The sequence below is a fragment of the Klebsiella sp. JN_Kp127 genome (assembly GCF_040062505.1).
In the GTDB taxonomy this organism is placed as follows: domain Bacteria; phylum Pseudomonadota; class Gammaproteobacteria; order Enterobacterales; family Enterobacteriaceae; genus Klebsiella; species Klebsiella quasipneumoniae.
The window spans coordinates 1-57,262 of the sequence record NZ_JBEAHS010000048.1 but is presented as its reverse complement, the minus strand read 5'-3'; the positions used below and the strand labels follow the sequence as shown (position 1 = coordinate 57,262).

The 57,262-nt window shown below is 55.2% G+C and carries 53 protein-coding genes and 1 tRNA gene (1 of these 54 cut by a window edge); 23 read left to right on the top strand and 31 right to left on the bottom strand.

What is annotated here, in order from left to right; all coding sequences use genetic code 11:
• Positions 1 to 35, bottom strand: the 5' end (the start) of a protein-coding gene (gene rnhA / locus ABLV04_RS18475; RefSeq protein WP_048334094.1) for a ribonuclease HI. 433 nt of this gene lie to the left of the window's left edge; 35 of the gene's 468 nt are visible here — the first part of the coding sequence; its start codon is at positions 33 to 35; its stop codon lies beyond the left edge, outside the window.
• A gap of 64 nt (positions 36 to 99) precedes the next feature.
• On the opposite strand from rnhA, the gene dnaQ reads away from it, so the two are divergent.
• Together dnaQ and ABLV04_RS18465 are read left to right on the top strand one after the other, a co-directional pair.
• Positions 100 to 831, top strand: coding sequence for a DNA polymerase III subunit epsilon (gene dnaQ, locus ABLV04_RS18470; RefSeq protein WP_004204621.1), 732 nt, complete (start codon positions 100 to 102; stop codon positions 829 to 831).
• Between the two features lie 133 nt (positions 832 to 964).
• Positions 965 to 1,041, top strand: a tRNA-Asp gene (locus ABLV04_RS18465).
• Positions 1,042 to 1,100: 59 nt separating this feature from the next.
• Here ABLV04_RS18465 and ABLV04_RS18460 read toward each other — a convergent pair.
• A complete protein-coding gene (locus tag ABLV04_RS18460; RefSeq protein ID WP_032734848.1) occupies positions 1,101 to 1,982 on the bottom strand; it encodes a LysR family transcriptional regulator in 882 nt (293 codons plus the stop codon).
• Between the two features lie 103 nt (positions 1,983 to 2,085).
• On the opposite strand from ABLV04_RS18460, the gene eamB reads away from it, so the two are divergent.
• The gene (eamB, locus tag ABLV04_RS18455) at positions 2,086 to 2,676 is read left to right on the top strand and encodes a cysteine/O-acetylserine transporter (protein ID WP_147734183.1); all 591 of its coding nucleotides are present in this window, start codon (positions 2,086 to 2,088) and stop codon (positions 2,674 to 2,676) included.
• Between the two features lie 28 nt (positions 2,677 to 2,704).
• Here eamB and ABLV04_RS18450 read toward each other — a convergent pair whose 3' ends face one another.
• The 3 genes from ABLV04_RS18450 to fadE form a co-directional block, all read right to left on the bottom strand.
• The gene (locus tag ABLV04_RS18450; protein ID WP_032453034.1) at positions 2,705 to 3,805 is read right to left on the bottom strand and encodes an AI-2E family transporter; all 1,101 of its coding nucleotides are present in this window, start codon (positions 3,803 to 3,805) and stop codon (positions 2,705 to 2,707) included.
• A gap of 248 nt (positions 3,806 to 4,053) precedes the next feature.
• On the bottom strand, positions 4,054 to 4,824 hold the full coding sequence (locus tag ABLV04_RS18445) for an amidohydrolase (protein WP_023288501.1): 771 nt from the start codon (positions 4,822 to 4,824) through the stop codon (positions 4,054 to 4,056).
• 178 nt (positions 4,825 to 5,002) lie between these two features.
• Entirely contained in the window at positions 5,003 to 7,447 is a 2,445-nt protein-coding gene (fadE, locus tag ABLV04_RS18440; protein ID WP_180266399.1) for an acyl-CoA dehydrogenase FadE, read from the bottom strand.
• A gap of 239 nt (positions 7,448 to 7,686) precedes the next feature.
• On the opposite strand from fadE, the gene lpcA reads away from it, so the two are divergent.
• Both lpcA and ABLV04_RS18430 read left to right on the top strand, forming a co-directional pair.
• The gene (gene lpcA / locus ABLV04_RS18435) at positions 7,687 to 8,268 is read left to right on the top strand and encodes a D-sedoheptulose 7-phosphate isomerase (RefSeq protein ID WP_004145825.1); all 582 of its coding nucleotides are present in this window, start codon (positions 7,687 to 7,689) and stop codon (positions 8,266 to 8,268) included.
• Positions 8,269 to 8,342: 74 nt separating this feature from the next.
• Positions 8,343 to 9,110 carry a class II glutamine amidotransferase gene (locus ABLV04_RS18430; RefSeq protein WP_004204630.1) on the top strand — a complete coding sequence of 256 codons (768 nt, stop codon included), beginning with the start codon at positions 8,343 to 8,345 and terminating at the stop codon, positions 9,108 to 9,110.
• On the opposite strand, the gene dpaA is transcribed toward ABLV04_RS18430, so the two are convergent.
• Complete coding sequence (gene dpaA, locus ABLV04_RS18425; protein WP_180266400.1) at positions 9,081 to 9,821, bottom strand: peptidoglycan meso-diaminopimelic acid protein amidase; 741 nt, start codon at positions 9,819 to 9,821, stop codon at positions 9,081 to 9,083. The two genes, ABLV04_RS18430 and dpaA, sit on opposite strands and share 30 nt — an antisense overlap.
• 411 nt (positions 9,822 to 10,232) lie before the next feature.
• On the opposite strand from dpaA, the gene ABLV04_RS18420 reads away from it, so the two are divergent.
• Genes ABLV04_RS18420 through nqrM form a run of 7 tightly spaced genes read left to right on the top strand, consistent with a single transcriptional unit; the run spans position 10,233 to position 16,293 of the window.
• Positions 10,233 to 11,576 carry a Na(+)-translocating NADH-quinone reductase subunit A gene (locus tag ABLV04_RS18420; protein ID WP_023288504.1) on the top strand — a complete coding sequence of 448 codons (1,344 nt, stop codon included), beginning with the start codon at positions 10,233 to 10,235 and terminating at the stop codon, positions 11,574 to 11,576.
• 3 nt (positions 11,577 to 11,579) lie between these two features.
• A complete protein-coding gene (locus ABLV04_RS18415; RefSeq protein ID WP_023288505.1) occupies positions 11,580 to 12,818 on the top strand; it encodes an NADH:ubiquinone reductase (Na(+)-transporting) subunit B in 1,239 nt (412 codons plus the stop codon).
• Entirely contained in the window at positions 12,811 to 13,605 is a 795-nt protein-coding gene (locus ABLV04_RS18410; RefSeq protein WP_032453038.1) for a Na(+)-translocating NADH-quinone reductase subunit C, read from the top strand. The genes ABLV04_RS18415 and ABLV04_RS18410 overlap by 8 nt, the downstream gene beginning before the upstream one ends.
• The gene (locus ABLV04_RS18405; protein ID WP_023288507.1) at positions 13,598 to 14,236 is read left to right on the top strand and encodes an NADH:ubiquinone reductase (Na(+)-transporting) subunit D; all 639 of its coding nucleotides are present in this window, start codon (positions 13,598 to 13,600) and stop codon (positions 14,234 to 14,236) included. Before ABLV04_RS18410 ends, ABLV04_RS18405 begins: the two co-directional genes overlap by 8 nt.
• A 6-nt stretch (positions 14,237 to 14,242) precedes the next feature.
• On the top strand, positions 14,243 to 14,839 hold the full coding sequence (gene nqrE, locus ABLV04_RS18400; RefSeq protein WP_004177335.1) for an NADH:ubiquinone reductase (Na(+)-transporting) subunit E: 597 nt from the start codon (positions 14,243 to 14,245) through the stop codon (positions 14,837 to 14,839).
• A 12-nt stretch (positions 14,840 to 14,851) separates the two neighbouring features.
• Positions 14,852 to 16,075, top strand: a complete 1,224-nt coding sequence (nqrF, locus tag ABLV04_RS18395) for an NADH:ubiquinone reductase (Na(+)-transporting) subunit F (RefSeq protein ID WP_004204637.1) — start codon at positions 14,852 to 14,854, stop codon at positions 16,073 to 16,075.
• A gap of 2 nt (positions 16,076 to 16,077) precedes the next feature.
• Positions 16,078 to 16,293: a (Na+)-NQR maturation NqrM gene (gene nqrM, locus ABLV04_RS18390; RefSeq protein WP_004204638.1), complete on the top strand. Its 216-nt coding sequence runs from the start codon at positions 16,078 to 16,080 to the stop codon at positions 16,291 to 16,293.
• Between the two features lie 261 nt (positions 16,294 to 16,554).
• Here the strand turns inward: nqrM and ABLV04_RS18385 are convergent, their stop codons facing one another.
• Entirely contained in the window at positions 16,555 to 17,415 is an 861-nt protein-coding gene (locus ABLV04_RS18385; RefSeq protein WP_048334101.1) for a glycerophosphodiester phosphodiesterase family protein, read from the bottom strand.
• 159 nt (positions 17,416 to 17,574) lie between these two features.
• On the opposite strand from ABLV04_RS18385, the gene dinB reads away from it, so the two are divergent.
• A complete protein-coding gene (dinB, locus tag ABLV04_RS18380) occupies positions 17,575 to 18,630 on the top strand; it encodes a DNA polymerase IV (protein ID WP_048296767.1) in 1,056 nt (351 codons plus the stop codon).
• Between the two features lie 2 nt (positions 18,631 to 18,632).
• Positions 18,633 to 19,079: a GNAT family N-acetyltransferase gene (locus tag ABLV04_RS18375; RefSeq protein ID WP_044521129.1), complete on the top strand. Its 447-nt coding sequence runs from the start codon at positions 18,633 to 18,635 to the stop codon at positions 19,077 to 19,079.
• Between the two features lie 45 nt (positions 19,080 to 19,124).
• Here ABLV04_RS18375 and pepD read toward each other — a convergent pair whose 3' ends face one another.
• Entirely contained in the window at positions 19,125 to 20,582 is a 1,458-nt protein-coding gene (gene pepD / locus ABLV04_RS18370; protein WP_023288511.1) for a cytosol nonspecific dipeptidase, read from the bottom strand.
• Between the two features lie 256 nt (positions 20,583 to 20,838).
• On the opposite strand from pepD, the gene gpt reads away from it, so the two are divergent.
• From gpt to crl, 3 genes are all read left to right on the top strand, one after another.
• Complete coding sequence (gpt, locus tag ABLV04_RS18365) at positions 20,839 to 21,297, top strand: xanthine phosphoribosyltransferase (RefSeq protein ID WP_002889733.1); 459 nt, start codon at positions 20,839 to 20,841, stop codon at positions 21,295 to 21,297.
• Positions 21,298 to 21,402: 105 nt separating this feature from the next.
• Entirely contained in the window at positions 21,403 to 22,647 is a 1,245-nt protein-coding gene (gene frsA / locus ABLV04_RS18360) for an esterase FrsA (protein ID WP_023288512.1), read from the top strand.
• A gap of 57 nt (positions 22,648 to 22,704) precedes the next feature.
• Positions 22,705 to 23,103 carry a sigma factor-binding protein Crl gene (gene crl / locus ABLV04_RS18355; protein WP_002889793.1) on the top strand — a complete coding sequence of 133 codons (399 nt, stop codon included), beginning with the start codon at positions 22,705 to 22,707 and terminating at the stop codon, positions 23,101 to 23,103.
• Positions 23,104 to 23,200: 97 nt separating this feature from the next.
• On the opposite strand, the gene csiR is transcribed toward crl, so the two are convergent.
• The 6 genes from csiR to glaH all read right to left on the bottom strand — a co-directional run bounded on the left by csiR (position 23,201) and on the right by glaH (position 30,516).
• The gene (gene csiR / locus ABLV04_RS18350; RefSeq protein WP_180266401.1) at positions 23,201 to 23,893 is read right to left on the bottom strand and encodes a DNA-binding transcriptional regulator CsiR; all 693 of its coding nucleotides are present in this window, start codon (positions 23,891 to 23,893) and stop codon (positions 23,201 to 23,203) included.
• A 45-nt stretch (positions 23,894 to 23,938) separates the two neighbouring features.
• The gene (gene gabP, locus ABLV04_RS18345) at positions 23,939 to 25,339 is read right to left on the bottom strand and encodes a GABA permease (protein WP_032453065.1); all 1,401 of its coding nucleotides are present in this window, start codon (positions 25,337 to 25,339) and stop codon (positions 23,939 to 23,941) included.
• Positions 25,340 to 25,474: 135 nt separating this feature from the next.
• Positions 25,475 to 26,758, bottom strand: coding sequence for a 4-aminobutyrate--2-oxoglutarate transaminase (gene gabT / locus ABLV04_RS18340; RefSeq protein WP_023288515.1), 1,284 nt, complete (start codon positions 26,756 to 26,758; stop codon positions 25,475 to 25,477).
• A gap of 12 nt (positions 26,759 to 26,770) precedes the next feature.
• Positions 26,771 to 28,219 carry an NADP-dependent succinate-semialdehyde dehydrogenase gene (gabD, locus tag ABLV04_RS18335; protein WP_180266402.1) on the bottom strand — a complete coding sequence of 483 codons (1,449 nt, stop codon included), beginning with the start codon at positions 28,217 to 28,219 and terminating at the stop codon, positions 26,771 to 26,773.
• A 23-nt stretch (positions 28,220 to 28,242) separates the two neighbouring features.
• Positions 28,243 to 29,511, bottom strand: coding sequence for an L-2-hydroxyglutarate oxidase (lhgO, locus tag ABLV04_RS18330; protein ID WP_180266403.1), 1,269 nt, complete (start codon positions 29,509 to 29,511; stop codon positions 28,243 to 28,245).
• A 27-nt stretch (positions 29,512 to 29,538) separates the two neighbouring features.
• Positions 29,539 to 30,516 carry a glutarate dioxygenase GlaH gene (gene glaH, locus ABLV04_RS18325; RefSeq protein ID WP_180266404.1) on the bottom strand — a complete coding sequence of 326 codons (978 nt, stop codon included), beginning with the start codon at positions 30,514 to 30,516 and terminating at the stop codon, positions 29,539 to 29,541.
• 466 nt (positions 30,517 to 30,982) lie between these two features.
• On the opposite strand from glaH, the gene ABLV04_RS18320 reads away from it, so the two are divergent.
• On the top strand, positions 30,983 to 31,240 hold the full coding sequence (locus tag ABLV04_RS18320) for a YjhX family toxin (protein ID WP_044521137.1): 258 nt from the start codon (positions 30,983 to 30,985) through the stop codon (positions 31,238 to 31,240).
• Between the two features lie 57 nt (positions 31,241 to 31,297).
• On the top strand, positions 31,298 to 32,047 hold the full coding sequence (locus ABLV04_RS18315) for a class I SAM-dependent methyltransferase (RefSeq protein ID WP_032453047.1): 750 nt from the start codon (positions 31,298 to 31,300) through the stop codon (positions 32,045 to 32,047).
• 40 nt (positions 32,048 to 32,087) lie between these two features.
• Here the strand turns inward: ABLV04_RS18315 and ABLV04_RS18310 are convergent, their stop codons facing one another.
• The 12 genes from ABLV04_RS18310 to ABLV04_RS18255 form a co-directional block, all read right to left on the bottom strand.
• Positions 32,088 to 32,726 carry a glutathione S-transferase family protein gene (locus ABLV04_RS18310; protein WP_101978122.1) on the bottom strand — a complete coding sequence of 213 codons (639 nt, stop codon included), beginning with the start codon at positions 32,724 to 32,726 and terminating at the stop codon, positions 32,088 to 32,090.
• Between the two features lie 217 nt (positions 32,727 to 32,943).
• Positions 32,944 to 34,206, bottom strand: coding sequence for a PTS transporter subunit IIC (locus tag ABLV04_RS18305; protein ID WP_023288522.1), 1,263 nt, complete (start codon positions 34,204 to 34,206; stop codon positions 32,944 to 32,946).
• 88 nt (positions 34,207 to 34,294) lie between these two features.
• The gene (locus tag ABLV04_RS18300) at positions 34,295 to 35,290 is read right to left on the bottom strand and encodes a 2-hydroxyacid dehydrogenase (protein ID WP_044521147.1); all 996 of its coding nucleotides are present in this window, start codon (positions 35,288 to 35,290) and stop codon (positions 34,295 to 34,297) included.
• Between the two features lie 16 nt (positions 35,291 to 35,306).
• Positions 35,307 to 36,068, bottom strand: a complete 762-nt coding sequence (locus ABLV04_RS18295; RefSeq protein ID WP_023288524.1) for an SDR family oxidoreductase — start codon at positions 36,066 to 36,068, stop codon at positions 35,307 to 35,309.
• Positions 36,069 to 36,079: 11 nt separating this feature from the next.
• Positions 36,080 to 37,618: an FGGY-family carbohydrate kinase gene (locus ABLV04_RS18290; RefSeq protein ID WP_048296783.1), complete on the bottom strand. Its 1,539-nt coding sequence runs from the start codon at positions 37,616 to 37,618 to the stop codon at positions 36,080 to 36,082.
• Between the two features lie 20 nt (positions 37,619 to 37,638).
• Positions 37,639 to 38,190, bottom strand: a complete 552-nt coding sequence (locus tag ABLV04_RS18285) for a glycerol-3-phosphate responsive antiterminator (protein ID WP_135719234.1) — start codon at positions 38,188 to 38,190, stop codon at positions 37,639 to 37,641.
• Positions 38,191 to 38,204: 14 nt separating this feature from the next.
• Positions 38,205 to 38,996 (bottom strand): phospho-2-dehydro-3-deoxyheptonate aldolase, encoded by a 792-nt coding sequence (locus ABLV04_RS18280; RefSeq protein ID WP_002889868.1) that lies wholly within the window; start codon positions 38,994 to 38,996, stop codon positions 38,205 to 38,207.
• A 517-nt stretch (positions 38,997 to 39,513) separates the two neighbouring features.
• Positions 39,514 to 39,765: a zinc ribbon domain-containing protein gene (locus ABLV04_RS18275; RefSeq protein WP_023288528.1), complete on the bottom strand. Its 252-nt coding sequence runs from the start codon at positions 39,763 to 39,765 to the stop codon at positions 39,514 to 39,516.
• 177 nt (positions 39,766 to 39,942) lie between these two features.
• The gene (gene lpdA, locus ABLV04_RS18270) at positions 39,943 to 41,340 is read right to left on the bottom strand and encodes a dihydrolipoyl dehydrogenase (RefSeq protein WP_180266405.1); all 1,398 of its coding nucleotides are present in this window, start codon (positions 41,338 to 41,340) and stop codon (positions 39,943 to 39,945) included.
• Entirely contained in the window at positions 41,330 to 42,865 is a 1,536-nt protein-coding gene (locus ABLV04_RS18265; protein ID WP_117135882.1) for a 2-oxo acid dehydrogenase subunit E2, read from the bottom strand. Before ABLV04_RS18265 ends, lpdA begins: the two co-directional genes overlap by 11 nt.
• A gap of 3 nt (positions 42,866 to 42,868) precedes the next feature.
• Positions 42,869 to 43,888, bottom strand: a complete 1,020-nt coding sequence (locus tag ABLV04_RS18260) for an alpha-ketoacid dehydrogenase subunit beta (protein WP_023288531.1) — start codon at positions 43,886 to 43,888, stop codon at positions 42,869 to 42,871.
• 11 nt (positions 43,889 to 43,899) lie between these two features.
• On the bottom strand, positions 43,900 to 44,859 hold the full coding sequence (locus ABLV04_RS18255; protein ID WP_002889884.1) for a thiamine pyrophosphate-dependent dehydrogenase E1 component subunit alpha: 960 nt from the start codon (positions 44,857 to 44,859) through the stop codon (positions 43,900 to 43,902).
• 254 nt (positions 44,860 to 45,113) lie between these two features.
• On the opposite strand from ABLV04_RS18255, the gene ABLV04_RS18250 reads away from it, so the two are divergent.
• Entirely contained in the window at positions 45,114 to 47,879 is a 2,766-nt protein-coding gene (locus ABLV04_RS18250) for a LuxR C-terminal-related transcriptional regulator (RefSeq protein WP_306811344.1), read from the top strand.
• Between the two features lie 488 nt (positions 47,880 to 48,367).
• Complete coding sequence (locus ABLV04_RS18245) at positions 48,368 to 49,408, top strand: DUF4365 domain-containing protein (protein ID WP_105490904.1); 1,041 nt, start codon at positions 48,368 to 48,370, stop codon at positions 49,406 to 49,408.
• Positions 49,409 to 49,724: 316 nt separating this feature from the next.
• Here ABLV04_RS18245 and arsC read toward each other — a convergent pair whose 3' ends face one another.
• Genes arsC through arsR form a run of 5 tightly spaced genes read right to left on the bottom strand, consistent with a single transcriptional unit; the run spans position 49,725 to position 54,026 of the window.
• A complete protein-coding gene (gene arsC, locus ABLV04_RS18240) occupies positions 49,725 to 50,150 on the bottom strand; it encodes a glutaredoxin-dependent arsenate reductase (RefSeq protein ID WP_048296790.1) in 426 nt (141 codons plus the stop codon).
• Positions 50,151 to 50,162: 12 nt separating this feature from the next.
• Positions 50,163 to 51,452 carry an arsenite efflux transporter membrane subunit ArsB gene (arsB, locus tag ABLV04_RS18235; protein ID WP_048296791.1) on the bottom strand — a complete coding sequence of 430 codons (1,290 nt, stop codon included), beginning with the start codon at positions 51,450 to 51,452 and terminating at the stop codon, positions 50,163 to 50,165.
• A 47-nt stretch (positions 51,453 to 51,499) separates the two neighbouring features.
• Positions 51,500 to 53,251 carry an arsenite efflux transporter ATPase subunit ArsA gene (gene arsA / locus ABLV04_RS18230; protein ID WP_048296792.1) on the bottom strand — a complete coding sequence of 584 codons (1,752 nt, stop codon included), beginning with the start codon at positions 53,249 to 53,251 and terminating at the stop codon, positions 51,500 to 51,502.
• A 17-nt stretch (positions 53,252 to 53,268) separates the two neighbouring features.
• Positions 53,269 to 53,631 carry an arsenite efflux transporter metallochaperone ArsD gene (gene arsD / locus ABLV04_RS18225; protein WP_000855179.1) on the bottom strand — a complete coding sequence of 121 codons (363 nt, stop codon included), beginning with the start codon at positions 53,629 to 53,631 and terminating at the stop codon, positions 53,269 to 53,271.
• Between the two features lie 47 nt (positions 53,632 to 53,678).
• Positions 53,679 to 54,026 carry an As(III)-sensing metalloregulatory transcriptional repressor ArsR gene (gene arsR, locus ABLV04_RS18220; RefSeq protein WP_004129393.1) on the bottom strand — a complete coding sequence of 116 codons (348 nt, stop codon included), beginning with the start codon at positions 54,024 to 54,026 and terminating at the stop codon, positions 53,679 to 53,681.
• A 346-nt stretch (positions 54,027 to 54,372) separates the two neighbouring features.
• Between arsR and ABLV04_RS18215 the strand changes: the two genes are divergently transcribed.
• A complete protein-coding gene (locus tag ABLV04_RS18215) occupies positions 54,373 to 55,458 on the top strand; it encodes a nucleoid-associated protein (protein ID WP_048298632.1) in 1,086 nt (361 codons plus the stop codon).
• 2 nt (positions 55,459 to 55,460) lie between these two features.
• A complete protein-coding gene (locus tag ABLV04_RS18210) occupies positions 55,461 to 56,747 on the top strand; it encodes a hypothetical protein (RefSeq protein ID WP_048296793.1) in 1,287 nt (428 codons plus the stop codon).
• Positions 56,748 to 57,262: the final 515 nt, after the last annotated feature.

Sequence of the window (57,262 nt, the reverse complement as noted above, 5' to 3'; positions counted from 1 at the left end):
GAGCCGTCGGTGAAAATTTCTACCTGTTTGAGCATCTCTGGTAGACTTCCTGTAATTGAAATCGATTTGTAAACGATAAGTCTGACATAAATGACCGCGATGAGCACTGCAATTACGCGCCAGATTGTTCTCGATACCGAAACCACCGGTATGAACCAGATCGGGGCGCACTACGAAGGACACAAGATCATTGAGATCGGCGCCGTGGAGGTGATTAACCGCCGCCTGACCGGTAACAATTTCCACGTCTATCTCAAGCCCGATCGGCTGGTGGATCCGGAGGCGTTCGGCGTGCATGGGATCGCCGACGAATTCCTGCTGGATAAACCCACCTTTGCCGACGTGGCCGATGAATTTATGGATTACATCCGCGGCGCGGAGCTGGTGATCCATAACGCCTCGTTCGATATCGGTTTTATGGATTATGAGTTCGGTAAGCTGAACCGCGGGATCGGGAAAACCGAGACCTTCTGTAAAATCACCGACAGTCTGGCGCTGGCGCGGAAAATGTTTCCCGGCAAGCGCAACAGTCTGGATGCGCTATGTTCGCGCTACGAAATAGACAACAGCAAGCGTACGCTGCACGGGGCACTGCTCGATGCCCAGATCCTTGCCGATGTCTATCTGATGATGACCGGCGGCCAGACGTCGATGGCGTTCTCTATGGAAGGCGAAAGCCAGCAGCAGGCAGGCGAGATGGGGATTCAGCGCGTCGTTCGCGCCGCCAGCCAGTTACGGGTGGTTTATGCCTCTGATGAAGAGCTGGTGAACCATGAATCCCGCCTCGATCTGGTACAAAAGAAAGGCGGAAGCTGCCTGTGGCGTGCCTGATAACCACTAAAATGGATTAAAAGTAGGCGGTTGGGCGATTTTTGCAGCAAACGATTCAAAACGGTAGAAAAAGCGTTGACGGGGTAGAGGGGAATCCGTAATATTCGCCTCGTTCCCAACGGAACAACAACGCGGAGCGGTAGTTCAGTCGGTTAGAATACCTGCCTGTCACGCAGGGGGTCGCGGGTTCGAGTCCCGTCCGTTCCGCCACTATTCAGAAAGCCTGAATCAGCAATGATTCAGGCTTTCGTCGTTTTCGTCGCCGAATTTCAGCGCGCCTCTTGTTCCTCCTGCATACACTGCATGAATACCCGCATCGCCGGACTGATTGTTTTCCCGGCGTGATGGGCGCAGAGCGCATGGATCGTCAGCGGCGTCTCGCTGAACGGCAGCTCGACCAGCGTCCCGCGTTTGAGTTCCTCCTCTACCGCAAAGCGCGGCAGAAAACTCACCCCCAGATTGCCCGCCACGCACTGCTTGATGCTTTCAATACTCCACAGTTCGATGGTGTTCTCCATGGTAATGCCGCGCTGGCGCAGGGTACTTTCAAAAATCTGCCGGAACACGCACTGGGGTTCGTTGATGATAAAGCTCAATGGGATATGCTGCCGCGGGCGCAGGAAGTCGACCGGCGCCTGATCGACTGACGCGACCAGCGCCAGCGGCTGCGGGCCAAGTTCCATCATGGTGAGCGCATCATCGTTGCCAACCCGGTAAAACACCCCCAGGTCGACTTCGTCAGCGAGCAGCGCATCACGGATGCTGTAGCAATTGAGCGACTGCAGTGACAGGCGGACCTTCGGGGCGCGTTGCTTAAAACGCTGCAGCACCGGCGGCATTTTGTACGCCAGCAGGGTTTCACCAGTGGCGACGCGAAGTTCGCCGCCGGGTTCATCGTCCTGGCGCGCCGCCTGGCGAATCGACGCCATCACTTTGGTCAGATCGTAGACATGCGGCAGGACATTTTTACCCGCGGCGGTGAGACACATTCGTCGGCCAATTTTCTCAAACAGCGGGATGGCAAGCTCCTGCTCAAGCTGCTGGATATGAAAGGTTACGGTGGACTGGGTGCAGCACAGTTTCTGCGAGGCGCGCAGAAAGGATCCTTCTTCGACAACCGTTTTGAAGGTGATAAAGCGTCGCAGATCCATATTTCCTCTTTATATCGAAATTCTCGAATTAAGAATGAAAAAACATTCATTTTTTTAAATTATCAGCTTCGGGTACTGTCTGCCAGTCAAGAGGAGAAAACACGTGACACCTACCCTGATTAGCGCCTTTTTAACTTACACCCTGATCACCGCTCTGACGCCCGGGCCGAATAATATTCTGGCGCTGAGCAGCGTCACCGCGCACGGCTTTCGACGGAGCATACGGGTTCTGGCCGGCATGAGCCTGGGGTTTGTGATCATCATGCTGATTTGTGCCGGGCTGACGTTCACTCTCGTTACCCTGGATGAGGGGATAACCTCCCTGCTACGCTGGGTCGGCGCGGGGTATATCCTGTGGCTGGCCTGGCATATTGCCCGCAGCGACCCGGCCAGCGGTGGGCAGGAGGAGCGGCCTGTCAGCTTCTGGGCCAGCCTGGGGCTGCAGTTTGTGAATGTAAAAATTATCCTGTACGGCATCACGGCCCTGTCGACCTTTGTTCTGCCGGTGACTCGCGAGCCATTCTGGCTGGTGATGATAAGCCTGTTGCTATCAGTAATAGGCGTTGCCGGCAATCTTTGCTGGGCGCTGGCCGGTCAGCTGTTTCAGCCGGTGTTCGAACGCCATGGAAGAGGGTTAAATCTGCTGCTGGCGCTGCTGTTGGTCTGGTGCGCGGTACGAATGTTTATGGAATGAATTAAGGGAGCGTAACGCTCCCCTGCGGTTATTTATCCTGCGCCAGGGCGGGTTGCCCTTCATTTACCCAGGTCATAAAGATCCGGTAACCGATGGCCAGCAGGGTGGCGCCGAGGAACATACCGAGAATGCCGTTAGAGGCCATTCCGCCAAGGGCGCCCAGCAGCACCACCGGCATTGGCGCATCAACTCCGCGCCCCAGCAGCAGTGGTTTGAGGACGTTATCGGCCATACCGGCGACGATCAGCAGGACAGTATAGAAGATATCCATTCCGGTACTGTGGGTGCCGAGACTCCACATCAGCGCGATGGCCGGGGCCGTCACCAGGATCACCGGCACCTGTGCAATGCCGAGGATCAGGGCAAGTATAAAGAAGATCCCGACGGCGGGGATGCTGGCCATCAGCATGATCACCCCGACCAGCAGCGCCTGGATCAGTGCCACCCCGATGACGCCCTGGGCGACCGCGCGGATGGTGCTGGTGCACAGGCGGGTGAGGGTCACGCCTTTATTCTCATCGGTAATACGGATGGCAATACGCTGCGCGCTGATGGCGCCCGCCGCGCCCCAGGCCATCATAATACCCGAGACGATAAACGAAATAATAAAGCCAATCAGCCCGCCGCCCATGCTGGCTAATATGCTGAGCAACTGTTTGGCAATATCGCCAATTTGCGAACGGTAATTGCTGAGCAATCCTGGCAGATCCACGGACGCCCGCATCCACAGAGCGCTAAGCCGTTCGCCAACGATCGGTAAAGAGGCAATTCGTGAAGAGGGTGGGGGAATGGTAAAGCTCTGGCTGCCCATCCGGTCGATCATCGCGCTGGCGCTTTCCGCCAGCGAGGTGATCATCAGCACTGTGGGGATAATAATCAGTAAAATACCTAACAGCACCAGCACCACCGACGCCAGTCCCTGTTTACCGGCGAAAAGCCCGGCAAAATATTGATGTAAAGGATAGAGCGCCACGGCCAGAATCAACGCCCAGAGCATCATATTGACGAAGGGAGAAAAGACGGTAAAACAGAATGAGGCCAGCGCCAGAATAAGACTGAACCGAATAAACATATCGAGAAAGCGGGTGACCAGCCGTTTTTCTATTAACTGAAGATTATTATTATCCATTTTCCATTACGCTCATAAAATATGCATACGCCAACGCTCAGCCGGGTTCAACAAAACAAGCTGGCAACAGAAAAGTCATGCGTTTACAACGCAGAAGTTAATTGAAAATGATCTCCGCCCGTTTGGTTGTGGGCCTTTTAATGAGTGTAGAACAGAAATGAAGGGCGCCTTGTAAATATTCTGCTGGATGCGGCAAGAGGAAATTCCGCTTTCTTTTCCCGCAGAAGGGGGAAGAAAGCGGAGGGGGATTAATCCAGAGTAAAAGGATCGGCATCGCGCCAGGCGGGGAATTTTTCACGATATTCCTGGAGGGCGCTCAGCGACAGTTCGGCGTCAAGACGAGTGGCCTGATGCGGATCGGCGGTGGCGACAATCTCCCCCTGGGGACTGATAATCCGGCTATCACCGCGGTAATGATGACCGTTGCCGTCGGTGCCGACCCGGTTACAGCCGGCGACGTAGGCCTGGTTCTCAATCGCGCGGGCGACCAGCAGCGACTGCCAGTGCAGCGAGCGCGGCGCCGGCCAGTTCGCCACATACAGCGCCAAATCATAGTCGTTAAGGTTACGCGACCATACCGGAAAGCGCAGGTCGTAACAGACCAGCGGCAGGATCCGCCATCCGCGCCATTCAAAGACCACGCGCTTGTCTCCGGCCTCATAGTGATGGTGTTCATCCGCCATACGAAACAGGTGACGTTTATCATAATGATGGACCGTGCCGTCAGGCTCGACCAGCAGGAAGCGGTTAACGGCCCCGCGCTCAGTTTGCAGCGCCGCGCTGCCGGCGATCAGCGCCTGGGTTTGCGCCGCCCGGGCATGCATCCACGCTACCACCTCGGCCTCGGGTAAAGATTGTTTTGCCGCTTCCATCGCAAAGCCGGTGGTAAACATCTCAGGTAAAACAATGATATCGCGCCCGACAATCCCTTCCAGTTGGCGATCAAAATGGCGCAGGTTAGCAGGGCCGTCCATCCAGACCAGCGGTTGTTGCAACAGCGTAATTTTCAGGCCAGGCACAATGGTCAACTCCATTCTCATGAGGGGGTTAGGTTAACTGTAACACCTTATCAGCCTCGCGGCGGTCCGCGGAATATTTTGTTAAAAAAATGCTACTAACAGGAACGGCGGGGGAAGGAGAGACGAAAAAAAGGCGGGGAAAATTCCCCGCCCGGCGTGTGATGTGGTTGTTGTTTTATTATGCGGCTTCAACGTTGCGAACTTTTTCCGGCAACTTTACCGGCTGGGTTGCCAGCTCCTCTGGCGCAAAGTCGTCAACGTTAATGCTGCGCAAGCGACTGTGCTCTGCTCGGGTCAAAATGGCGGCTTCATCCTGACTGATTAAGCCTTTCGCCAGGGCATGGGCGGCCAGTTCGTCGAGACGGGTGAACGGCAGATTTTTACCCAACTCTTTGCAGATACGCTGGTGGATAGGATCGGCCGCCATCACTTCCAGCAGCGCCTCTTCCAGCAGGCCGACCGGGTTATGCTCGCTCGGCGTCAGGTACTGACCGCGACCGATGCGGGAGCGGGTGGCGCTGGGCACCTGCAGAATTTTAGCGACTTTATGGTCCAGCTTATCCGACGGCGCATGGTGATGACGACCGGTCGGGAAGATGACCAGGCGCATTGCGCCAGCCACCAGACGATTGGGGAAGTTTTTCAGCAGATCGTCGATGGCCTGCTCGGCCTGATGCAGCGCATCCTGCACCCCCCAGTGAACCAGCGGCAGATCGGCTTCATTGCGTCCTTCATCGTCATAGCGTTTCAGCACCGCCGAGGCCAGGTACAGCTGGCTTAACACATCCCCCAGACGCGCGGAGATACGTTCGCGACGCTTGAGACTGCCCCCCAGTACCGCCATCGAGACGTCTGACAGCAGCGCCAGGTTAGCGCTCAGACGGTTCATTTGCTGATAGTAGCGGCGGGTGACGTCGCGGGTCGGCGCGCTGCTGGTGCGTCCGCCGGTCAGGCCCAACCAGAAACTCCGTACTTTGTTACTGCCGACATGGCCGATATGTTTGAACAGCAGCTTGTCATAGGCGTTCAGGTCGTTGTTCTGCGCGGCAGCCATCTCCTCCAGCACGTACGGATGGCAGCGAATCGCACCCTGACCGAAGATCATCATGCTACGGGTCAGAATATTCGCACCTTCCACGGTGATGGCGATAGGCGCGCCCTGATATGCCCGGGCGAGGAAGTTGCCTTCGCCCAGCATAATGCCTTTCCCGCCGGTAATATCCATTGCGTCGATAATGGCGCGCTGGCCGCGGTGGGTGCAGTGATATTTCACGATCGCGGAGAGCACCGCCGGTTTCTCGCCGAGCATAATGCCGTAGGTAATCAGCGAGGCCGCAGCATCCATCACATAAGCATTACCGGCAATGCGCGCCAGCGCCTCTTCAATGCCTTCCATTTTACCGATCGAGATTTTGAACTGGCGGCGAATATGGGCGTAAGCCCCGGTCGCCATAGCCACCGATTTCAGGCCGCCGGTGGAGTTGGACGGCAGCGTAATACCGCGGCCCACCGACAGACATTCAACCAGCATGCGCCAGCCCTGACCGGCCATCCCCGGCCCACCGATGATGTAATCGATCGGCACGAAGATATCTTTGCCGCGGGTTGGGCCGTTCTGGAACGGGACGTTAAGCGGGAAGTGGCGACGGCCAATTTCCACGCCCGGGGTGGAGGTCGGGATCAGCGCGCAGGTGATGCCCAGCTCTTCTTCCCCGCCCAGCAGACGATCCGGGTCAGAAAGTTTAAAGGCCAGTCCCAGCACGGTGGCGATAGGCGCCAGCGTAATGTAGCGTTTGTTCCATGTCAGGCGCATACCCAGCACCTGCTGGCCCTGCCAGTCGCCCATGCAGACCACGCCGGTATCCGGGATGGCGCCGGCGTCGGAGCCCGCTTCCGGGCTGGTGAGTGCGAAGCAGGGGATCTCCAGCCCGCGTGCCAGACGCGGAAGGTAATGGTTTTTCTGCTCTTCAGTACCGTAATGCTGCAGCAGCTCGCCCGGGCCCAGTGAGTTCGGGACGCCGACGGTGATCGCCAGAATGCCGGAGACGCCAGAGAGCTTCTGCAGCACCCGCGACTGGGCATAAGCGGAGAATTCAAGCCCGCCATACTCTTTCTTGATGATCATCGCGAAGAAGCGGTGTTCTTTCAGATACGCCCACAGCTCCGGCGGCAGATCGGCCATTTCGTGGGTGATGGCGAAGTCGTTAGCCATCCGGCAGGCTTCTTCCACCGGGCCGTCGAGGAAGGCTTGCTCTTCGGGGGTCAGACGCGGCTGCGGATAGTTATGCAACTTATGCCAGTCAGGATTACCGCGAAACAGATCCCCCTCCCACCAGGTGGTCCCGGCGTCGATGGCTTCCTTTTCAGTACGCGACATCGGCGGCATGACCTTGCGGAAGGCGCGAAACGCCGGTGCGGAAATCATGGATTTACGCATAGGCGCAAAGTTAAACGGCAACAGAATGATCGCCAGCGGCAGCAGCAGCCAGATATTCCACAGACCGGCCGCGCCGAGCGCTGCGGTCCAGGCGAGCAAGATCACGCTGCTGAGCAGCAGGCTGACCCGGTGATAGAAGAGCGCACCGAGTAAAACAACGGTTGCAACAATACTCAAAATCATCATAGAGAAATGCTCCCTGTGCTTGTAGGAGGTCTGACCACTTGTGATGTATTGGTTGTAGTGCATGCCTTTTTATTTAGCAATGTGTTTACAAAATAATTACAACCTTGCTCACATTGTTGTATGCAAAAGCGGCACATAAAATCAAAAGGGCGGGGGATAACACAGCCTGCTGCTTCTCGCTTCGGCGGCTATCCGGTACACTGCCAGGGTTATTCCACTCATACTGAAGGATTATCCTCATGTACCAGGATCTTATTCGTAACGAACTGAACGAAGCCGCGGAAACGCTGGCTAACTTTCTGCAGGACGAAGCCAATATCCATGCTATCCAGCGTGCCGCTGTCCTGCTGGCGGATAGCTTTAAGGCGGGTGGTAAAGTGCTGTCCTGCGGCAACGGCGGTTCCCATTGCGATGCGATGCATTTTGCGGAAGAACTGACCGGACGTTATCGCGAAAACCGCCCGGGATATCCGGCCATTGCGATCTCCGACGTCAGCCATCTCTCCTGCGTGAGCAATGATTTTGGCTATGAGTATGTCTTCTCCCGCTACGTTGAATCCGTTGGCCGCGCGGGCGATGTGCTGCTCGGCATCTCCACCTCCGGCAACTCCGGCAACGTAATCAAGGCCATTGAGGCCGCGCGGGCGCAGGGGATGAAAGTGATCACCCTGACCGGTAAGGACGGCGGTAAAATGGCCGGTAGCGCCGATGTGGAAATTCGCGTGCCGCACTTTGGCTACGCCGACCGCATTCAGGAGATCCACATCAAAGTGATCCATATCCTGATTATGCTGATCGAAAAAGAGATGGCGAAAGGCTAACAGGCAGGTGAGTGTGTACTGTTGACGGCGGCCTCGCTTCGGCGCCGTCGTGATTTGTGATGGTGAGGTGATCTATGTGCGAACTGCTCGGGATGAGCGCCAATGTGCCAACAGATATCTGTTTTAGCTTTACCGGGCTGGTACAGCGCGGAGGCGGGACGGGGCCGCATAAAGACGGCTGGGGCATCACCTTCTATGAAGGCAAAGGCTGTCGCACATTCAAAGATCCGCAGCCGAGCTTTCAGTCGCCGATCGCGAAACTGGTCCAGGATTACCCCATTAAGTCCTGTTCCGTCGTCGCGCATATCCGCCAGGCCAATCGCGGGATGGTGGCCCTGGAGAATACGCATCCGTTCACCCGCGAACTGTGGGGGCGTAACTGGACCTACGCGCACAACGGGCAGCTCAAAGGCTATAAATCGCTGAAAACCGGCAATTTCCACCCGGTAGGTGAAACCGACAGTGAAAAGGCCTTCTGCTGGCTGCTGCACCGCTTAACCGAGCGCTACCCGCGTACGCCGGGCAATATGCTGGGAGTATTTAAGTATATCGCCACCCTGGCGGGGGAACTGCGTGAGAAAGGGGTGTTCAACATGCTGCTGTCGGACGGACGCTATGTGATGGCGTTCTGCTCGACCAACCTGCACTGGATCACCCGGCGGGCGCCGTTCGGCGTGGCAAAACTGCTGGACCAGGATGTGGAGATCGACTTTCAACGCGAGACCACACCCAACGATGTGGTCACGGTTATCGCCACGCAGCCGCTGACGGCCAATGAGACCTGGCATAAGATCATGCCAGGCGAGTGGGCGTTATTTTGTCTCGGGGAGCGTATAGTTTGAGGCCAGCTGCGGCTGGACAACCTCGTGGCTGAGCGGCTTGCTCACCACATAGCGGCCGTCGGTCACTGATACGACCGGCGGTTTGTGGGTTTGCTGGAAATAATCATAGCCAGGCTTCAGCTGTTTCCAGAAATCCGCATAGTAGGAGTATTTGTGGCGTTCCATATTGGCGTAGGTCATGCGGAACGGATAGATACTCACCTGCACGCTTGGCTGACCGAAGACTAAGGCGCCGGTCACGAACTGGAAGATCTCATCGATCCCGCTGTCGGTCATGGCGTAGCAGCCGACAGAGACGCAGTCGCCGTGGATCATCAGGTATTTCCCTTCATAACCATGGGCGCGATCGTAGGCGTTCGGGAAGCCGATATTGATCGCTTTATAGAAGCGGCTGTCGGGTTTGAGCTGGCTGCGGGTGACGTTATAGAACCCTTCCGGACTCTTGAAATCGCCCTGGCGCTGTTTCGGGCCCAGGCCTCCGGAGTAGTTGCAGATCCGATAGCTGTCGAGGAGCTGGTAGGTCTCACCCATTTTGACGTAAAGGTCGAGCATGCGCTCTTCTTTAAAGATCTCAATGTAAACCGGTGAACCCATTAATTGCTGCTTATATTCTTTGCTAACCGGCGTCGTCGGGCTGTTGCTGCTGAGCAGCCCGGCAAATGACATGCACGGCAGCAGAAGCATCGCAATAAATAATGCGATTTTGCGCATACTGCTTGTTCCTTGATAAAACAAAATAGCCACATTGCCAGGACGGCAAGAGAGACCCGAAATCAGAGTTTTCTGGATTTAGAGCGCTCACATTAGCATCACGGCATTTTTTCGCAAGGGCGACGTGGCGGCGTTTACAATTCCGCCTCACTTTATACCCTGCCAGCGACGAAAACACAGTGAGAACTTTGCGCAATAGCTCGCATTTTAGAAGCACTTATTGCCTCTCGCGCTACAGCCGACGCTCACGAAATGTTACACTTGCGCCGGTTCATCACCAGAGTAAGAAAGGATGCTTCTCTTCCGTCCTGAGCGCATCTGGCGCCGTTTCGCCCTTTCTTCTCTGCCATTCTGTCAATAAGCTGGCCCCGGCCTGCGTCGGGGTTGAGGTTACGGATACCTGCTAACGATATGATTAAAATCACAAAAGGGCTGGATTTGCCCATAGCTGGCATGCCATTACAGCAGATTTCTCCCGCGCCAGCGGTGAAGCGCGTCGCGCTACTCGGCGAAGAGTACGTCGGCATGCGTCCCGCCATGGCGGTCAAAGAAGGCGATCGGGTCAAAAAAGGTCAGATCCTGTTCGAAGATAAAAAGAACCCCGGCGTCTGCTTTACCGCCCCGGCGAGCGGGGTCGTCAGCGCGATCCACCGCGGTGAACGGCGCGTGTTGCAGTCGGTGGTGATTGATATCGAGGGCAATGACGCGGTGGCGTTTACGCGTTACGCCGCGGACGCGCTGGCTGAACTGCCGCGCGACACCGTGCAGCAGCAGCTGCTGGCGTCGGGCCAGTGGACCGCGCTGCGCACACGGCCATTCAGTAAAACGCCGCTCCCGGGCAGCGTGCCGGCCGCCATCTTTGTCAACGCTATGGATACCAATCCGCTGGCGGCGGAGCCGCAGCCGATTATTCTGGCCGAACGGGCCGCTTTCGACGCTGGCCTTACCGTGCTTACGCGTCTGACCGACGGGAAAGTCCACGTCTGCCAGCCCAGCGGCGGCAAGCTCGGCGGTCATCCTGTCGGCCAGGTCAGTTTTAACCAGTTTAGCGGGCCGCACCCGGCGGGGCTGCCGGGAACGCATATTCATTTCCTCGAGCCGGTGAGCCTGAATAAGCAGGTCTGGCACCTCAATTATCAGGACGCGATCGCCATTGGTAAGCTTTTCCTCGACGGGGAGCTCTACTGCGAACGGGTGATCGCGCTCGGCGGCCCGCAGGTGATATCGCCGCGACTGGTCAAGACGACGCTGGGCGCCAGCCTGGACGATCTGCTGGCAGGCGAGTTGCAGGAGGGGGAAAACCGGGTCATTTCCGGCTCGGTGCTCAGCGGCACCCGCGCCCATGGCCCTCACGCCTTTCTCGGGCGCTTCCATCTGCAGGTGAGCGTGGTTAAAGAAGGGCGGGAAAAAGAGCTCTTCGGCTGGGTGATGCCGGGCAAAGAGAAATTCTCGATTACCCGCACCACGCTGGGCCATTTCTTCAGGCGCAAGCGCTTTCATTTCTCTACCGATACCCACGGCGGCGAGCGGGCGATGGTGCCGATCGGCAATTACGAGCGGGTGATGCCGCTTGATATCCTGCCGACCATACTGCTGCGCGATCTGCTGGCCGGGGATACCGACAGCGCTCAGGCGCTGGGCTGTCTGGAGCTGGATGAAGAAGATCTGGCGCTGTGCACCTACGTCTGCCCCGGTAAGTATGAATATGGCCCTGCGCTGCGCAGCGTATTAACCCGGATTGAGCTGGAAGGATAAGAGATGGGCTTAAAGCATCTGATTGAAAAAATTGAGCCGCATTTCACGCACGGCGGCAAGCTGGAAAAATATTATCCGCTGTATGAAGCGGCGGCGACCATCTTCTACACACCAGGCCAGGTCACCCGCGGCGCGGCGCACGTGCGCGACGCCATCGACCTCAAGCGGTTGATGATCCTCGTGTGGTTTGCCGTCTTTCCGGCGATGTTCTGGGGGATGTATAACGTCGGGCTGCAGACCATACCGGCGCTGCATAAGCTTTACGGCGCCGAACAACTGCAGCAGGCGATCGCCAACAACTGGCACTACAGCGTCGCCCAGTGGTTAGGGGTGAGCTTCAGCGCCGACGCCGGCTGGCTGAGCATGATGACTCTGGGGGCGGTCTTCTTCCTGCCGATCTATATCACCGTCTTTATCGTCGGCGGCTTCTGGGAAGTGCTGTTCGCTATCGTGCGCAAGCATGAAATCAACGAAGGCTTCTTTGTCACCTCGATTCTGTTCGCGCTGATCGTCCCGCCCACGCTGCCGCTGTGGCAGGCGGCGCTGGGGATCTCCTTCGGGGTGGTGATCGCTAAAGAGATTTTCGGCGGTACCGGGCGCAACTTCCTCAACCCGGCGCTGGCGGGGCGCGCGTTTCTGTTCTTCGCCTATCCGGCGCAAATCTCCGGCGACCTGGTGTGGACGGCGGCGGACGGTTTTTCCGGCGCTACGCCGCTCTCCCAGTGGGCCAGCGGCGGCGGTGAAGCGCTGGTTAACGTCGCTACCGGCATCCCGGTGAGCTGGATGGACGCCTTCCTCGGCAATATTCCGGGCTCGATTGGCGAAGTCTCCACGCTAATGATCCTGATCGGCGGCGCGATCATCCTCTTTGGCCGCGTCGCGTCCTGGCGCATCGTCGCCGGGGTGATGATCGGTATGGTCGCCACCGCTACCCTGTTTAACGTTATCGGCTCCGACACCAACCCGATGTTCGCTATGCCATGGTACTGGCATCTGGTACTCGGCGGCTTCGCCTTCGGCATGATGTTTATGGCGACGGACCCGGTATCCGCCTCGTTTACCGATAAAGGGAAATGGAGTTACGGCGTGCTGATCGGCGTGATGTGCGTGCTGATCCGCGTGGTGAACCCGGCTTATCCGGAAGGGATGATGCTGGCGATCCTCTTCGCCAACCTCTTCGCACCGCTGTTCGATTACCTGGTGGTGCAGGCCAATATTAAGCGGAGGAAGTCGCGTGGCTGAGAAGAAAAGTAACGATAGCATCGGCAAAACGCTGCTGGTGGTGCTGGTGCTTTGTCTGGTCTGCTCCATCGTGGTAGCGGGCTCGGCCGTGGGGCTGAAATCCCGCCAGCAGGCGCAGCGGGCGCTGGATAAGCAGCGTAATATCCTGGCGGTGTCCGGCCTGATGCAGCCCGGCATGGATGCTGATGCGGTCGCCGACACCTTCGCGGCGCGCATTTCGCCGCGACTGGTGAATCTGGCGACCGGCGAGCTGCTGGAGAAGGACCCGGCAAAATTCAATCAGGCCCAGGCGCTGAAGGATCCGCAGCAGAGTATGGCGCTGGATGCCAGCCAGGATCCGGCGGGGATTAAACGCCGCAGCAATCTGGCGGAAATCTACCTGGTGCGCGACGCGCAGCAGAAGATTGAGCAGGTGGTGTTGCCCATTTATGGCAATGGCCTGTGGTCGATGATGTACGCCTTCGTGGCGCTGGACGTCGATGGCCGCACGGTGAAAGGCATTACCTACTATGACCAGGGGGAGACCCCGGGGCTGGGCGGCGAAGTGGAGAACCCGAACTGGCGCCAGCAGTTTGTTGGCAAGCAGGTGCTGGATGACAACGGCATGCCGGCGCTGAGAGTGGTCAAAGGCGGCGCGCGCGCTGGTGACCTGCATGCGGTTGATGGCTTATCGGGCGCCACGCTGACGTCAAATGGCGTACAGCACAGCTTTGATTTCTGGATGGGTGAACTGGGCTTTGGTCCGTTCCTGAAAAAGGTGCGTGAAGGAGGGCTGAACAATGGCTGAACAGAGCGAGATGAAAGAGGTGAAGCGCGTGCTGGTGGGGCCGCTCATCGCCAATAACCCCATCGCCCTGCAGGTGCTGGGCGTCTGCTCCGCGCTGGCGGTCACCACTAAACTGGAAACCGCCTTCGTGATGACCATTGCGGTGACCCTGGTGACGGCGTTCTCCAGCATGTTTATCTCGATGATCCGCCACCACATTCCCAACAGCGTGCGCATCATCGTTCAGATGGCGATCATCGCCTCGCTGGTTATCGTGGTGGATCAGCTACTGCGGGCTTTCGCCTATGAGACTTCCAAGCAGCTGTCGGTATTCGTCGGGCTTATCATCACCAACTGCATCGTGATGGGCCGCGCCGAAGCTTACGCCATGAAGTCGCCGCCGCTGGCCAGCTTTATGGACGGTATCGGCAACGGTCTCGGCTACGGCGCGATCCTGATTATCGTCGGCTTCCTGCGCGAGCTTATCGGCAGCGGCAAGCTGTTCGGTATCACGGTGCTGGAGACGGTGCAGAACGGCGGCTGGTATCAGCCGAACGGCCTGTTCCTGCTGGCGCCGAGCGCGTTCTTCATTATCGGTTTACTGATTTGGGCCCTGCGTAGCTGGAAGCCTGAACAGCAGGAAAAGGAGTAATCGATGATGGCTCATTACATTAGCCTGTTTGTCCGCGCGGTGTTTGTTGAGAACATGGCGCTGGCCTTTTTCCTCGGGATGTGTACCTTCCTCGCGGTGTCGAAAAAGGTCTCCACCGCCTTCGGCCTCGGCGTTGCGGTGACGGTGGTGCTGGGTCTTGCCGTACCGATCAACAACCTGGTGTATAACCTGGTGCTGCGCGACGGCGCGCTGGTGGAGGGGGTAGACCTCAGCTTCCTGAACTTCATCACCTTTATCGGGGTGATCGCCGCGCTGGTGCAGATCCTCGAGATGATCCTCGATAAGTACTTCCCGGCGCTATACAACGCGCTGGGGATCTTCCTGCCGCTGATTGCGGTTAACTGCGCGATTTTCGGCGGTGTGTCGTTCATGGTGCAGCGTGATTACAACTTCCCGGAATCCATCGTTTACGGCTTCGGCTCCGGCATCGGCTGGATGCTGGCCATCGTGGCGATGGCGGGGATCCGCGAAAAGATGAAGTACGCCAACGTGCCTGCCGGTTTGCGCGGGTTAGGGATCACCTTTATCACTACCGGGTTGATGGCGCTGGGCTTTATGTCCTTCTCCGGCGTGCAGCTATAAGGGCGAATAAGTATGGAAATTATTCTTGGCGTCGTGATGTTCACGCTGATTGTGCTGGTGCTGTCGGGGCTTATCCTGGCAGCGCGCTCAAAGCTGGTGAACGCGGGCGACGTGGTTATTGAGATCAATAACGAAGCGGATAAGCAGATCCGTACCCCGGCGGGGGATAAGCTGCTGAACACGCTGTCCAGCAACGGGATTTTTGTCTCCTCCGCCTGCGGCGGCGGCGGCTCCTGCGGCCAGTGTCGGGTGACTATCAAAGAGGGTGGCGGCGATATCCTGCCGACCGAGCTTTCGCATATTACCAAACGCGAAGCCAAAGCCGGCTGCCGTCTGGCCTGCCAGGTCGCGGTGAAGCAAAACATGAAGATTGAGCTACCGGAAGAAATCTTCGGCGTCAAAAAATGGGAATGCGAAGTTATCTCCAATGATAACAAAGCCACTTTCATTAAAGAGCTCAAGCTGCGGATCCCCGAGGGGGAGGTGGTGCCGTTCCGCGCCGGGGGCTATATTCAGATCGAATGCCCACCGCATAAAGTGGCCTATGCTGACTTCGATGTCCCGGATGAATACCGCTCGGACTGGGACAAGTTCAACCTGTTCCGCTACGTCTCTGAGGTGAAAGAGCCGACCCTGCGCGCCTACTCGATGGCTAACTATCCGGAAGAGAAGGGCATCATTATGCTCAACGTGCGCATTGCGACGCCGCCGCCGAAGGTGCCGGATGCCCCGCCGGGGATCATGTCGTCCTATATCTGGTCGCTGAAGCCGGGCGATAAGGTGACGATTTCGGGGCCGTTCGGCGAGTTCTTTGCCAAAGAGACCGACGCCGAGATGGTGTTTATCGGCGGCGGCGCCGGGATGGCGCCGATGCGTTCGCATATTTTCGACCAGCTCAAGCGCCTGCACAGCACACGCAAAATCAGCTTCTGGTACGGAGCGCGCTCGCTGCGCGAGATGTTCTACGATGATGAGTTTGAACAGCTGGCGCGGGATAACCCGAACTTTACCTTCCACGTTGCGCTCTCCGATCCGCTGCCGGAAGATAACTGGACGGGGCATACCGGCTTTATCCATAACGTTCTGTACGAGAACTATCTGCGCGATCATCCGGCGCCGGAAGACTGCGAGTTCTACATGTGCGGGCCGCCGGTAATGAATGCCGCGGTGATTAAGATGCTGAAGGATCTGGGCGTCGAGGACGAGAATATTCTGCTCGACGACTTTGGAGGCTGACGATGCTGACGGTGTTTGTCGCAACCTTTGTGATTTTTGCGCTGGTGATCCTCGGGATGTCGCTGGGCTACCTGGTGAAGCGCAAGAGCATTCAGGGCAGCTGCGGCGGGATCTCCTCGCTGGGACTGGAGAAAGTCTGCGACTGTCCTGAGCCCTGCGACGCGCGTAAGAAACGTCTCGCCCGCGAGGCGCAGCGCCAGCAGCGGCGCATTTTGTAATCTGTGAGGTTTCCGGGCAGATTGCGCTCCCGATATTTCTTTTGCGTGATGCCACTCATGGCGCAGGGAGCGCACCGGGGGCGGCCAGTCGCCGCCGCCCCGGGCTCCGGCCAGCACCGGCAGTTTCAACTGCCCCAGGCCCGGCGGTGAGTTAACAGCCAGTCCTGGAAGGGTAGGCCGGGTAAGGCGTAGCCGCCACCCGGCAACAACATGCCAGCAACGTGAGGCCGCTTTCGCGGCCTTTTTTAGCCATTGACTCCCTTACTGCCAGCTTTTCGCCTGCGCCGGGGAATCGACCATTACGCCGTCAGCGCCCAGCTCTTTCGCCGTGCGGTAATCTTCCGCACTGTTGATGCCGAAGAAGATAATGTGCGCTTTACCCTGTGAGCGGAAGCAATCCATCGCCTCTTTATCCCAGGTGAGCGTCGCCGGGGAGACCCCTACCCCAAGGGTGAATTTCTCCACCACCTCTACCTTGCGCTTCAGCTCCAGCCCATACCACTGCTCGCCTTCGCGCTGGCTGGCAGGCTGGCACTGATGGCTGAGCGAAATACTGGCAAGTCTGGTGCGGGTTTCGCTGCGGGTGACGAAGCGGGGAATAGCCGGCGGCAGCGCGGCGATATAGCGGTCTTCGGTGGAATAGACCCGCACGCGATCGAGGCTGTGCGTAGCTTTTAACACCGCAAGCAGGCGCTCGCCCATCACGGTCGGGTCGGCATCCGGAGATTTAATGTCGATGTAGAAGAACGTGTGCGGCCATTGCTGCAAAACGGCTTGCAGCGTGGGAATGGTGGCCTGCCTGCCGCGCCAGGGGTGGCTGTCATCACCCCATTTCCAGCCGGCATCGACTTTCGCCAGCTCGGCGGCGGTCAAACTGGAAACGTTGCCCTCGCTATTGGTCAATGCGGAAAGATCGCTTGACCGGTAGAGCACCGGCACGCCGTCGTGGCTTAACTGCACCGTGACCCAGATGGCCTCGGCGTTATTCTCCAGCGCCAGCTTAATGGCCGGCAGGGTATTTTCTGGCGCATCGCCGGTGCCGCCGCGATGGGCAATCAGCTGCGGGGCGGCCCAGGCGCCTGCGGAGGCCAGCAGGCAAAGTGCGGTAAGTATTTTCTTCATGATTATATCTTCCAGATTTATCGGTTAACTTTATGAAAATAAACATAATTTATTGCATTTTTATGTTGTAACCGTTTTTCTGGGCGATGAAATAAAAAAAGCATAAAATTAGCAGCGAGTTTTGCTATGCTGTATGGGTATACAGTGTTGAGTCTGACGATGCGTAAAATTATCCATGTCGATATGGACTGTTTCTTTGCGGCGGTGGAGATGCGCGACAACCCGGCGTTGCGCGATATACCTCTCGCGATAGGCGGCAGTCGGGTACAGCGTGGCGTGATTAGTACCGCGAACTATCCTGCGCGTAAGTTTGGCGTGCGTAGCGCCATGCCGACGGCGACGGCGCTCAAGCTGTGCCCGCATCTCACACTGCTTCCCGGCCGCTTTGATGCCTACAAAGAAGCCTCGAACCATATCCGCGAAATTTTCTCCCGCTATACCTCGCGCATTGAGCCGCTGTCGCTGGATGAAGCCTATCTTGACGTCAGCGACAGCGTGCATTGTCACGGGTCGGCCACCCTGATCGCTCAGGAGATCCGCGAAACCATCGAACGGGAGCTGCGCCTCACCGCCTCGGCGGGGGTAGCGCCGGTAAAGTTTCTTGCCAAAATCGCCTCCGACATGAATAAACCCAACGGCCAGTTCGTTATCGCTCCCCATCAGGTGGCTGAGTTTGTACGGGCGCTGCCGCTGGCGAAAATACCCGGCGTCGGGAAGGTATCGGCGGCGAAGCTGGAAAATATGGGCCTGCGTACCTGTGGCGATGTGCAGAACAGCGATCTGGCCATGCTGCTTAAGCGCTTCGGTAAATTCGGCCGTATTTTGTGGGAGCGCAGCCACGGGATTGATGAGCGGGAAATCCATAACGACCGGCAGCGCAAGTCGGTGGGGGTGGAGCGGACGTTAGCGGAAGATATCCATGAATGGTCAGAGTGCGAAGCGATTATCGAAAATCTCTATCCCGAACTGGAGCGCCGGCTGGCGAAGGTCAAACCGGACCTGCTGATCGCCCGTCAGGGTATTAAACTGAAATTCAATGACTTCCAGCTGACCACCCAGGAGCACGTCTGGCCGCAGCTGAACAAAGCGGATCTGATTGCCACCGCGCACAAGGCCTGGGATGAGCGCCGCGGCGGACGTGGCGTGCGCCTGGTTGGGCTCCACGTGACGCTGCTCGATCCGCAGCTGGAAAGGCAGCTTTTATTAGGGATTTAACCATGCACATTCGTCCTTACCGCGACAACGATTTACCACTGCTCTGTCGGATATTTCTGCGCGCGGTGCGGGAAACGGCCTGCCGGGACTATACTCCGGCGCAGATCGCGGCCTGGGCGCAGGTGGATGAGACACGCTGGCGGCAAAAGCTGGCTGATGCAAACGGGCTGGTGGCGGAGATAGAGAGTCAACCGGTTGGCTTTATCACCGCCATCGGGACGCATATCGATTTGCTCTTTGTCTCGCCGGATCACGGCCGGCAGGGTATCGGCGGCGCGCTTATCGAGGCGCTCTGCGCTCAGTATCCTGCGCAAATCCTGACGGTGGACGCCAGCATTACCGCGAGACCCTGTTTTACGGCCCATGGCTTTAAGGTGGTGGCTGAGCAGCGGGTGGCGGCGCGCGGGGAGTGGTTTATTAACTACCGGATGGAAAGCGCGGGACGCTAAGGTGAGGGGGAGAAACCGGCGGCGGGCTGCCGCCGGTGGTGGTGCTTATTTAGCCGGAATGGCTTTCAGCAGCTCGGTCAGCAGCGTCCAGTACTGGCCGACGCTCTCGATATGGACCTGCTCATCCGGGGAGTGCGGACCGGTAATGGTTGGCCCGATGGAGACCATGTCCATCTCCGGATACGGTTTTTTGAACAGGCCGCATTCCAGACCGGCGTGGATGATCTGGATGTTCGGCGTCTTGTTGAACAGACGCTGGTAAGTCTCGCGCACCAGGTGCATCACCGGCGAGTTGGCGTCCGGCTGCCAGCCAGGGTAAGCGCCTTTGGCTTCGGTTTTCGCCCCCGCCAGTTTACCCAGAGATTCCAGCATGCTGACCACATAGTCTTTGCCGCTGTCGATCAGCGAGCGGATCAGGCAGTGGATCTGCACATTGTCATCAGTCATGGTGACGACGCCGACGTTCAGCGAGGTTTCTACTACGCCTTTCGCCACGTCAGAATTGCGGATAACCCCGTTCGGCGTGGCGTTCAGCAGGCGGATGAAACCGTCGCGGGAGGCCTGAGTCAGCGCCGCTTTGTCGTTCTCTACCGCTTCCAGGAGCACCGCCAGGTTCTTCTCTTTGGCCGCCAGCTCGTTTTGCAGCAGCGCCTGGTAAGTATTCACCAGCGCTTTCAGCGCATCGGCTTTATCCGCGGCGACGGCGACGGTCGCGTACGCTTCGCGCGGGATGGCGTTGCGCAACGTACCGCCGTTGAAATCGACCAGACGCAGATCCAGCTCATCGGCATGACCGGCAAGGAAGCGCGACAGCAGCTTGTTGGCGTTACCCAGACCGAGATGGATGTCACCGCCGGAGTGGCCGCCCTTCAGCCCTTTTAAGGTCACTTTAAAGCTCTGGAAACCGGCCGGAATCGCTTCGCGGGTCAGCGCCAGGTTAGAGGTGAAATCGATCCCGCCGGCGCAACCCATATAGATTTCGCCTTCTTCTTCGGAGTCGGTGTTGATCAGGATATCGGCCTGCAGCCAGTTGGCCTGCAGACCGAAGGCGCCGTCCATACCGGCTTCTTCGGTCATGGTCAGCAGCACTTCCAGCGGGCCGTGAGCGACGCTGTCGTCGGCCAGTACCGCCAGTGCGGACGCCATCCCGATACCGTTGTCCGCGCCCAGCGTGGTGCCGCGCGCTTTCACCCATTCGCCGTCAATGTACGGCTGGATCGGATCTTTGGCGAAGTCGTGGACGGTGTCGTTATTTTTCTGCGGCACCATATCGAGGTGCGCCTGCAGCGCTACCGGCTTACGGTTTTCCATACCGGCAGTCGCGCCTTTACGAATCAGAATGTTGCCAACCTGGTCGCGTTCCGCGTGTAAGCCTTTTTCTTTTGCCCAACCCATAATGTGCTCGGCGAGCTGTTCTTCGTGATAGGACGGGTGCGGGATGGAGCAAATCTTGGCGAAAATATCCCAAAGCGGCTGTGGGGATAGTTGAGACAGTTCAGACACGGTAAGTCTCCTTACAGACTCCTGCATACAGCGGTTGCAGGACGAGGGTTAGCGTTAAAATACACACAAGCCCGGGCTTGCGCGATGGGGGTGAGAATACCACTTTCCACCGCCGCAGGTAGTGTAAACAACGCAAAAAGCGTTGCGCAAACCGCTTAACACTGGTTTTTAGTGCGTCAGATCTCTATAATCTCGCGCAACCATTTTCCCCCTCGAACATTATTTAAGCCGTATTACACAGGCTGGGACACTTCACATGAGCGAAAAATACGTCGTCACCTGGGACATGTTGCAGATTCACGCCCGCAAACTGGCCAGCCGTCTGCTGCCGGTTGAGCAATGGAAAGGCATTATTGCCGTTAGCCGCGGTGGACTGGTACCGGGGGCCTTACTGGCGCGTGAACTGGGCATTCGTCATGTTGATACCGTATGCATCTCCAGCTACGACCATGATAACCAGCGCGAGCTGAAAGTGCTGAAACGTGCGGAAGGCGATGGCGAAGGCTTTATCGTTATCGACGATCTGGTGGATACCGGCGGGACCGCCGTGGCGATCCGCGAAATGTATCCCAAAGCGCACTTCGTCACTATTTTCGCCAAGCCGGCAGGCCGTCCGCTGGTGGATGATTATGTGGTTGATATTCCGCAGGATACCTGGATTGAACAGCCGTGGGATATGGGCGTGGTGTTTGTACCGCCTATCGCAGGTCGTTAATTCTTCAGGACAGTGCTATTTACCACGCCCGGCTTGCCGGGCGTGGTTTTTTTTATCCTCTAGCAGGTTACAATATTCGGAGTGGCACTACGACGGAGACTGCACATGTCACAGGCTAACCTCAGCGAAACGCTGTTTAAACCTCGCTTCAAACATCCCGAAACCTCTACGCTGGTGCGCCGGTTTTCTGCCGGAAAACCCCAGGCGATGCAGTCAGCGCTGAGCGGCAATCACGTCGAACACTGGTACCGTCTGATCAATCGCTTAATGTGGATCTGGCGCGGCGTAACCCCGCAGGAGATCCTTGATGTGCAAGCGCGCATTGTGATGAGCGAGGCCGAACGAACGGATCCCGAGCTGTTCGATACCGTCATCGGCTATCGCGGCGGCAACTGGATCTTTGAGTGGGCGAAAGAGGCGATGCAGTGGCAGCAAAAGGCCGGCCAGGAAGCCGATCCTTTGCTGAGCGGCCGCCACTGGCTGCATGCTTCGAACCTGTACAGCATTGCCGCTTATCCGCATATTAAAGGCGATGAGCTGGCGGAACAGGCGCAGGCTTTAGCCAACCGGGCGTATGAAGAGGCCGCCCAGCGGCTGCCTGGCGCCCTGCGCGAGCTGGAGTTCACCATCCCTGGCGGTTCGCCGATCACCGGCTTTTTGCATATGCCGAAAGGCGAGGGGCCGTTTCCGACGGTGCTGATGTGCGGGGGGCTGGACTCGCTGCAGACGGATTATTACAACCTGTATGAGAACTACTTCTCACCGCTCGGCATTGCCATGCTGACCATTGATATGCCCTCCATCGGCTTCTCGTCAAAATGGACGCTGAATCAGGACACCAGCCTGCTGCATCAGCACGCGCTGCGCCATCTGGAAAATGTGCCATGGATCGACCATACCCGGGTCGCCGCCTTCGGCTTCCGTTTTGGCGCCAATATTGCGGTGCGTCTCGGTTACCTGGAACCGCAGCGGCTGAAGGCCGTAGCCTGTCTGGGGCCGGTGGTCCACGGTCTGCTGGTGGATCCTCTGCATCAGGGGCGCGTGCCGGAGATGTACCTCGACGTGCTGGCCTCGCGGCTGGGCATGCATGACGCGTCCGATGAAGCGCTGCGCGTGGAGCTCAACCGCTACTCGTTAAAAACCCAGGGACTGCTGGGACGCCGTTGCCCGACGCCGATGCTCTCCGGCTTCTGGAAGGACGATCCGTTCAGCCCCGAAGAGGAGTCGCGGTTAATCACCTCGTCATCTGCCGATGGCAAACTGCTGGAGATCCCGTTTAACCCGGTGTATCGCAATTTTGATCACGCATTGCGACAGATCGCCCGCTGGATCAACCATAGATTTGGTTAATTTATTGCTAAATTCTATTGGTTTGGTAAAACAGTTGCATCACTAAAGGAGATCGCAATGACGTTACCGAGTGGACACCTGAAAAGTAAGTTGATCAAGAAATTCACGGCGCTAGGGCCTTACATTCGCGAAGAGCAGTGCCATGACAACCGTTTCTTTTTCGATTGCCTGGCAGTTTGCGTCAACGTTAAGCCCGCACCGGAGAAGCGTGAATTCTGGGGCTGGTGGATGGAAATGGAAGCACAAGAGTCACGTTTCACCTATAGCTACCAGTTTGGCCTGTTCAATAAAGAAGGGTCATGGCAGGCTGTCGACATTGACGACCCGGAAGTGAGCGACAGACTGGAAAAAACGCTGCGCGAGTTTCACGAGCGCGCCGCAGCGCTGCTGACCACCTTTAATCTGAAGCTGGAACCGGCCGACGATTTCAGCGAGCCGGTTCGCCTGCGCGCCTGATTGATCTACAGATACGATTTCTCCACGCCCGTGCGGCGTGGAGGAGCGTGACGAAGGCTTTGCCGCCCCACCCGCACTCTCCACCCCGCCACCTGACTCACACTGCCTGCGGCTGCAGCTTGCCGGCCATCGCCTGCTGAATAATCGGGATCGGCGTCAGTAAGTGCTCGCGCATCAGCGCGCTGGCCTGCCCGGCGTCGCGCGCCAGAATAGCGTCCACCAGGGTCTGATGCTGGACATGCTTATCTTCCAGCATCTCCACCGACAGGACGGTGGTGCGCAGCCAGATAAAACGGTAGCGGGCCGCCAGATCGAAGAGCCGCTCGCGCATTTGCAGCAGATACTGCGAACCGCAGCCGGCTACGATGGCGGTGTGAAACGCCTGGTGGCGCTGGTCCCACTCATCGAGTAAGCGCTCACTTGCCTCGCACGACTCCAGCTTGTTGAGCAGATGGGCGCGGGCCAGCAGCTCCGCCTCCCACTCATCGCCGCCGCGCTCGATGGCGAGGCGCACCAGCATGGCTTCCATGTTGGCGCGCGCGTCGAAGATATCGAGAAGCTCCTGTTCCGACATGGGCGCCACCCGATAGCCTTTCTGATTGACCACCGTCACCAGCCGCTCGGCCACCAGCTGCGAAAGCGCCTCGCGCAGCGGACCGACCCCCAGGGCATAGCGCGAGGTCAACAGGCTCATCCGTAGCTTCTCATCGGGTTGGTAGACCCCGCGGATGATGTCGTTTTTTAACCAACGGTACCCGTCAATGGCCGTCGCCTGGGAAATGGCGGTCATGATCTTACTCCTGAATACTCTTCCCGGCGGGGGCCGGGAACAGGGTTAACGCGTATTTTGCAGCGGCAGTTTTTGCCACAATACCAGCTTTTTCCAGCGCGACATAATCGGTACCGTACAAATAATTCCCAATGCTAACAGGCCGGTAGAGATCACCTCCAGCTGCTGCGCCGGACGGAACAGCATCACCACCAGCACGAAGGTGATAAAGGCGATCACCAGCCAGGTCAGGTACGGATAGAGCCACATTCTGAGACGGATCTCGCCGCCTTGCGCCTGAAGGATTTTACGCATCCGCAGTTGCGAAACGGCGATCACCAGATAGACCAGCAGGGCGATGGCGCCGGAGCTGTCGATGAGGAATTTAAACACCTTGGCTGGCGCGTAGTAGTTCACCACCACGGTGAGGAACGCCGCGCCGGTGGAGAGGAGCACCGCCACGTACGGCGTTTTGCTGCGGTTGGTCCGCCCCATGAAGGCCGGCGCATCGCCGCGGCGGCTCAGGGAGTAGAGCATCCGCGAGGCGGTATACAGCGCCGAGTTCAGACAGCTGGTGACCGACAGGAGGATCACGCCGTCCATAATCAGCTTGGCATAGGGAATATGCAGCAGCTCGAGCACCGAGCGGTAGGAGCCGATGCTCTTCAGCCCCGGCATATTCCATGGGATGAGGGCGACGACGATAAAGATCGAGCACAGATAAAAAATAGAGATACGCCAGATCACCGAGTTGGTGGCGCGCACGATATGTTTATCCGGGGTATCCGATTCGGCGGCGGCAATAGTGACAATCTCCGCGCCCATAAACGAGAACATGGTGATCAGCATCGCGCTCAGCACCGCGCCGAAGCCGTTGGGCATAAAGCCGCCGTGATCCCACAGACGCGAAATGCCGCTCACTTCGGCATACGGATAAAAGCCGGTAATGGCGACCGCGCCCAGTATGATAAACGCCAGAATAGCGACCACTTTGCACAGCGCCAGCCAGAACTCGAATTCACCGTAGTTTTTGACGCTCAGCAGGTTACTGCCGGTGAGGGCGAGGGTGATGACCAGAGAGAACAGCCACACCGGGACGCCCGGCACCCATGAATGCAAAATAATCGCCGCGATATTGGCTTCCAGCGGAATAACCAATACCCAAAACCACCAGTACAGCCAGCCGATGGTATACCCCGCCCAACGGCCGATGGCTTTATCGGCGTAGGTGGAAAAGGAGCCGGTATCCGGCGTGGCGACCGCCATTTCGGCCAGCATACGCATAATCATCACCACCAGTAGCCCGGCAAACAGATAGGCCAGCAGCACCGCCGGGCCTGCCTCGGCAATGGCGACGCTGGATCCGACAAATAAACTCGCGCCGATCACCCCGGCGATAGATAACATCGTGACGTGGCGCGACTTCAGCCCCGCCCCTAAATCCTGTGATTGCGACAGTTGCCCCATCATTTACCCTCTCGAAGTGTGTCACCTGGGAGAGCGCCCCGACATTCCCGCGCCGGGGCACGCGTATTATTGTTGTTTTGCAGGTCTCGTCTTTATTCCCTTACTAACGTACTTCGTGTCCGCATGTCTGTTGTGCTATGCCTGTTTCGCCTCGGTAAAGCAGTCGGCGATGATCTTCAGCCCCTGCTCGATCTGCGCCTCTTCGATGGTCAGCGGCACCAGGATGCGCAGCACGTTGTAGTACGGCCCGCAGGAGAGCAGAATCAGACCTTTGTCGCGCGCCCGGGCGACAATATCCGCCGTCAGCCTGGCGTTCGGCCTGCTGTGGTCGCCCTCTTCAAACAGCTCAATGGCGATCATCGCTCCCAGACCGCGCACGTCGCCGATCTCCGGATGATCTTCTGCGATCGCCAGCAGGCCCTGGCGCAGGGTATCGCCGAGCTGGTTGGCTTTTTCCAGCAGATTCTCCTGCTCGAAAATCTGCAATACCGCCAGGGCGGCGGCGCAGGCGATGGGGTTGCCGGCGTAGGTGCCGCCCAGTCCGCCCGGGGCGATGGCGTCCATCACCTCCGCGCGGCCGGTGACGCCCGCCAGCGGGAAACCGCCGGCGATGGATTTGGCGAAGGTGGTGATATCCGCCGCGACGCCCATCTGCTCCATGGCGAACAGGGTACCGGTGCGGCCCGCGCCGCTCTGTACTTCATCGGCGATGAGCATAATGCCGTGCTCGTCGCACAGGGCGCGCAGGCGCTGCATAAAGGCCGGGGAGGCGGCATAGAATCCGCCTTCACCCTGCACCGGCTCGATAATGATGGCGGCGATATCTTCCGGCGCGGCATCGTTTTTGAAGATACGATGGATGCTGGCGATCGCCTCTTCATCGCTGACGCCGTGCAGCGCGCACGGATAGAGGGCGCGATAGACGTGACCCGGCATTAAGCCCATACCGGCGGAGTATGGATTCACTTTACCGGTCAGTGACAGGGTGTAGTGAGTGCGGCCGTGATAGGCGCCGGTGAAGGCGATCGCGCCGCTGCGCCCGGTTGCCGCGCGGGCGATCTTCACTGCGTTCTCCACCGCTTCCGACCCGGTGGTCACCAGCAGGGTTTTCTTGGCGAAATCACCAGGCACCTTCTGGTTCATCTTTTCGCACAGCGCCAGGTAGGGCTCGTAGGCCAGCACCTGGAAGCAGGTATGGGACAGCTTTTTCAGCTGGTCCTCCACGGCGGCGACAATCTGCGGATGCAGGTGGCCGGTATTGAGCACCGCGATACCGCCGGCAAAATCGAGATATTCCCGCCCTTCGACGTCCCACACCCGGCAGTTTTCCGCGCGCTCGGCGAAGACAGGATGGATCTGGCCGACGCCGCGCGGGACCGCGTCGTTGCGACGCGCCATCATTGCTTTATTGCTGTTCATCCGTCACTCCTGTTAAAGGCCAATACACATGTATTTGATTTCTAAGTAGTCTTCGATGCCGTACTTCGACCCTTCGCGGCCGAGGCCGGAGGCCTTAACGCCGCCGAACGGGGCGACTTCGGTGGAGATAATTCCGGTATTGATGCCGATGATGCCGTACTCCAGCGCTTCGCCGACGCGGAACACACGGCTCAGATCGCGGGCGTAGAAATAGGCGGCGAGACCGAACTCGGTATCGTTGGCCTGGGCAATGACGTCGGCTTCATCTTTAAAGCGGAACAGCGGGGCCAGCGGGCCGAAGGTCTCCTCTTTCGCCACTTTGGCGCTGTCGGGCACGTTGACCAGGATGGTGGGCTGGAAGAAGTTGCCGCCCAGGGCGTGCGGTTTGCCGCCGGTAACCACCTTTGCGCCTTTGGCGATGGCGTCGGCAATGTGTTCTTCAACTTTGGCGACGGCTTTCTCGTCGATCAGCGGGCCGGTCGTGACGCCCTCCTGCAGGCCGTCGCCGATGCGCAGTTTTTCCACCGCCTGCTGCAGCTTCTCGGCGAAACGGTCATACACCCCGTCCTGGACGTACAGGCGGTTGGCGCAGACGCAGGTTTGCCCGGCGTTGCGGAACTTCGACGCCAGCGCCCCCTCGACGGCTTTATCGAGATCGGAATCGTCGAAGACGATAAACGGCGCGTTGCCGCCCAGCTCCAGGGAGACTTTTTTGATGTCTTTCGCGCACTGCTCCATCAGCTGGCGGCCAATCTCGGTCGAGCCGGTAAAGGAGAGCTTGCGTACCAGCGGGTTGCTGGTCAGTTCGCCGCCGACCGCGCCGGCTGAGCCGGTGACGACGTTGAACACCCCGGCGGGGATCCCGGCGCGATTCGCCAGTTCGGCCAGCGCCAGCGCGGAAAACGGCGTCTGGCTGGCCGGTTTCAGGACCATGGTGCAGCCCGCGGCCAGCGCCGGGCCCGCTTTGCGGGTGATCATCGCCGCCGGGAAGTTCCACGGGGTGATGGCGGCGGTGACGCCGATGGGCTGCTTAATCACCAGCAGGCGCTTGTCGGCCTGGTGGCCCGGAATGGTGTCGCCGTAAATGCGTTTACCTTCTTCGGCGAACCATTCAATAAAGGAGGCGGCGTAGCTGATTTCGCCTTTGGCTTCCGCCAGCGGTTTCCCCTGTTCGAGGGTCATCAGACGGGCGAGATCGTCCTGGTTCTCCAGCATGAGATCGAACCAGCGGCGCAGAATATTCGCCCGCTCTTTGGCGGTGAGGGCGCGCCAGGCGGGAAGGGCGCGGTTAGCGGCTTCGATCGCTTGTCGGGTTTCGTCAGCGCCCATTTTCGGCACGCTGCCGAGCTGCTCGCCGTTGGCGGGGTTGGTCACCGCAATCACGTCGCCGTTGGGCGCATCGCGCCACTGACCATCAATCAGCGCCTGCTGGCGAAACAGAGTCATATCGTTGAGTTGCATAATCGCTTCCTGTCTTCAGGGGGTTAACGGGTAAAAGCGGCGTGTAGTGTCTCCACGCTACGTGCCGCACGCAGCGTGCGTCCGGGATTGCTCTGGCTGGCCAGCAGGGTCTGCACCTTGCTGACGATATGCGCGCCGATCGGGATAGCCGACGTCGCCGCGGGTGACGGCGCGTTACAGGTGTGAATGGAACGCGCGGTGGTGACGAAGAGAAAATCGTCGATCAGTTTGCCCTGCGGCGACACCGCCTGCGCCCGCACGCCGGCCGGCCACGGGCGCAAATCGCTTAATGTCAGGCTCGGGCAGTATTTCTGCACCAGCCGCAGATAGCCGCTTCGGCACAGCGAATTTTTCATTTCGCCCAGCCCGGAGCGCAGGTTGTTTTGCAGTACCCGGCGAATGCCGGGCGAGGTGAGGATCTCCAGGGTATCGGCCAGCGAAATATCGCGCTTGCGATAGCCTTCGCGCTTCAGGGCCAGCACGGCGTTGGGGCCGACGGTGACGCTGCCGTCGATCATGCGGGTCAGGTGGACGCCGAGGAACGGCATCGCCGGATCGGGGATCGGATAGATCAGATGGTTGACGATCTGATTGTGCTGCGGAGCGAGCTGGAAATATTCCCCGCGGAACGGGCAGATGATAAACCCGGGATCGACGCCGAGCATTTTCACCAGTCGATCGGCCATCAGCCCGGAACAGGTAATCAGCGTCGAGGCCTCATACTCGCCGCCCTGGCGGGTGTGGACGACCACGCCGCTGGCGTGTTCTTTCAGGGCGCTGACTTCGGCGTTGTAGACGATGGCGCCGCCTTTCGATTCGAAGTTCTTCGCCATCGCCGCCGCCACGTCGCGGTAGCTGACGATGCCGCTGGAAGGGACGAAGATCCCGCCGAGTCCGCTGATGTTCGGTTCGCGCTCGCGCAGCTCCCCGGCGCTCAGCCATTCCCGCTGCAGGCCGTTGGCGGCGGTGCGATCCCACAGGGCGCGCATCCGCTCCATCTCCAGCGGCGAGGTGGCGACCAGCATCTTGCCGCAGACGTCGTAGCGGATGCCGTTCTGCTCGCAAAAGGCTTTGGTGGCGCGGTTGCCGGCGAGGCAAAACTGCGCCTTGAGGCTGCCGGGCGTGTAGTACACCCCGGCGTGGATCACGCCGCTGTTATGGCCGGTCTGATGGCAGGCCGGGCCGGCCTCTTTTTCCAGCAGCGTAATGCGGGCATCCGGGTAAATCTCAATTAACTGCATGGCGGTCGACATGCCGATGATGCCGCCGCCGATAATCACGAAATCATACATCCGCTCAATTCCTTCGCCTGAAAACCCTTATTGATGAGTCTGGTAATGATTCGTGGAATACGCAAAGTAGCCGCGCTGGCGCATCAGCTCGCGGCGCAGGTCCGGGTGCGGCGTAAAGCGGTCGCGGCCGTGCAGCCAGAACAGGTTGTTTATCAACAGAAATTTGCCTACCGGAACCGGTACAGAAAGAATGTTTTTGCTGGTCTCCAGCGCGTCGGAGAGGCGGCTCAGCCAGGTGCCTTCTTCGAAATCTTTCGGCTGGACGAACTGGTCGATATAGCGCATCACCGGGCGACCCAGCTGGTCGACGTCGAATACCGGGTGGAAGACATCTTTGCTGACGTTTTTGCTCGGCGGCGCGGCCCAGCGCATCGGGCGGCGGGCGAGCGGGTCGCGGAAGAATTCGTCGAGGTGCTCCCAGTCGTCGAGATGCAGCAGCAGGGAATTGCCGCCCTGCATGTTCTGCTCGTCGATCTTCATCATCAGCACATAGTCGGTTTGCTCTTCGACGTAGGTGCCGTCGTTGTGCAGCTCCATCACCCGGTGCGGCTGGCGCAGATAGCTGTCGGAGTTATCGACGTTTTTCACCACGAAACGGGCGTAATACTGGCCGCTCATGGCGTCGAAATTGGAACGGCCAATCAGGTGCGCCACGGCGGTGGCCAGCTTGACCATCTCCTCGGCCTGGCTGACGTGATCGATCCCTTCGCCGTTGATCAGCAGCACGCCTTCCGCGCGGTCGAGCAGCGTTTTGATCAGCAGCGGCTGCAGCTGGTTGCCGCACAGATCGTCGAGGATCTTGCCCACCTGAAAGCGTAAGAAAGATTTGTACTCCAGCGCCTGCACCGGCCACTGCGTGACCTGCTGCAGAAACTGGGCGGTGGTGTCGGCGGAAAAGGTGAGCTCCAGCAGGCGCGGCGACTGGGCGGAAGGGGCGACGGTAAAGCCAGGGAATTGTTGAGCTAACGGCGCGGATGTCGGTTTTACTGCGGTCAGGGCGTTCATCAGGATCGTTCCTCGCAATGGAATGGAAGGTCAGGGTGATGTTCATTTCGTAGCCATAAATTAAAAATATCTACATTTTTATAAAATGCGTACGAAATGGCCTTTTTGTTTCTATTTTGTGATCTGACAACAATTATTTAACAATGCGAGAGAGATAAGGCGGTGGTTAACGTTGAGGAACAAAGCGGGGGGCGGAAAAGGCAAAATGCCGGGGAGGGTGAAGGTAAATCATAACGCCGATCACAGTTTTTAATCTGTGCAATACCCTTACCAGATGAAGGTGTTAACATTCAGCCGGTAAATACCTTTCAATGCTCACCGAGGCTTCGATGCTGGAGAATGTCATTATCAGATAATCAGCTTCCCGACCTGCCCAGGCCGGACTGATTATCGCTGCGCTTAAACCTTACGCACACACCTGCGGGTGTAGGCATGTTTTCGCACATGATAATGAACAGGTTTCAGTATGAATTTATCCCGTCAGGAACAACGGACCTTACACGTACTCGCCAAAGGTGGCCGTATTGCGCACGTCCGTGATACCTCCGGCCGCATTACCGCCGTCGAATGCTACACCCGGGAAGGGCTGTTGCTGAGCGACTGCACCCTCGCGGTCTTCAAAAAGCTCAAAACCAAAAAGCTGATTAAGTCGGTGAATGGCCAGCCGTACCGGATCAACATCACCGGTTTGACCAACGTTCGCGCGCAGGCGGACAACCGCTGATACAGCGACCCGGGCAGGGTCGCTGCCCGGGCGTATGGCTCTCAAGGAGAAAAAACCATGATCGATATCCCTCGCATTTTTACTATCAGTGAAAGCGAACACCGTATTCATAACCCTTTTACCCCGGAAAAGTACGCCACGCTGGGGCGGGCGCTGCGAATGGCGCCGGGCGCCTCCATTCTTGACCTCGGCAGCGGCTCCGGAGAGATGCTCTGTAGCTGGGCGCGCGATCATCAGATCGTCGGCACCGGGGTGGACATGAGCCTGCTGTTCAGCCAGCAGGCGGCCGCCCGGGCAGAGGCGCTCGGGGTGAGCGACCGGGTGACCTTTTTGCACCAGGATGCCAGCGGGTATGTCGCCAGTCAGCCGTGCGATATTGCCGCCTGCGTGGGGGCAACGTGGATCGGCGGCGGCGTGGCAGGCACGATTGCGCTGCTGAAGCAGAGCCTTAATCCAGGCGGCATGCTGCTGATCGGCGAGCCATGGTGGCGCAAACGCCCCGCCACGGCGGAAGAGGCGGTTGCCTGCGGCGCGCACTCTCCCGACGACTTCCTGACGCTGCCGGCGCTGGTCGCCCACTTCGGCGAACTGGGCTATGACGTAGTGGAGATGGTGCTGGCGGACCAGGAGGGCTGGGATCGTTATGAAGCGGCGAAATGGCTGACGATGCGCCGCTGGCTGGAGGCCAATCCGCACGATGACTTCGCGCCGGAGGTTCGCCAGCAGTTGACCACCGCGCCGCTGCACCATGTCACCTGGACCCGGGAATATCTCGGCTGGGGCGTGTTTGTCCTGATGGCGCGTTAACCAGCGTGTCGGTAGCGTCGGGAGGCGCTACCGACCATCTTCAGACCTTCAGCTCGTCGTAGCTGACCATGACGTGTTGGCGAAAGGCGGGCCGTGCGGTTAGCCGTGCATAATAGGCCGCAAGATGGGGTAGGGGGCGACGGGTGATATCGATTGCAAAGTAGCGGTACAGCACATGACCAAACTGGATGTCGGCCAGGGTGAGCGTATCGCCCACCAGATAGCGACTGCCGGCGAGACGTTCCTCGGCAATCGCCAGCTTTTGCTCCAGGGCCGTCACCGCCGCGGCGATGGCCTGCGGATCCCGCTCGGCGGCAGGCGTGCGCACCACGCGCCAGAACACCGGCGCCGTAAAGCCGAGGGCAATATTCTGCTTTGACCACTCGGCCCAGCGATCAATCTCAGTACGAGCCAGCAGGTCGCCCGGCCAGAAGGCGTCGTCGGCGTAGCGACTGGCTAAATAGCGAAGGATCGCGCCGGTTTCCCACAGCGGCGGATTATCGCCATCCTGCAGCACTGGCACCGTACGATTGGGATTGAGCTGATAAAACGCCTCGCTGTCGGTACCGCCATAGCGATGGCCCACGTCGAAGCGGAGATAGTCCAGCCCAAGCTCGCCAACACACCACATCAGCGCCTGCACGTTAGAGGAAGTTTTTCGGCCCCAGATAGTCAGCATCGGGATCTCCTGTGAACAGGGAAAGAAGGAGCATAGCAGGTAGAGTTGAAAACGGGAGGGGTCACAAAAGAAATGAGCCACCTCGCCGCGCAGGGGGCGGACGCGCTGGTCAGATGTTCAAACCAGGGGCGTCGCTGAGCCAGCTATTCAGCGCACAGAATGAGAGGAAGAAACAGAGGGCAACAGTTTGCCCTCTGTTTACTTAAGTGGTCTTGTACTAAGGTGTGGCGCTAAAAAACTCGCCAAATTTGACGGCCAGCCAGCCGACAGGCGTCGTGGCGCCGCCGACGATATTGGTGATCTCGGCCATCCCTTCCGGTACCGGAATATGTGAGTTCACCGCCGCCTGAGTATATTCTTGCGAAATGTCCGTCCCGACATACAGGATGCAGGTCACGATCAGGGTTCCGGTTATGAACATGCGGAACATATTTCGTTTACAGAACGGCGTGACCATTGCCAGCAGGAACATTAACGAAGCCAGATCGACAAAGGGCAGTACGCGGTTGCCGGGCAGAATGATAGACAGCACCACAGCCATAGGGATTAACAGCAGACCGGTCGCCAGTACCGAAGGTTCACCGATCAATAACGCCGTATCCATCCCGATGTAAAAATCGCGCCCCGGAAATTTAGCCTTCAGTTTTGCTTCAGCTGCATCACGAACAATCAACAATCCCTGCACCAGAATTTCAATCATTTTCGGCAGCAGCAGCATGGCGGCTGAAACCTTAATGGCCAGTGAAACGGCAGCGGAAATGTCATATCCAGCCAGGAAAGCCAACAGCAGTCCCAGCACAAACCCCAGGGTAAGAGGCTCGCCAAAAACGCCGAATTTTTTATTAATACTTTCCGGATCGAAATTGATTTTATTGATGAGCGGGATCTTATCAATGATGTAATTACAGGCAATGCCAAACGGCACGTAAGCTATACAGGTAAGATGTGGGAATGATATCCCTTTAAGATTATAGTTTTTTTGTAAATACGGCGCCGTTAAATCTGCGGCCAATAGCGTCAACACAAAAATAGCGAAAGTAATACCGACAGAAAGCCAGTAATTTCCCGTTCCGGCATAGACCACAGACCCCATGATCAGGAAAATCCAGTAGTTAAAAATATCGATATTCACCGTTTTGGTTAATTTCAACAGAAGCATGGCCAGGTTGATGACGATAAAGCCCACCACGACGGGCAGCATCAGCGGCGAACCCCAGCCAATAGTCGATGCGGTAGGCCAACCGGTATCAACGACCGTTAACTGCAGGCCGATACGCTCAACCATCGCCTGCGATGCCGGGCCCAGGTTTGTCAGCAGCAGGCCAATCACCAGCCCCACCCCTTCAAAACCAATGCCGACCAGCATCCCTGCTTTAAATGCCGTACCGATTTTAACGCCAAAGCAAAGCGCGATAATAAAGAATATTACTGGCATCATTACTGATGCCCCCAGACTAATAATGCTGTTGATAATATCCATAATGATTCCTTAAAAGGCGGGCGAATTGGGCACGAGTTAACCCGTGCCCATTGGGCCCTGTTAATACCTTTAATGGTTCTTTTAGTATTTAACTGAGTTTCTTTAAAAGGATCTCAGCGAAGCGTTTGGGCGAATTACTGAATGCGTCAATGGTACTCCCGGCAATATGGGGCGTAATGGTCACGTTATTCAGGGTATAGAATGCACTGTCGTCAGGAAGCGGTTCGTCATCAAAGGTATCAAGCGCGGCGCCCATGATTTGCCCGGATCTGAGCGCATCAATCATCTCTTTTTCATTGATTAACCCGGAGCGTGCCGTGTTAACAATGATGGCACTGCGCTTCATCAGCGCGAAATGGTGTGCGTTAATCAGATTTTCGGTTTCCGGCGTCAGGCGAGCATGTAACGAGATAACGTCGGCGCGTTGTACCAGTTCGTCCAGTGAATCGACTTTCTCATAACGTTCATGGCCTGCAACGTACTTATCGTAAAAGATAATCTCCGTGCCAAAGCCGCTGAGAAATCCCGCGACCAGTTGGGCAATATGGCCGAGGCCAACCAGCCCCACGACTTTTCCGCCAAGCTCCGGGATCGCCTGATGGTTCGGGCTGTCTTTACGCCAGTATTTATCACGCAGGGCATCGTGTGACCGGGCGATATTGCGCATTTCCGCCAGGATCATGCCGACCGTGAATTCAGCGACGCTGCGAGCGTTACGCCCCGGGGTGTTCATCACCTCAACGCCCCGGGCGTTCGCCACCTCAAGATTCACGTTTTCCACGCCACCGCGGAGTACGCCTACATATTTCAGCGTGGGTAGTTTATCGAACACCGCAGTATTGACGGGGGCAAACTGAGTGATCAGGATGTCAATATCACCCGCTCCCTGAAGCAGATCTTCCGGTAAGGCCACGGCTTCCGCGCCTTCCTGTTCAACCCGCAGATTATCTTCCTGAAGTTTCTCAATGGAGTCATGTGACCACTCGCGTACTTCGACTTCAATCCCGTTATCCCTGAGCGCTTTCAGTCCTGATTCCATCATTGCTGCATTGATAAACAGATCGGCAATTGCCAGACATTTCATAATGATTCTCCCTCGATTAACGCATCAACATACCGCCGGTAACGTCCAGAGTTGCTCCCGTCATATAGCTGGTTTTAGGAGAAACCATGAAGACACCGATGTCGGCAATTTCCTGAGGCTGGGCCACGCGGCCCACCGGAATACGACTGACGTAATAGTCAGGGTTTTGCTCAATGTTCTTACGGATCATCGCAGTATCCATGATCCCGACGGCGATATTGTTCACATTGATTTTTTGTTTGGCGACTTCCCGCGCCAGAGAGATAGCAAAGGCGACCAGACCGGCCTTACTTGCCGCGTAGTGCGCATGTCCCGTCGTGGAGCCGTGGAACGCGGCCTGCGAGGTAATATTCAGAATGCTGCCCATCCGGTCATGCTGCAGGCAGTGATTTACAAATAGCTGGCTGAGATGGAAGATGGCTTTCAGATTGACATTCATCACCAGATCCCAGTCCTGCGGGCTGATCTCGGTGACGTAGCCGCTCAGCCAGATCCCGGCGTTATTCACCAGAATGTCGGCTTTGCCCAGTCTGTCGATACAGGTGGCAAACAGATTTTCCCGGCTCTGTTCGTCAGAGAGATCGGTTTTAACCGCGATGATCTCTACGTTCGCGCTGGCCTTCACCGTTTCGATCAGCCGTTCGGGATGCTCTTCTTCCCGCATATAGGTAAAGCAGATATTGACGCCTTCTTTGGCGAGAGAAAGAACAAACTCTTTCCCCAGGCCGGTTGCGCCGCCTGTCACGATGGCCGTACGATTCGTTAAATTCAGATCCATTTTTTCCTCACTTAGTGCGCAATGTAGTTGCTGCAGCTTTTCCACGGCGACTGCATTTCTGATAACAGGTTTTTATAAAGCTGGTATTTGGTCTGGTAGACCCGGTGATTTTCCGGATTAGGGGAGACGGTGCGTGAGACATGGACCATTTCGTTTGAGGCAGCAAATACCTCTGCAAACCAGCCCACCATGACGGCTGCGGTCATCGCGGTACCCAGGGTCCCGTGCTCTTTGACGTCAACGATTTCCAGCGTGGCCTGGAAGATATCGGCGAATATCTGTAGCCAGACCGGGGAGTTCGTGACACCGCCGGCAATACGAATTGTGCGGCTTAACTTCGGGTTAATATTGCGCAAGCGCTCGGTGTGGTAGAGATGGCTAAAGGCCACGCCCTCATAAATCGCCCGCAGAAAATGGGCTTTTTTATGAAAGCTGTTTACACCGATAAAGCCGGCCGAGGCGTCGGGAATGGTGTTAGAGCCAAACACGAACGGAAAGAACAGCAGGTGGCTTTCATCCGGCGTCGTTGACGAAACCAGCTTATTGCACAGGTCATAGACCGACGATCCTTGTTCGGCGGAGGTTTTCCGATCGCTCTCCATAAAGTTGTTAATAAACCACTCCAGGTTGCTCGCGGAGGTGGGGCTGGCCTCGGTGATGAGCCATTTACCCTCAATGGGATAAATGGAGGTCATAAACAGGTCTTTATCAATAACCGGGTGGTCGGTAACGTATTCGTTTATGCTCCAGGTGCCGGTGACGATCGCCATCTTATCGAGACTGTTGATCCCCGAGGCAATGGAAGAGGCCGAGATATCAAACACCCCGCCAGAAACCGGCGTACCTGCGCATAAACCGGTCAGACGGGCGACATCGTCAGTGATTTTTCCGCAGCATTCCGTTGAGCGTTTGATGGGGGGCAATTTATCCCGCAGTTCATCAAGTCCCCACCATGCCAGCAGTTCATCGTCATACTTGCAGTCACGTACGTTGATCAGGTTGGTGCCTGAGATATCGGTCAGCTCAAGAAAAGCCTCTCCTGTCAGGTAAAAACGGATCAGGTCCTTGACCATAAAAATATAACGCGCTTTTTGCAGCGTCTCGGGCTCGAAGTCCTTCAGCCATGCCAGCAAGGCGACAGGTTGTCCGGCCCAGATGGACTGCATTGTTTTTGGCAAAATGTCGGTAAGGAATTCTGGCGAGCGTTGCCATCTCTCAACGTACTCTTTTGCCCGGCTGTCGGTGGATATAATGCCGTTACGCACCGGGTGACCTTCTTCGTCAACCAGATACAGACCGTTACCATGACCGGTGACGGCCACTCCTTTTATCTGGCTGGCATCAATACCTGATTGCTCAATCGCTTTTTTAATCACTTCGACATTCGCGGCCCACAGCTCATCGATACTGCGCTCTGTGTGGAATTCCCGGGGTGTCAGCATCTGCGTGGATTTTGAGGCGATCGCGAGAACCTGTCCTTTACGGTCATAGATGGCTGCCTTGGTGACGGTTCCACCATTGTCGATGCCCATGACGTATTCATCTTTCATTCGCGTGGACTCCTTATTGGTTACCATAAGCCGGGCTCGCTGGTGGTTATCCCTTTAAATCCGGCATGGAATATTTTATCTACAAGGTATTTGCGCTTAACAAAGCCTCCGGCGATGAATACCACATCAAAGCCTTTCAAATTTCGGCTAATCAACTCCAGACACTGGCAGGCATATTCAGCAGGTAAGATTTCAATTGCGTCCGGTGGACTGTGTTTAACAATATCGAGCGACTGATCAAGCGATCGCGAATCGATAAGTAAAACCCGATATATGGTCAGCAATCCCTCTTTTTTGGCGTAGCGTAGCGCGGAGAGATTGGAAGAAATAACACCATCAACCTTATAATAATTTTTCAGTAGATTGATCCCCGCCTGATCCGGTTTAAAACCACCCAGTAATTCAAGATGAACGAGGACCTTCTTACCGCTTTGATGGCATTTGCCAATTAGCGACTGCAGATTGCCGATATTCGCTTCGGATAGCAGCACATATTCTGACTGGCAGGATAATGCTTTCTCAAAGTATTTATACTTCCTGATGGAAGGGATGATGGTGTTATTTGAAATCATATTAATTTCCGATGTTATTTAGCCATGTAGAGGCTGTATGCATCTTCCGCTGTTGCGTTTTCATGGATGATGGCATTCAGACCTGCTACCACTTTCGCCGGCTGCGGATCCTGGGTAATGTTTCGTCCCACAGCCACGCCTTTCGCACCCATCTGCATACAGTGCTGAACAAATTTGAAGTAACCATCGATGCCGGTTTTTGGCCCCCCTAAGGCAAGCACCGGCACGCCAGCAGCTTCAACGATCAGTCGGTCCTCTGGTGAACCGGTAAAACGCGTTTTGATGACGTCCGCGCCCAGCTCCACCGCTGCGCGGGCCGATGCAGCGATGATCGCCGGGTTGTTAGAGTCATCGCTGGTGACGGGATAACCATACGGGAGCGATTCGACAATCAGCGGTACGTTCCAGCGATCCGCTGCCTGCGCGAGTTGCATCGCCATAATGTGGGTTTTTTCTTCATTGAAGGCGCCGGGGAAGGTCATGCAGACCACTCCCTCGGCAGCGACTTTAAGCGCATCTTCGACGGAAAAAACGGGGGTAGTATCGGGAACGGTATTGTCAAAGATACTGACCGTGCTGTCGACGCGTAACACAACGGGAACGCTGTTCAGCGCTTCACGATAATTCTTCAACATGCCGTACGTGACGAGCGCGCAATCCAGGCCGTGTTCCACCAGAGCAGGGAGCTGATTTATCGTATTATCAATACCATTTGTTTTCGTGGAAAAATAGTAGCCATCCAGCGCTAAGGTCACGGATTTACCATCTTTTGCGAATATTCTTGAGAGACGACGTTCTTTAGACATTTATTTACTCCTGCGATAAAAAACAAAAAAAAAGCCCTCAGAGACTCGCGTCTCTGAGGGCTTTCTGTTCACATACCCTTTTGATAATGGTTCAGGAATCCAAAGCATTATCAATGCAATTTTTTAGCAAAGTGAGAAAGGTTTAACTTTTGTTTAAATTAAATCTGTTCTCTTGTGTGATTAAATAACTAACACACGCGATAACTTACTGTCCAGTTGGTGTCGTTGAAATGAGAGATTCATCACATCAATATGTTGTATGACGTGAAAAGTGCCGGGTTAAATACAGAAACCGAACCCTTAAAAAACCATGCAATAACGCATCCTGACAAGAGGGAGAACGCCAGGCGTTTATTTCATCCGCATGAAGAACCCATCCATGCATGCTCCTGCCTGCAGGTCGCCATCCACAAACGCGCATTTATTCCCGTCCGGATGGCGTTCAAAAACGTTATAGCATCGTTGTCGGCATGGCGGTCTGTCCCCCGGAATGATTTCTTCCCGCCGCCCGGGCAAATTACTCGTCCGCTTTGTGCGCCCAGGCAGGCATCGCCGTCAGGTAACGTTTTGCCCGTTTCCGTGATTCCGCTACGCCCACCTTTTGCCAGGAGTCGAGAAAAGCCGCCAGACCGGATACGGCCTCTTCCCAGGATTTCAGATTACCGTCGCTGTCGCTGCAATACGCGCAATATTTATCGCTGGCCCCTTGCGCATCGGGTGCAGACATCGGCATTCCGCAGGCCTGGCAAAACCGTTCGTGCTGTGTCATAGAGCGCTCCTCCTGTCGTTGAGTTGTCTACTAAACATACAGAATTTACGCCTGGCGTTTAGCGTTTCAGATCAATAGATCCTGCCGTAACCGTTCTGGTGGATCTTCTGCCGGGGCGTGCGGGAGGGATAACGGACAACTTACTCCGTATCGCGCAGCTATCGCCTCCCTTATTTCTTATTGATGCAATGGTTGATCGCAGGCCGCGAGGATGGATTCATGCATCGCTTCGGAAAGTGTTGGATGCGCGAAGATCATCGACAGGAGACTTTCATCTGTGGCCTCCAGGTGACGGGCGATGCCAAACCCCTGGATCAGTTCCGTGACCTGTGCGCCAACCATATGCGCGCCCAGCAACTCGCCGGTTTCAGCATCGAAAATCGTCTTCACAAAACCCTCTGTCTCGCCGCTGGCCAGCGCCTTACCATTATTCTGCCAGGAGAACTTACCGATCCTGACGGGCCGTCCCCTGGCCAGGGCCGTCGATTCCGTCAGGCCCAGACTGGCAACCTGGGGCCGGGCATACGTGCAACCGGGCACATAGTCGCGATCAAGCGGGCGGGCGCCTTCGACACCAGCCAGTGTCTCAACGCAGATCACGCCTTCGTGGCTGGCCTTGTGCGCCAGGCACGGCGGGCCGGCTACATCGCCGATGGCATAAAGCCCGAATACGTTAGTGCGACAAGCGGTGTCCGTCTTGATAAAACCGCGGTCTAACTCGACGCCCAGCGTTTCCAGCCCCAGATCTTCAATATTCGGCTGTACGCCGACCGCCAGCAGCACACGTTCGACGTCCTGAGAATATTCGGCGCCGGTGTTTTTCATGGTGCAGCGCACCCCGGTCCCGGTGAGCTGTACTTGCGTCACCAGGGTCTGGGTATGGACCTGAATACCGCGTTTTTCGAATGACTTACGCACTGCTGCAGACACCTCGGCATCTTCCACTGGCAAAATCTGCGACGCCAGCTCGACCAGCGTCACTTTACAGCCCAGATCGTTATAAAGGCTGGCGAACTCGACGCCAATCGCCCCTGAACCGATGATTAATAGCGACCTGGGCAATAGCTTAGGCCGCAGCGCTTCGAAATAGGTCCAGATATATTCGCCATCTGGCGCGATGCCTGGTAATGCGCGTGGTCGGGCGCCCGTGGCCAGGATCACGTGATCGGCCCGGTAATCGCGCATCTCCCCTCGGGCATCCTCGACCGTTATTTGCCCCTTGCCGCGCAGCCGCGCGGTGCCATCAATGACCTGCACGCCATTTTTCTTCAACAGGTACGCCACCCCGCCGGTGAGCTGTTGCGATACGGTACGGCTAAACTGCACCAGTTTCTGCAGATCGACGTTCACCTCACCCACGCTGATGCCCAGCTGACTGGCATGGGTGATACTGTGCGCGACCTCAGCGCCATGCAACAGCGCCTTGGTTGGAATGCATCCCCAGTTCAGGCAGATGCCGCCCAGATGTTGTTTTTCCACTAATGCGGTACGAAGCCCTAGCTGGCCGGCACGGATGGCGGCCACATATCCCCCAGGACCACCGCCGATGATCAGCACATCGTATTTATCGTGCATAGCTCGTCTCCTGGATAAACATCAAGGTTGGGGTTTCAGCCAGTCGCCTGAGTTCCCGGAGAAAAGCCGCACCTGCCGCGCCATCGATAACCCGGTGATCGCAGGATAGCGATACCGTCATTTGCTGGCGCGCGACGATTTGCCCGTCGCGTACTACCGCCCGCATTTCGCCGGCGCCAATGGCGAGGATTGCGCTTTGCGGTGGATTGATGATGGCGTCAAACTGCCGGACGCCAAGCATCCCCAGATTTGACACGCTAAAGGTCCCCCCCTGGAACTCTTCCGGCTTCAGCGTGCCCGCTTTGGCCCTGGTCACCAGCGAGTGAATTTCGTTCGATATGTCGCTAATTGATTTCCGGTTCGCCGAGCGAACAATAGGGGTAATTAGCCCGGCAGGCAGCGCAACGGCCACTGAAATGTCGGCATCCGCAAAGCGGCGGATACTTTGTGTCGCTTCATCAAACTGAATGTTGACGTCAGGCACGGCCACCAGCGCCAGGGCGCAGGCCTTCACCAGCAGGTCATTAACCGAAATCTTGACGCCGGGTACTTCGCGGTTAATTTCCTGACGTAGCGCTAACAGTCGTTCCAGATCGAGATCGACGCTCAAACGGAAATGGGGAGACTGTTGCTTGGACGTTTGCAGGCGAGAGGCGATAGCCCGCCGCATACCGGACATGGGGATGCTTTCATAGGGTACCGGGGTACTCTCCTGTACCGGGCTGGTCTGCGGGTGCTCGTCGAGTAACAACGCCGCGGCCAGCACATCATCGCGACTCACCCGGCCGCGTGAACCGCTGCTTCGGCAGTCATGCAAGTTGATACCCAGCTTGCCGGCCAGACGGCGCGCCAGCGGGGTGGCCGATACCTGGCTGTCATCGGCATGCGAGCGGGGCGCTTTGCTGCGACGAACGGGGGGCGTCGGGGAGGCCAGGCGACCGCCGGCGGCAACGATCGCGCTTTCCAGATCAGAAACAGAGATACGATCCCCGCGCCCGCTGCCGCGGACTTTTTTCAGGTCGACACCCCAGCGGGCAGAGAGTCGTAACGCATGGGGCGTGGCATTAACCTGAGTCACATCGGTCACGCCTTGCAGACTGACGGGGATGTCGGTCTGCCCAACGGGGGGCTCGGGGCTGTTGGATGGCGGCGAAACAACGGAAGGTGGCTTAGCGCCTGCCTGTGCCGCTACGTCCGGCGCGGCAGCCTCCGTGCCAGGGGCTGCGGATTTCGCCGTAGCCAGAGTGGCAGCGAATTCGTCCAGGTCAGCATCGCTGACCGAAGCGTCAGCCGCCAGGGCCAGCACGGCGCCTACCTGAAGCGTCTCACCCTCTCGGGCGAGTATCCGACGTAACGTACCGGCAAAGGGGGCCTCCAGCACATTGACGATTTTACTGGTTTCAATCTCACAGATTTCCTGCCCTGGGGTGAAGCTGTCACCCTCCTGGATTGCCCACCGAGCGAGCAAGCCTTCTTCCATGGAAAGCCCCCACTTTGGCATTTCAAGCGTCTTGATTTCGCTCATAGGTTAATCCTCCAGCACTTGACGGACGGCGGCTTCGATACGTTCTACGCCAGGGATCCAGAGTTTTTCGAGAGCAGGGGAGAACGGGACCGGCGTGTGTGGCGGCGTCACCAGCAGAACGGGCGCTTTGAGGAAATGGAATGCCTGCGACGCGATCAGCGCCGCGACATCATGAGCAAAACCGAAGCGTGCCGCGGATTCGTCGACAATCACTACCCGCCCCGTGGACGCCACCGATTCCAGAATCCCTTCCTCATCCAGCGGCGAAATGGTCCGCGGGTCGACCACCTCGACCGAGATCCCCTCTCTGGCCAGTTTGTCCGCCACCTGATTGGCTTTATGCACCATTGCCGACAACGCAATGATGGTGACGTCTTCTCCTTCGCGGGTATAGTTGGCTACACCTAGCGGGAGGGTATAGCTCTCGTCCGGTACCTCGCCCTTGAGGTCGTACAGCATTTTATGCTCGCAGAAAACCACCGGGTCGTCGTCGCGAATTGACTGGATTAACAGACCTTTGACGTCATAAGGCGTCGAGGGCACCACCACCTTCAGCCCTGGCGTGGTGGCAAAGATATTATAGGGTGACTGTGAATGCTGGGCCGCGGCGGAAAACCCCGCGCCGATCATCCCTCGCATCACCAGCGGGGCTCTGGCTTTGCCACCAAACATGTAGCGGAACTTAGCCGCCTGGTTGTACAGCGCATCGTGACTCACGCCAAAAAAATCCATGAACATCAATTCCGCGACCGGCCGCAGACCCGTCGCTGCGGCGCCGGCCGCCATTCCGATGATGGCCGACTCGGTAATGGGCGTGTCGATCACCCGATCGGAGCCGAACTGCGTCCACAGCCCTTTAGTGACGCCGAGCACACCGCCAAAGGCTTCTATCTTCGCCTCTTCGGGCGCATTTCCGCCATGACCGCCACGCAAATCTTCACCGATGAGCACCACGCGTTCATCGCGTTCCATTTCCTGAGCCAGGGCTTCCTTGACCGCTTCACGATAGGTTTTAATCGCCATAGTTATCACCCTCAGTATGAGACATAAACGTCTGTCAGCAGGTCTTCCGGAGCCGGATAGGCAGCGGCGCGGGCCTTCAATACCGCATCGTTGACAAGGGCTTCTACTTCCTCGTCAATCGCCGCCAGTTCTTCCTGGGTGATATGCTGTTTGACCTTAGCGGTGAAAATCTTCAGCGGATCATGTTGTTCACGCAGGCGTTGCACTTCACCTTCCGCGCGGTATAGCGCGGGATCCCCCTCAAAATGACCGTGCCAGCGGAAGGCTTTGGCCTCAATGACGCTTGGGCCACCGCCTTCTCGCGCACGTTTGACCGCCTCTGAAGTGGCCTCATAAACGGCAAAGAAATCGGTGCCATCAACGGTCACTGCCGGCAGGCCGAAGCCAGCGGCGCGTCGGGCGATATCACGCCCACCCACGGCGTAGTCATGACCGGTCCCTTCGCCGTAACCGTTGTTCTCGAAAATAAAGACCGCTGGGAGCTGGAGCACGACGGCCATATTGATGGCTTCAAAGACCAGGCCCTGATTAGAACCCCCATCGCCCGTAAAAGAGACACCGACGTTGCCAGTTTTTAGCGTCTTTGCCGTTAGCGCGGCGCCGATGGCCAGGGGAGGGGCTCCCCCAACGATAGCGTTCGCTCCCAGCATTCCTTTCGACAGATCGGCAATGTGCATCGACCCACCCTTACCGCGACATAACCCGCTGTCCTTACCGAATATTTCGGCCATCATGCCGTGAATGTCGCACCCTTTAGCAATACAGTGGCCATGTCCACGGTGTGTTGAACCAATAAAATCTGCGCTCGTTAAATTTTCGCAGACCCCCACCGCGATGGCCTCCTCACCGGTGTAAAGGTGAATGAAGCCGGGAATATCACCGCTGGTATTTTCCTGATGCAACCGCTCTTCAAAGGTCCTGATCTCCCGCATCTTGCGGTAAGCCTGCAATAACGCCTGTTTGCTGAGCATGATTTAATTCTCCTCAATAAAGGTCACCCAGGCGGGGCCAACAGACAGGGCGGATAACCCTGGCCACACCCATGCAATGAATCTACGAGCGGTTAAAGGGAGTGCGAAGCCACCTTCATGGGGGGGTAGGTGGGGGTTTTCATGCTTGAGGTCAAACTTTCTAAATTTTGTGTAGCTATAAAGTTTGGCGGCCCCATGTCATCCCGGGGGCTGGCGTACAATTGAAAAAAAACAAAGCGAGTAGATAACCACGGATGAAGCCATCGGATTTTGAAAGTCGCCAATCACCATCACTGGTCTCCGGGCCATTGCGGCTGACGCGAGGCTTGCCGCTAATCCTGACCAAATTCGTCCCGCCTCGCTCCTCGATACAATTGCTGGAGCGCCCCCGGCTTCTTCAGCTTCTCAATCCCGTTCAGCAGTGCCGGCTGGGCGTCGTTTGCGCCGGCGCTGGATTTGGCAAAACCACGCTGTTGGCGCAATGGCATCAGCAGATGGTCGCCCAGGGGGAACGTATCGCCTGGCTGAGCCTCGATGAGGATGATGATGACGTATGGCAGTTTATTCCTTACCTGCTGCAAGCATTGCGTCCACTCTATGCTGACTGGGACGCCGATTTCTGGCGTGATATGGAAGAACAGAAGCTCTCCAGCTCCGAGCAGCTGCTGGCCGGGCTCATTAACCAGCTACACTACTGCCCGCATGACATATACCTGATTATCGACGACTTCCACGTGATTAACGATCGTGGGGTCTATGAAGCGCTGGGGTATTTACTCAAGCATGCGCCTGCCGCCTTGCATCTGATCATTGGCAGCCGTTTCCACCCCAATCTTGCGCTGAGCCAGCTGCAGGCCCAGGACCAACTGGTGGAAATCTATGATCGAGACCTGCAATTCACGCTCGAAGAAACGAAACACTATTTTAGCCGCACGGTTGCGCTACCCCTCAGCAACCACCATGCACAGCGGCTGCAGTCCGTGACTGAGGGCTGGATCGCAGGGATGAAGATCGCTTCATTGTCCGCAGAATTACAGCATGATCCCGAGCATCTGTTGCGCAATATGCATGGAGGAACACGGTCCATTGCCCGCTATCTTAAAGAGGTGGTCCTGGACCCGCTGCCGGAAGAGGTGCTTGATTTCCTGGTGAAAACGTCCTTCCTCAGTCGGTTAAATGCCGAACTATGCAATGCAGTGACAGGACGAGATGACAGTCAAGCAATGCTGGCATGGATTGAGCGACACAACCTTTTTTTGTCAGCCCTTGACGAACAAGGCTACTGGTTCCGCTACCATCCTCTGTTGCAGGAAAATCTTCGGACCATGCTGCAGCAGAACAACGCTATTAACCGCAAACAGCTACATGAATTAGCCAGTCATTGGTTCGTCGAACAGAAGCTGTGGTCTGAGGCGGTACGCCATGCGCTCAGCGCAGGCAAGCCGGTGCATAGCCCCGGGCAGGACGGCGCAAGCGCTCAGTCACTGGCGGAAGAAGGGGATATCGATACCCTGATCTCATGGATGCATCATTTACCGCCCAGCACCGATCCTGCGCGCATTGACCTGCAAATTAATCTGGCCTGGGCACTGGCGCATTATTTCCACTTTGATGAGTCGAGGCAGCTGCTTGATAACCTCGATCAGATGGTGCTTCATCACCGTGATGATTTAACCCGCAGCACCTGGTGTAAATTGCGCGTTGTGCGGGCAATTTGCGAAGCCTTTGCTGAAAACATCCCGGAGAGTCTGGCTATTGTTCAGCCGTTGCTGGCCGAAGTGCCCTGCGGCGACACCTGGGTTGATGGTCTGATATGCAATATTCTCAGCTATTGCCATGTTGTTAACCAGCGCTATCACGACGCGCTGGAGGTTCAACAGCATATGCCCTCTCCGGAAAGTCCTTTAGATAATCTGTTTGTCTCGGTTTATCGCGCGTTTATCATTGCCCAGTGTCATCTTTGTCAGGGCGATCTGGGAAAAGCCGGGTGGTACGCAGAGAAAACGTTGCGCCAGGCTGAATGTTATACCGGCACCCAGTCGACCAGTGGCGCGACGCTGGCGCCGCTGCTGGCGGAGATAGCCTATGAATGTCAGAGGGGTGACTCGCCCGAGCATCTGTTAGCCGACCGGCTCGAATTCATCGACCGATTCAGTCCACCCGACGCGCTGAGTCGTTGCTATACCTATCTCGCGCGTCAGGCCTTAGATAGCGATATGCCCTATGAGGCCGAGCGATTGCTGGAGCATGCGCAGCGCCTTGCGGTGTCTCGCGGCTGGCAACGGCTCCAGGCCATGTTGTTAGCCGAGCAGGTGAGGGTGCGCCTGCAGCGCGGCAATTTCACCGGCGCAGAGCAACTGCAACGGCAGCTTGAACAAATGGCCGCCAGCTTCAGAATGGATGCCGAACATCCCTGCCAACGCGCCATCGTTATGTCTGCATCCCTTAGCCGCAGCCGGCTTCTTCTCGCCAGAGGCCAGGCGCCGCAAGCCTGCATTTTACTGGCTGAGATGGTCTCCGATCAGGAAAGCCGGGGGGACAGGTTAACCGCAGCGCGTCTGCGTACGCTCTGGTCATTAGCCTTGTGGAACAGCGGCAAAACTGCCGCTGCGCGCATGACATTTCAGCCAGTGCTGCAGCTGGCTGAACAACAGCATCTCAAGGGCCTCTTTCTTGACGCTGGCGATACCTTGCAACCTTTGCTTGCCGGTATGAATGAATCCTCTTCGGCTTGTACAGAGGAAGGGATAGTCCATGAACCCTGGGCAGACAAGCGCGCGCCTGCAGACAGAACACCGCTAAATAGTGGAAGCCCCGATATTCATGGGGAACTCAGCGAGCGAGAATTTCAGATATTACAGCTGATCGCTGAAGGTCAGATGAACAAAGAAATCGCCCGCTCCCTCGCTATTTCTGCCGAGACGGTCAAATGGCACATCAAAAACATCTACGCGAAGCTTAAAGTGAATAGCCGCACTCAAGCGATGAGTCGAGCGCTGGAGATGAAATTACTGGATTAACGGATTGAACAGGGGGGGCTGGATAGAAAATCTTATTAAGACGAGCCACTTTCTTAACGGGGCTATGAGCTATGGATAATCCCGGCATTTCTGAGACTATGGGGCTTCTCGCTCTGAACAGTGACGGTAGTTTTGATGCCCTGGCTCAGCGATAAGAACATGGAATTTAAGTGCATCGGCCTCCGAGGAAAGTAACCCTGGTGTAAACCCAGGGTCAGAAAGACGAAGATCTCTGATTTAGCACTGCACTGAATTTGGGCCAGGGTCATGAGGAGTCAGATCCTCGTTCACAGTGGACCTAAAGCTCGGTTAGCTCGTCCGCTTTGAGCGAACAACGGACATTGCTAACAGCATTCTGTGTGAGTCAACGGGAAGCAGGTCACATCCTGTAAGCCTCGCCATACGCCTACACTTCGAAAGTGAATGTCAGCATATTGAGGCGTCATGTGATAGATTGCTTTTTTGATCGCGTAAATAGGAAACAATAAGTGACCTCTGAGTCAAACCGAATTTCCGCCGCAAGCATCGCCTATATCAATGCAGTTTGTCGTGCTTGGGGGTGGTCATGGCAAGAGATAGGACAGGCCGATGATGACGGTTTTGATGGGCTAGTGTACCTGCGAAGCAAAAGGATCAATGAAGACCGTCCAAATGATCGCCGATCATGGAAACATGAATTTACTGGGGGGCTAATCCAAGTCCAGGTTAAGAGTGGGGCAAGCTACGTGGTCGATACGGGTGAAGACTATCTCGAAATTAAAATTTCAAATCTTGAGGTAAAGCGAGATCTTTGGAACAAGTCACCGCTGCCTGTTGCGCTGGTTTATGTAAAGGAAGCATCTCCGGGAAAACTTGTAAGCCAAGCTTGGTGGGCCGATCTAAAGCGAGCTGACTCCTATACTAAACAGGGCACTGTGATCGTCCAGCTAAAAAATAGATTCCAATCGGGCCTGGAGTGCATTCGACCATTTTCACGACTTGCTACCGGTCAGCATCGAGCGCTGGGGCTCGTGGAAATTGATATGACGCAGCAGAGTAGTTTACCTACACGTATTAATTCGTTTTCTAAACCAACCAAGTTTGCAGCCTGGGAATTTTATAAATTGTGGAAGGCCAAAGGTGCCACGCATCCCACACTTGGTAATGTCATAGTGAATAGAACGGGTTGGTCACACATTACGCGTGTAAAACGACCACTTGCACGAATCTTTGCAAGCTTTGAGTTGTTACCTACCGCCGCACGTATTATTGAGACAGTCGATACATGGCACAGGCTTCGAAGAGGTCTAAAGACTCGAAAGTTTCCTGATGGCTCATGGGCGGAATACGACTATCTGGGGGTCTCTGCGTTAGTAAAGTGGCCTGCGCGGGAAGCATCTGAGGTAGTCGTGATACTTAAGCGTGAGACTACCCTAAGTGAAGATCATATAGCCAAAGGCTCTAGCGCAAAGAGCGGTATTAGAGTTAAAGAAATAAAAACTTGGTTCTATTCCGTGTACGAACCCGGTAGGCGTAAGGGAAAAATTTGATCGGTGCGTCACTCTCAGACTGATCCAGACGTACTAGGAAACCCAATACCGGCAGGCTAGGTTAGAGTTAGCCACTCTCTCTTGTGTGCACACCGATCAGCGAGCAAGGTACCATAATCACGAGTTAGAGGTCTATACCCAGTAGAGCAGGCAGCGCTATAAGTTCACAGCAGACATAGCATTCGCTGAACTGAAAATCTTGAATGTCTGCTCTTGGCACAAAGCGGACCGACTGAAGCGTTGCGAAGTCTGCTATGAGCGAAAGGTGGACGCCCGCATAGCGTTAACAGGCGTCCGATATTTTAAAGTGGGCAGATTACTTAACACGCTTCCCCGTTTCGCCAATGACTTTCTCACCATCCTCTTTGTTAAATGCTCCTTTCTGACGTTCCGGAATGATATCCAGAACCAACTCCGAAGGACGGCAAAGTTTAGTTCCCAGTGGCGTCACTACAATCGGACGGTTAATCAGAATCGGATGTTGCAGCATAAAATCGATTAACTGGTCGTCAGTAAATTTATCTTCTGCAAGACCCAGTGACTCAAACGGTTCGACGTTCTTACGCAACAAAGCACGGACGGAAATGCCCATATCTGCAATGAGTTTGACCAGCTCATCTCGTGAGGGTGGAGTCTCAAGGTAAAGAATAACGGTCGGCTCATTACCGCTGTTGCGGATCATCTCCAGCGTATTACGCGACGTGCCGCAGGCCGGGTTGTGATAGATGGTAATGTTGCTCATATCAGTATCTCATTACAAAGTGAAAGAGAGACGTAGCGCCAGCGCTGCCAGCGTTACAAACAGCACAGGCAGAGTCATGACGATCCCGGTGCGGAAATAGTATCCCCAGGTGATGGTCATATTCTTCTGTGAAAGGACATGCAACCAGAGCAGCGTTGCCAGGCTACCAATAGGTGTAATTTTAGGTCCCAGATCGCAGCCAATCACGTTGGCGTAGATCATCGCCTTTTTAATAACGCCAGTTGCAGTACTGCCATCAATAGAGAGAGCGCCAACCAGCACGGTAGGCATGTTGTTCATGATGGAAGACAGGAAAGCCGTCAGGAAGCCAGTACCCAGCGTCGCGGCCCAGAGTCCTTTATCCGCCAGTACGTTCAGCACACCTGAAAGGTATTCGGTTAGCCCGGCGTTGCGCAGACCGTAGACCACCAGGTACATCCCCAATGAGAAGATGACGATCTGCCAGGGTGCCCCACGCAGTACTTTACCGGTGTTAATGGCATGACCTCGTTTCGCCACGGTAAACAGTATTACCGCCCCAACTGCCGCAATTGCGCTAACGGGAATCCCGAAAGGCTCGAGGACGAAAAAACCTACCAGCAGAAGAATCAAAACAATCCAGCCGGTGCGGAACGTAGCCGGATCTTTTACTGCTTTTTCAGGTGCCTTCAGGAGAGCCAGATGGTAAGTCGGCGGGATATCTTTGCGGAAGAACAGATGCAGCATAACCAGCGTGGCGATAATAGCAGCAATATCCACCGGCACCATTACCGACGCATACTCAGTGAAGCCCAGTCCAAAGAAGTCCGCCGAGACTATATTCACCAGGTTCGACACGATAAGCGGCAGGCTGGCAGTATCGGCAATAAAACCGGCAGCCATGACGAATGCCAGCGTGGTGCCTTTGCTGAACCCTAATGCCAGCAGCATGGCGATGACTATCGGCGTCAGAATAAGTGCCGCACCATCGTTGGCAAACAGTGCCGCCACCGCCGCACCGAGCAGAACGATATACGTAAAGAGCAAACGTCCACGACCGTTACCCCAGCGGGAAACGTGCAGCGCTGCCCATTCGAAAAAACCGGACTCATCAAGCAGCAGGCTGATAATAATTACGGCAATAAAGGTCGCCGTCGCGTTCCAGACGATATTCCACACCACCGGAATATCGCCCACATGCACAACGCCTGATATCAGAGCCAGTCCCGCGCCCAGCATTGCACTCCAGCCGATCCCTAATCCCTTCGGTTGCCAGATAACCAAAACAATGGTCAGGACAAAAATAGCGCCTGCCAGTAACATAAAACCTCCTGACAGGGCGACTTTGCCGCCCTGTATATGCCAAAAAATTAACTCATCAACTCTCTGAGCTTTTCAATACCGGCGGGCTCTGACGCCAGCACCGGAACAAGCGCTATACGATCAGCGTGCTGATTCTTAACAGCCTCAATCTGAGGCCGTTCCTGCTGGGCGCGCTGGCAAAGCAACGGAGAATGCGTATCCGCAATGGAAAGGCTGTTATTGATAATCCAGCCCCACGGATGAATCCCCGCTCTTTCAAGGTCAGCCTGCAGGTTTGCCGCTTCCAGAACCGGTGTGGTTTCAGGAAGCGTAACAAGCAGAACTTTGGTTCTATCCGGATCCTGAAGCTGCATCATTGGGGTAGTAAAATGACCTTTACTCCCCATTTTTTTGGCAATCTCTCGGTGGTAAGCCCCGGTCGCATCCAGCAGCAACAGCGTGTGTCCGGTAGGGGCGGTATCCATGACAACAAACCGTTTACCCGCTTCACGAATCACCCTGGAAAAGGCCTGAAACACGGCAATTTCTTCAGTACAGGGAGAGCGCAAATCCTCTTCCAGTAGCCGTTTCCCTGCTTCGTCCAGATCTCTTCCCTTCGTCTCAAGAACATGCTGGCGATAGCGTTCGGTTTCATCGTGAGGGTTGATGCGGCTGACCTGAAGGTTTTTGAGGCTGCCGTTCAGCGTTGTACTTAGGTGCGCAGCAGGATCAGAGGTCGTGAGATGCACGTCAAATCCCATGTCTGCCAGCCTTACGGCGATGGCAGCAGCCATTGTGGTTTTCCCTACGCCACCTTTGCCCATCAGCATAATCAGGCCGTGTTCACTGCGAGCGATATCATTGACCAGGCCAGAGAGCGATAAGTTTTCAGGCGTGTACTGGATGTTCGTTACCGGGAGCGGTAATGCCTCAGAACCGGTATCCAGCAGTCCCTTCAATGCTGAAACACCAACCATATTGACTGGCTGTAGTAATAGGGTATCTGTCGGTAGCCCAGATAAACCGGCAGGAAGATTTGCCAGTGCCTCCTGCTCACGTTGCCATATCGCAGCGGCCAGGGCGTCATGTTCAGCTTCGGCTTTAGGCAGCACACCATTGATCACCAGGTATTGGTTTTTCAGGCCAATTGCGGCGAGTTCTTCATGGGTGCGGGCGACTTCCTGCAGCGTAGATTTTTGCAGTCGCGCAACCAGAACCAGGCGGGTACGTTCAGGATCGGATAACGCCTCTACCGTATGAGAATACTGCTCACGCTGCTTTTCCAGCCCGGCCATTGGGCCAAGACAGGAAGCACCATCTGGATTACTTTCAATGAAGCTACTCCAGGCACCGGGAAGCTGGAGAAGGCGAATCGTGTGGCCCGTCGGCGCTGTATCAAAAATGATGTGATCGAAGCGGGTCAGCAGGGAAGCGTCTGTCAATAAGCTGGTGAACTCATCAAACGCCGCAATCTCAGTGGTACAGGCTCCTGAAAGCTGCTCGCTGATACTGTTAACAACGTCATCAGGCAAAAGACCTTTGATAGGATCAACGATTCTGGAGCGGTATTGTTTGGCTGCTTCCTGCGGGTCGATTTCCAGAGCGGAAAGTCCATGAACTGCTGCCACAGGGCGAATGGTGTTACCGATAGCCTGATCGAATACCTGGCCGACATTGGAGGCTGGATCGGTACTGACCAGCAAAACCCGCTTACTCTGTTCAGCAAGGCGGATTGCCGTCGCGCAGGAAATAGAAGTTTTTCCTACACCTCCCTTACCGGTAAAAAACAGGTAAGGCGGGATATTCTGTAAGAATTTCATATGTCCTCCTGACATACTCAGCAACAGGAAGTATTACCACCACAGCAACTGGTGGGAGCTAACCCTACCTTCTCCAGCGGAATACCGAACCAGCGAGCCAGCTCAGCACGTTTTGGGTATCGCCCTGCCATCACAGTTTCACCGTCCAACAGCAGTAGCGGAAGCCCTTCTGCTCCAGATGCTTCGAGGAATGCTTTCGCTTTCTCATTCTGAACAAAGCTCATGGGCTGCTGCGCCAGGTTGTAACGTTCAACCTGTACGCCACGTCCTTTCAGCCACTGCACATCAGCAGAAAAATCAACCAGAACCTGATCGACATCTGAGCCACATACGCCGGTACTGCAGCACATTGCCGGGTCAAACACCGTTAACGTCTTCATTCTGAATACCTCATATTCGTAAAAACATATATGTTCAGGCAAATTTTTTAGATGCAAACAGCCTTACCGCTACCAGAGCAGTTTGCCGATGCCAGCTTACGGGCGATGGCCTGTACGTCGTCCTGTTGGCTTAACCAGGCCTGCTCAATCACCTGAGCGGCCCAGGAAGGAATATGCGGAGACAGGCGGTAGTGGACCCACTTGCCCTGTTTGCGATCCAGCAATAGTCCACTTTCCCGGAGCATTGCCAGATGACGGGAGATCTTGGGCTGCGACTGCTCCAGCGCTGTACAGAGATCGCACACGCACAGCTCTCCCATCTCTCTGAGCAGCAGCACGATGCCTAGACGGGTTTCATCGGAGAGGTTTTTGAAGAGTTGTAGGGAAGTAAACATCTTATTCGCTCCATCATGCCTGCCGTGAGCATACTCCAAATTAGGATTATATAAATTAATACATGCGTTTTATCATATGCATGATATCTAAGTGCCTAGTTTCATGCAACTGTACAGATTTAGTTACGTTACTTAACGAAGCTTTTGAAACCATGTATAAAAAATCAAACTTCTCCCCTAAAAACTGTCGTTTTGTTCATATATGCAAGAAAAAAACCTTTTTACGCTTAATCGTAAACATTACACTATCTGAAACAGGCAACCTTCGGAGCTGAAAGAGATTTTTTCAGCTTTTTTATGAGGTTAGGTTGATCACTATAGTGATATATTGATGATAGGTATAAAAATGGCATTTCAGTTAAGGCATTGTGTTATACACGAACTAGTAAAAGAAAGTGGAAAACAGCGCGTTGAGGCTATTATTAAGCAGGTTCTGCCTACAGATGACAAATATGTGCAGGAATTAGTAAAATCTCTGAATGACTTAATTGGAAAAAAAGAAAACCAAGCAGCAAGAGGTACTTTTGACATTGAGGATCCTACTTACAGGGTACCTAATGCTTTCCAAGACTATTACAGCGGTAAGGCAGAGCCTGATTCATTTCATACATTTTCAACTGTGTGTATGAACGAGCTTACTCGGCAAGCAAAAGACCCTTCGAGAGTTGCCGCATCCGGTGGAGCAATAGTATTTGCTCATTACACAAGTGGCACCTCAAACTTCATGCTTATTACAATGGTTAAGCAAAAGGAAGCTTTACGGCTAGATGAAAATTTAAAGCCCGTCGGGATCGTTCAAATAGACATGGCCAAGATACATCAGGCTGCAAGGGTAAATTTTGATAGATATTATCAATATGAAACATTACCGGAAGAAGAAAAACCTACATATCTCGCTTTCGTCAGTCCTAAAATAAATCAAGATGCTTCGGGGTATTTTGTAGCAGCCTTAGGATGTACAGATAGTGTTCCCTCTGCTAAAGCCACTGATGGCGCACTTAATGGGGTTAAACAATACTTCGAAGCGAATAAAGAATTAACTGCGTATAAAAATCAAGCATATGATGCTGTACTCAATTATTTAACATTAAAAGAAGATGGTAAATTAGCATCTCTTACCGAAATCGACCATGCAGTTAGAAGTACAGTTCCTGCAGATAAGTATGAACATATAGATAACTTTATAACCTATCTTAATAGTGAGGAAATTGGACTACCGTTAGAGTTTTCTATTAACAGAGCTGTGCTCGGTAGACGTGCGAAAGTAAAAGCTAAGTCAAATGGGTGGGAGTTAAACTTTGAAAGACGATTTTTTGGTACAGCTCCAGGATCAGTAATCCAGTATAATCGTGCAGATAAAAAACTGATAATATCGAAGCTAGACGAAAATATCATACAAAAATTAGAAGCTGTTCTTAAAGAGAGAGGGTAATTATGTCCGCTCAACAATTTGAAAAATTAGTCAATTTATATCGTGGGCTCGGTAGACCTGCCATGACTGATTCTCAATTTGTTTTCAAGGGAAAACTTAGCGATAACCTTACGCAGCTAAAAGAGCTATGGGATGAACATAATCCAATGCTCTCAGATTTTGAAATATTATTTAGTGATTCAAATGCCGGGACTTATTTCGGTGATATCTTCCCCATCAATATTGATCATGATACAGATGTAACACTGAAGGTCTCTTTACCGGGTGGGGATTTTCAATTTGTAGATTCACTTGATGTCTTTTTATCATTTGATAACAAATTAAACATGGGGTTAGATGTCGAGAATGTATATCTTGTTCAAGAAGATTATATTTTTGGAGAAAATACTGACAACCTAACAATTAAAAATACATTAATACTTTCTCATTTTATAAATGAACTCAGCAAATTAGCAAACTATATTGATCGAATTGATGACAATGGCCGCCTTAAGATTGTATTTATTGATACCGGAAGTTCTAAAAAAACACCTCCAATTGTACTTGAGCCAAAGATATCGATAGATAATGCTTCTTACCCTGCCGTAGATTTATCAGTCTTTAATAATATCAATAATCATGAAAATGATAATGCTCATGTTCAAGAAAAACAATCAATGTTTAGAGTTTCAGTAATCGAAGTGCTACGAGAAGTAGATGGGGAGGAAGACAATTTTAATAAATTAATTAAACATTGGGAACTCCTGAAAGAGACATATTACGGTAATTTTGAATGCTATTTGACGAACTTTTCATTTCTGAAACAAAAAAAAGAAGCTGCCGAAAATTACATGTCAGTATCAAGTAAAATATCAAATACTCTATCCTCTATTTCAGGCAAACTTTTCGGCCTTCCCATTTCCATAGGTGTTGCTCTTGCTATATTAAAATCATCAGAAAAATTTGAAAGTATTCTCACATTAATTGGTGTCGCAATCACATCACTGTTAATATTATTTAGCATTCAAGATCAGAGAAAGGTCCTTTATTCTATAAGGGCGTCCATAGATGCTTTGTTTAGCCATACAAAATCGGCTAAATCTGGTGAACTGTCAGAACTTATAGCCTCCCATAAAAGAGATCTTTTTTCTCAGGCTGATAAACTTAACTCAGTTATGGTTATCTTTTTAATTTTATCAGTCACACCATTCATCCTCTCATTATTAGTTTATTTATCGAAATTTGAACCAGCCATTGTTATTAAATTCGATGAGTATATATCAATATTCATGAAGCAATTACTATCTTAATTTTAAAAAAAGCCCACTTAAAAATAAAATTTAGCTAGCTAACAATGGCAATGGCAATGGCAATGGCAATGGCAATGGCAATGGCAATGAATATGACAGCATGACATTATTAACTTAACGCTATGATTATAAAGAATATTTAACAAAAACCTTCATGCAATTGAATACAGAATTGCCCATACCCCATAACTAGTTTTGCAACGTAAATGCATCTTACAAACATAGCCAGTCCGATATTCCAATCAGGTTATTAGGAGAATGCAACCGAAGTAGTAACTCCCCTATGTAAAATATCATCTCAACCGGAACTTGAATATGGCGGTCATTGCTTGCTTAGTCTGCTTTGAGCGAGAAGTGGATTAAGTATGGCACAAATACCGATTTATGGGTGTTTATCACAAACGTGATATATAGTTTCCTGTGATTAACTCAATGCCTTGACACACAAAATGGTATCCGTTTGATTCATTGATTCATTGATTCATTGATTCATTGATTCATTGATTCATTGATTC

Coding starts and splice junctions, on each gene's coding strand:
- ABLV04_RS18310 (WP_101978122.1), bottom strand. CDS start 32,726: ATGCTGACTATCTGGGGCCGAAAAACTTCCTCTAACGTGCAGGCGCTG.
- arsA (WP_048296792.1), bottom strand. CDS start 53,251: ATGAAATTCTTACAGAATATCCCGCCTTACCTGTTTTTTACCGGTAAG.
- arsR (WP_004129393.1), bottom strand. CDS start 54,026: ATGTTTACTTCCCTACAACTCTTCAAAAACCTCTCCGATGAAACCCGT.
- gpt (WP_002889733.1), top strand. CDS start 20,839: ATGAGCGAAAAATACGTCGTCACCTGGGACATGTTGCAGATTCACGCC.
- ABLV04_RS18375 (WP_044521129.1), top strand. CDS start 18,633: ATGCACATTCGTCCTTACCGCGACAACGATTTACCACTGCTCTGTCGG.
- dnaQ (WP_004204621.1), top strand. CDS start 100: ATGAGCACTGCAATTACGCGCCAGATTGTTCTCGATACCGAAACCACC.
- csiR (WP_180266401.1), bottom strand. CDS start 23,893: ATGACCGCCATTTCCCAGGCGACGGCCATTGACGGGTACCGTTGGTTA.
- arsB (WP_048296791.1), bottom strand. CDS start 51,452: ATGTTACTGGCAGGCGCTATTTTTGTCCTGACCATTGTTTTGGTTATC.
- ABLV04_RS18275 (WP_023288528.1), bottom strand. CDS start 39,765: ATGACACAGCACGAACGGTTTTGCCAGGCCTGCGGAATGCCGATGTCT.
- ABLV04_RS18285 (WP_135719234.1), bottom strand. CDS start 38,190: ATGATTTCAAATAACACCATCATCCCTTCCATCAGGAAGTATAAATAC.
- ABLV04_RS18305 (WP_023288522.1), bottom strand. CDS start 34,206: ATGGATATTATCAACAGCATTATTAGTCTGGGGGCATCAGTAATGATG.
- ABLV04_RS18250 (WP_306811344.1), top strand. CDS start 45,114: ATGAAGCCATCGGATTTTGAAAGTCGCCAATCACCATCACTGGTCTCC.
- nqrE (WP_004177335.1), top strand. CDS start 14,243: ATGGCTCATTACATTAGCCTGTTTGTCCGCGCGGTGTTTGTTGAGAAC.
- ABLV04_RS18460 (WP_032734848.1), bottom strand. CDS start 1,982: ATGGATCTGCGACGCTTTATCACCTTCAAAACGGTTGTCGAAGAAGGA.
- ABLV04_RS18260 (WP_023288531.1), bottom strand. CDS start 43,888: ATGGCGATTAAAACCTATCGTGAAGCGGTCAAGGAAGCCCTGGCTCAG.
- ABLV04_RS18385 (WP_048334101.1), bottom strand. CDS start 17,415: ATGAAGAAAATACTTACCGCACTTTGCCTGCTGGCCTCCGCAGGCGCC.
- ABLV04_RS18320 (WP_044521137.1), top strand. CDS start 30,983: ATGAATTTATCCCGTCAGGAACAACGGACCTTACACGTACTCGCCAAA.
- ABLV04_RS18280 (WP_002889868.1), bottom strand. CDS start 38,996: ATGTCTAAAGAACGTCGTCTCTCAAGAATATTCGCAAAAGATGGTAAA.
- dpaA (WP_180266400.1), bottom strand. CDS start 9,821: ATGCGCAAAATCGCATTATTTATTGCGATGCTTCTGCTGCCGTGCATG.
- frsA (WP_023288512.1), top strand. CDS start 21,403: ATGTCACAGGCTAACCTCAGCGAAACGCTGTTTAAACCTCGCTTCAAA.
- ABLV04_RS18405 (WP_023288507.1), top strand. CDS start 13,598: ATGGCTGAACAGAGCGAGATGAAAGAGGTGAAGCGCGTGCTGGTGGGG.
- ABLV04_RS18295 (WP_023288524.1), bottom strand. CDS start 36,068: ATGGATCTGAATTTAACGAATCGTACGGCCATCGTGACAGGCGGCGCA.
- ABLV04_RS18420 (WP_023288504.1), top strand. CDS start 10,233: ATGATTAAAATCACAAAAGGGCTGGATTTGCCCATAGCTGGCATGCCA.
- fadE (WP_180266399.1), bottom strand. CDS start 7,447: ATGATGATTTTGAGTATTGTTGCAACCGTTGTTTTACTCGGTGCGCTC.
- lhgO (WP_180266403.1), bottom strand. CDS start 29,511: ATGTATGATTTCGTGATTATCGGCGGCGGCATCATCGGCATGTCGACC.
- crl (WP_002889793.1), top strand. CDS start 22,705: ATGACGTTACCGAGTGGACACCTGAAAAGTAAGTTGATCAAGAAATTC.
- nqrM (WP_004204638.1), top strand. CDS start 16,078: ATGCTGACGGTGTTTGTCGCAACCTTTGTGATTTTTGCGCTGGTGATC.
- gabD (WP_180266402.1), bottom strand. CDS start 28,219: ATGCAACTCAACGATATGACTCTGTTTCGCCAGCAGGCGCTGATTGAT.
- arsD (WP_000855179.1), bottom strand. CDS start 53,631: ATGAAGACGTTAACGGTGTTTGACCCGGCAATGTGCTGCAGTACCGGC.
- ABLV04_RS18430 (WP_004204630.1), top strand. CDS start 8,343: ATGTGCGAACTGCTCGGGATGAGCGCCAATGTGCCAACAGATATCTGT.
- ABLV04_RS18210 (WP_048296793.1), top strand. CDS start 55,461: ATGTCCGCTCAACAATTTGAAAAATTAGTCAATTTATATCGTGGGCTC.
- nqrF (WP_004204637.1), top strand. CDS start 14,852: ATGGAAATTATTCTTGGCGTCGTGATGTTCACGCTGATTGTGCTGGTG.
- lpdA (WP_180266405.1), bottom strand. CDS start 41,340: ATGCACGATAAATACGATGTGCTGATCATCGGCGGTGGTCCTGGGGGA.
- ABLV04_RS18265 (WP_117135882.1), bottom strand. CDS start 42,865: ATGAGCGAAATCAAGACGCTTGAAATGCCAAAGTGGGGGCTTTCCATG.
- glaH (WP_180266404.1), bottom strand. CDS start 30,516: ATGAACGCCCTGACCGCAGTAAAACCGACATCCGCGCCGTTAGCTCAA.
- ABLV04_RS18315 (WP_032453047.1), top strand. CDS start 31,298: ATGATCGATATCCCTCGCATTTTTACTATCAGTGAAAGCGAACACCGT.
- ABLV04_RS18415 (WP_023288505.1), top strand. CDS start 11,580: ATGGGCTTAAAGCATCTGATTGAAAAAATTGAGCCGCATTTCACGCAC.
- arsC (WP_048296790.1), bottom strand. CDS start 50,150: ATGAGCAACATTACCATCTATCACAACCCGGCCTGCGGCACGTCGCGT.
- ABLV04_RS18215 (WP_048298632.1), top strand. CDS start 54,373: ATGGCATTTCAGTTAAGGCATTGTGTTATACACGAACTAGTAAAAGAA.
- ABLV04_RS18255 (WP_002889884.1), bottom strand. CDS start 44,859: ATGCTCAGCAAACAGGCGTTATTGCAGGCTTACCGCAAGATGCGGGAG.
- ABLV04_RS18300 (WP_044521147.1), bottom strand. CDS start 35,290: ATGAAATGTCTGGCAATTGCCGATCTGTTTATCAATGCAGCAATGATG.
- ABLV04_RS18450 (WP_032453034.1), bottom strand. CDS start 3,805: ATGGATAATAATAATCTTCAGTTAATAGAAAAACGGCTGGTCACCCGC.
- dinB (WP_048296767.1), top strand. CDS start 17,575: ATGCGTAAAATTATCCATGTCGATATGGACTGTTTCTTTGCGGCGGTG.
- gabP (WP_032453065.1), bottom strand. CDS start 25,339: ATGGGGCAACTGTCGCAATCACAGGATTTAGGGGCGGGGCTGAAGTCG.
- gabT (WP_023288515.1), bottom strand. CDS start 26,758: ATGAACAGCAATAAAGCAATGATGGCGCGTCGCAACGACGCGGTCCCG.
- lpcA (WP_004145825.1), top strand. CDS start 7,687: ATGTACCAGGATCTTATTCGTAACGAACTGAACGAAGCCGCGGAAACG.
- ABLV04_RS18290 (WP_048296783.1), bottom strand. CDS start 37,618: ATGAAAGATGAATACGTCATGGGCATCGACAATGGTGGAACCGTCACC.